General features: G+C 70.7%; 52 protein-coding genes (2 of these 52 running past the window's edge). 29 read left to right on the top strand and 23 right to left on the bottom strand.

Features of this window, described 5'->3' with window-relative positions; all coding sequences use genetic code 11:
- Both ACO2RJ_RS10520 and hisS read left to right on the top strand, forming a co-directional pair.
- Window positions 1-94, top strand: the end of a protein-coding gene (locus ACO2RJ_RS10520; protein ID WP_423267954.1) for a TIGR03364 family FAD-dependent oxidoreductase. Its footprint begins 1,037 nt before the window's first position; 94 of the gene's 1,131 nt are visible here — the last part of the coding sequence; its start codon lies beyond the left edge, outside the window; the stop codon is at window positions 92-94.
- A gap of 113 nt (window positions 95-207) precedes the next feature.
- Entirely contained in the window at window positions 208-1,680 is a 1,473-nt protein-coding gene (gene hisS / locus ACO2RJ_RS10515; RefSeq protein WP_423267953.1) for a histidine--tRNA ligase, read from the top strand.
- Window positions 1,681-1,698: 18 nt separating this feature from the next.
- Here the strand turns inward: hisS and ACO2RJ_RS10510 are convergent, their stop codons facing one another.
- From ACO2RJ_RS10510 to ACO2RJ_RS10480, 7 genes are all read right to left on the bottom strand, one after another.
- The gene (locus ACO2RJ_RS10510; RefSeq protein WP_423267952.1) at window positions 1,699-3,057 is read right to left on the bottom strand and encodes a M16 family metallopeptidase; all 1,359 of its coding nucleotides are present in this window, start codon (window positions 3,055-3,057) and stop codon (window positions 1,699-1,701) included.
- A 50-nt stretch (window positions 3,058-3,107) separates the two neighbouring features.
- A complete protein-coding gene (locus tag ACO2RJ_RS10505; protein ID WP_423267951.1) occupies window positions 3,108-4,472 on the bottom strand; it encodes a M16 family metallopeptidase in 1,365 nt (454 codons plus the stop codon).
- A 172-nt stretch (window positions 4,473-4,644) separates the two neighbouring features.
- Window positions 4,645-5,271 carry a hypothetical protein gene (locus ACO2RJ_RS10500; RefSeq protein WP_423267950.1) on the bottom strand — a complete coding sequence of 209 codons (627 nt, stop codon included), beginning with the start codon at window positions 5,269-5,271 and terminating at the stop codon, window positions 4,645-4,647.
- Window positions 5,272-5,313: 42 nt separating this feature from the next.
- Window positions 5,314-5,802, bottom strand: a complete 489-nt coding sequence (lspA, locus tag ACO2RJ_RS10495; RefSeq protein WP_423267949.1) for a signal peptidase II — start codon at window positions 5,800-5,802, stop codon at window positions 5,314-5,316.
- A gap of 52 nt (window positions 5,803-5,854) precedes the next feature.
- Window positions 5,855-8,890: an isoleucine--tRNA ligase gene (ileS, locus tag ACO2RJ_RS10490; RefSeq protein ID WP_423267948.1), complete on the bottom strand. Its 3,036-nt coding sequence runs from the start codon at window positions 8,888-8,890 to the stop codon at window positions 5,855-5,857.
- A 270-nt stretch (window positions 8,891-9,160) separates the two neighbouring features.
- Window positions 9,161-10,138, bottom strand: coding sequence for a bifunctional riboflavin kinase/FAD synthetase (locus tag ACO2RJ_RS10485; RefSeq protein ID WP_423267947.1), 978 nt, complete (start codon window positions 10,136-10,138; stop codon window positions 9,161-9,163).
- Between the two features lie 84 nt (window positions 10,139-10,222).
- Window positions 10,223-10,708 carry a MaoC family dehydratase gene (locus ACO2RJ_RS10480; protein ID WP_423267946.1) on the bottom strand — a complete coding sequence of 162 codons (486 nt, stop codon included), beginning with the start codon at window positions 10,706-10,708 and terminating at the stop codon, window positions 10,223-10,225.
- Between the two features lie 126 nt (window positions 10,709-10,834).
- On the opposite strand from ACO2RJ_RS10480, the gene ACO2RJ_RS10475 reads away from it, so the two are divergent.
- Complete coding sequence (locus ACO2RJ_RS10475) at window positions 10,835-11,050, top strand: DUF2093 domain-containing protein (protein ID WP_423268955.1); 216 nt, start codon at window positions 10,835-10,837, stop codon at window positions 11,048-11,050.
- A gap of 3 nt (window positions 11,051-11,053) precedes the next feature.
- Here the strand turns inward: ACO2RJ_RS10475 and ACO2RJ_RS10470 are convergent, their stop codons facing one another.
- Genes ACO2RJ_RS10470 through ACO2RJ_RS10460 form a run of 3 tightly spaced genes read right to left on the bottom strand, consistent with a single transcriptional unit; the run spans window position 11,054 to window position 13,574 of the window.
- Window positions 11,054-12,355: a 3-deoxy-D-manno-octulosonic acid transferase gene (locus tag ACO2RJ_RS10470; protein ID WP_423267945.1), complete on the bottom strand. Its 1,302-nt coding sequence runs from the start codon at window positions 12,353-12,355 to the stop codon at window positions 11,054-11,056.
- Between the two features lie 59 nt (window positions 12,356-12,414).
- Window positions 12,415-12,669, bottom strand: coding sequence for a DUF4170 domain-containing protein (locus tag ACO2RJ_RS10465; protein ID WP_423267944.1), 255 nt, complete (start codon window positions 12,667-12,669; stop codon window positions 12,415-12,417).
- Entirely contained in the window at window positions 12,666-13,574 is a 909-nt protein-coding gene (locus ACO2RJ_RS10460; RefSeq protein WP_423267943.1) for a 3'(2'),5'-bisphosphate nucleotidase CysQ, read from the bottom strand. Before ACO2RJ_RS10460 ends, ACO2RJ_RS10465 begins: the two co-directional genes overlap by 4 nt.
- Window positions 13,575-13,861: 287 nt before the next feature.
- Here ACO2RJ_RS10460 and ACO2RJ_RS10455 point away from each other — a divergent pair, with 287 nt between their 5' ends.
- Entirely contained in the window at window positions 13,862-14,446 is a 585-nt protein-coding gene (locus ACO2RJ_RS10455) for a DUF6101 family protein (protein ID WP_423267942.1), read from the top strand.
- A 32-nt stretch (window positions 14,447-14,478) separates the two neighbouring features.
- On the opposite strand, the gene ACO2RJ_RS10450 is transcribed toward ACO2RJ_RS10455, so the two are convergent.
- Window positions 14,479-14,628, bottom strand: a complete 150-nt coding sequence (locus ACO2RJ_RS10450; RefSeq protein WP_423267941.1) for a hypothetical protein — start codon at window positions 14,626-14,628, stop codon at window positions 14,479-14,481.
- A gap of 4 nt (window positions 14,629-14,632) precedes the next feature.
- The gene (gene ubiA / locus ACO2RJ_RS10445) at window positions 14,633-15,571 is read right to left on the bottom strand and encodes a 4-hydroxybenzoate octaprenyltransferase (protein ID WP_423267940.1); all 939 of its coding nucleotides are present in this window, start codon (window positions 15,569-15,571) and stop codon (window positions 14,633-14,635) included.
- A gap of 127 nt (window positions 15,572-15,698) precedes the next feature.
- Here ubiA and ACO2RJ_RS10440 point away from each other — a divergent pair, with 127 nt between their 5' ends.
- From ACO2RJ_RS10440 to ACO2RJ_RS10425, 4 genes are all read left to right on the top strand, one after another.
- A complete protein-coding gene (locus tag ACO2RJ_RS10440; RefSeq protein WP_423267939.1) occupies window positions 15,699-16,442 on the top strand; it encodes a 16S rRNA (uracil(1498)-N(3))-methyltransferase in 744 nt (247 codons plus the stop codon).
- A gap of 236 nt (window positions 16,443-16,678) precedes the next feature.
- Complete coding sequence (locus tag ACO2RJ_RS10435) at window positions 16,679-17,431, top strand: L,D-transpeptidase (protein ID WP_423267938.1); 753 nt, start codon at window positions 16,679-16,681, stop codon at window positions 17,429-17,431.
- Window positions 17,432-17,556: 125 nt separating this feature from the next.
- Window positions 17,557-18,243, top strand: a complete 687-nt coding sequence (locus ACO2RJ_RS10430; RefSeq protein WP_423267937.1) for a L,D-transpeptidase — start codon at window positions 17,557-17,559, stop codon at window positions 18,241-18,243.
- Between the two features lie 161 nt (window positions 18,244-18,404).
- Window positions 18,405-19,772, top strand: coding sequence for a glutamate--cysteine ligase (locus ACO2RJ_RS10425; protein WP_423267936.1), 1,368 nt, complete (start codon window positions 18,405-18,407; stop codon window positions 19,770-19,772).
- Window positions 19,773-19,811: 39 nt separating this feature from the next.
- On the opposite strand, the gene dmeF is transcribed toward ACO2RJ_RS10425, so the two are convergent.
- Complete coding sequence (gene dmeF, locus ACO2RJ_RS10420; protein WP_423267935.1) at window positions 19,812-20,801, bottom strand: CDF family Co(II)/Ni(II) efflux transporter DmeF; 990 nt, start codon at window positions 20,799-20,801, stop codon at window positions 19,812-19,814.
- Between the two features lie 180 nt (window positions 20,802-20,981).
- On the opposite strand from dmeF, the gene ACO2RJ_RS10415 reads away from it, so the two are divergent.
- Window positions 20,982-21,917, top strand: a complete 936-nt coding sequence (locus tag ACO2RJ_RS10415; protein WP_423267934.1) for a DMT family transporter — start codon at window positions 20,982-20,984, stop codon at window positions 21,915-21,917.
- A gap of 7 nt (window positions 21,918-21,924) precedes the next feature.
- Here the strand turns inward: ACO2RJ_RS10415 and ACO2RJ_RS10410 are convergent, their stop codons facing one another.
- The gene (locus ACO2RJ_RS10410) at window positions 21,925-22,818 is read right to left on the bottom strand and encodes a LysR substrate-binding domain-containing protein (RefSeq protein ID WP_423267933.1); all 894 of its coding nucleotides are present in this window, start codon (window positions 22,816-22,818) and stop codon (window positions 21,925-21,927) included.
- A gap of 175 nt (window positions 22,819-22,993) precedes the next feature.
- Between ACO2RJ_RS10410 and ACO2RJ_RS10405 the strand changes: the two genes are divergently transcribed.
- Window positions 22,994-23,308, top strand: coding sequence for a DUF1127 domain-containing protein (locus tag ACO2RJ_RS10405; RefSeq protein WP_423267932.1), 315 nt, complete (start codon window positions 22,994-22,996; stop codon window positions 23,306-23,308).
- On the opposite strand, the gene ACO2RJ_RS10400 is transcribed toward ACO2RJ_RS10405, so the two are convergent.
- Window positions 23,305-24,189, bottom strand: coding sequence for a DUF937 domain-containing protein (locus ACO2RJ_RS10400; protein WP_423267931.1), 885 nt, complete (start codon window positions 24,187-24,189; stop codon window positions 23,305-23,307). The two genes, ACO2RJ_RS10405 and ACO2RJ_RS10400, sit on opposite strands and share 4 nt — an antisense overlap.
- 99 nt (window positions 24,190-24,288) lie before the next feature.
- Window positions 24,289-26,133 (bottom strand): monovalent cation:proton antiporter-2 (CPA2) family protein, encoded by a 1,845-nt coding sequence (locus ACO2RJ_RS10395; protein WP_423267930.1) that lies wholly within the window; start codon window positions 26,131-26,133, stop codon window positions 24,289-24,291.
- A 225-nt stretch (window positions 26,134-26,358) separates the two neighbouring features.
- On the opposite strand from ACO2RJ_RS10395, the gene pabB reads away from it, so the two are divergent.
- From pabB to ACO2RJ_RS10380, 3 genes are read left to right on the top strand one after another with little or no spacing between them, the layout of a single operon-like run.
- Window positions 26,359-27,798 carry an aminodeoxychorismate synthase component I gene (gene pabB, locus ACO2RJ_RS10390; protein WP_423267929.1) on the top strand — a complete coding sequence of 480 codons (1,440 nt, stop codon included), beginning with the start codon at window positions 26,359-26,361 and terminating at the stop codon, window positions 27,796-27,798.
- Window positions 27,795-28,388: an anthranilate synthase component II gene (locus ACO2RJ_RS10385; RefSeq protein ID WP_423267928.1), complete on the top strand. Its 594-nt coding sequence runs from the start codon at window positions 27,795-27,797 to the stop codon at window positions 28,386-28,388. The genes pabB and ACO2RJ_RS10385 overlap by 4 nt, the downstream gene beginning before the upstream one ends.
- Window positions 28,376-29,245 carry an aminotransferase class IV gene (locus ACO2RJ_RS10380; protein ID WP_423267927.1) on the top strand — a complete coding sequence of 290 codons (870 nt, stop codon included), beginning with the start codon at window positions 28,376-28,378 and terminating at the stop codon, window positions 29,243-29,245. The genes ACO2RJ_RS10385 and ACO2RJ_RS10380 overlap by 13 nt, the downstream gene beginning before the upstream one ends.
- Window positions 29,246-29,325: 80 nt before the next feature.
- On the opposite strand, the gene ACO2RJ_RS10375 is transcribed toward ACO2RJ_RS10380, so the two are convergent.
- Window positions 29,326-29,838, bottom strand: a complete 513-nt coding sequence (locus ACO2RJ_RS10375) for an invasion associated locus B family protein (protein ID WP_423267926.1) — start codon at window positions 29,836-29,838, stop codon at window positions 29,326-29,328.
- Window positions 29,839-30,195: 357 nt separating this feature from the next.
- On the opposite strand from ACO2RJ_RS10375, the gene coxB reads away from it, so the two are divergent.
- The 12 genes from coxB (at window position 30,196) to ACO2RJ_RS10315 (ending at window position 43,235) form a co-directional block, all read left to right on the top strand.
- Window positions 30,196-31,074, top strand: a complete 879-nt coding sequence (gene coxB / locus ACO2RJ_RS10370; RefSeq protein ID WP_423267925.1) for a cytochrome c oxidase subunit II — start codon at window positions 30,196-30,198, stop codon at window positions 31,072-31,074.
- Window positions 31,075-31,115: 41 nt separating this feature from the next.
- Window positions 31,116-32,723: a cytochrome c oxidase subunit I gene (gene ctaD / locus ACO2RJ_RS10365; protein ID WP_423267924.1), complete on the top strand. Its 1,608-nt coding sequence runs from the start codon at window positions 31,116-31,118 to the stop codon at window positions 32,721-32,723.
- A gap of 128 nt (window positions 32,724-32,851) precedes the next feature.
- On the top strand, window positions 32,852-33,814 hold the full coding sequence (locus ACO2RJ_RS10360) for a heme o synthase (protein WP_423267923.1): 963 nt from the start codon (window positions 32,852-32,854) through the stop codon (window positions 33,812-33,814).
- Between the two features lie 4 nt (window positions 33,815-33,818).
- Entirely contained in the window at window positions 33,819-33,986 is a 168-nt protein-coding gene (locus ACO2RJ_RS10355) for a hypothetical protein (RefSeq protein WP_423267922.1), read from the top strand.
- 15 nt (window positions 33,987-34,001) lie between these two features.
- Window positions 34,002-34,598 carry a cytochrome c oxidase assembly protein gene (locus ACO2RJ_RS10350; protein ID WP_423267921.1) on the top strand — a complete coding sequence of 199 codons (597 nt, stop codon included), beginning with the start codon at window positions 34,002-34,004 and terminating at the stop codon, window positions 34,596-34,598.
- Window positions 34,599-34,674: 76 nt separating this feature from the next.
- Window positions 34,675-35,505, top strand: coding sequence for a cytochrome c oxidase subunit 3 (locus ACO2RJ_RS10345; protein WP_423267920.1), 831 nt, complete (start codon window positions 34,675-34,677; stop codon window positions 35,503-35,505).
- Window positions 35,506-35,584: 79 nt separating this feature from the next.
- The gene (locus ACO2RJ_RS10340; protein WP_423267919.1) at window positions 35,585-35,980 is read left to right on the top strand and encodes a DUF983 domain-containing protein; all 396 of its coding nucleotides are present in this window, start codon (window positions 35,585-35,587) and stop codon (window positions 35,978-35,980) included.
- The gene (locus ACO2RJ_RS10335; protein ID WP_423267918.1) at window positions 35,977-36,810 is read left to right on the top strand and encodes an SURF1 family protein; all 834 of its coding nucleotides are present in this window, start codon (window positions 35,977-35,979) and stop codon (window positions 36,808-36,810) included. The genes ACO2RJ_RS10340 and ACO2RJ_RS10335 overlap by 4 nt, the downstream gene beginning before the upstream one ends.
- A 127-nt stretch (window positions 36,811-36,937) precedes the next feature.
- Window positions 36,938-38,356, top strand: coding sequence for a threonine synthase (thrC, locus tag ACO2RJ_RS10330; protein ID WP_423267917.1), 1,419 nt, complete (start codon window positions 36,938-36,940; stop codon window positions 38,354-38,356).
- Window positions 38,353-39,627 (top strand): M16 family metallopeptidase, encoded by a 1,275-nt coding sequence (locus ACO2RJ_RS10325; RefSeq protein ID WP_423267916.1) that lies wholly within the window; start codon window positions 38,353-38,355, stop codon window positions 39,625-39,627. Before thrC ends, ACO2RJ_RS10325 begins: the two co-directional genes overlap by 4 nt.
- Window positions 39,628-39,643: 16 nt before the next feature.
- Window positions 39,644-40,228 (top strand): GNAT family N-acetyltransferase, encoded by a 585-nt coding sequence (locus ACO2RJ_RS10320; RefSeq protein WP_423267915.1) that lies wholly within the window; start codon window positions 39,644-39,646, stop codon window positions 40,226-40,228.
- A 91-nt stretch (window positions 40,229-40,319) separates the two neighbouring features.
- Window positions 40,320-43,235, top strand: a complete 2,916-nt coding sequence (locus ACO2RJ_RS10315; RefSeq protein WP_423267914.1) for an EAL domain-containing protein — start codon at window positions 40,320-40,322, stop codon at window positions 43,233-43,235.
- Window positions 43,236-43,450: 215 nt separating this feature from the next.
- Here the strand turns inward: ACO2RJ_RS10315 and pyk are convergent, their stop codons facing one another.
- Genes pyk through ACO2RJ_RS10300 form a run of 3 tightly spaced genes read right to left on the bottom strand, consistent with a single transcriptional unit; the run spans window position 43,451 to window position 46,782 of the window.
- Window positions 43,451-44,899: a pyruvate kinase gene (gene pyk / locus ACO2RJ_RS10310; protein ID WP_423267913.1), complete on the bottom strand. Its 1,449-nt coding sequence runs from the start codon at window positions 44,897-44,899 to the stop codon at window positions 43,451-43,453.
- Entirely contained in the window at window positions 44,896-45,429 is a 534-nt protein-coding gene (locus ACO2RJ_RS10305) for a DUF1036 domain-containing protein (protein WP_423268954.1), read from the bottom strand. Before ACO2RJ_RS10305 ends, pyk begins: the two co-directional genes overlap by 4 nt.
- 33 nt (window positions 45,430-45,462) lie before the next feature.
- Window positions 45,463-46,782, bottom strand: coding sequence for a glycerate kinase type-2 family protein (locus ACO2RJ_RS10300; RefSeq protein ID WP_423267912.1), 1,320 nt, complete (start codon window positions 46,780-46,782; stop codon window positions 45,463-45,465).
- A 224-nt stretch (window positions 46,783-47,006) separates the two neighbouring features.
- Between ACO2RJ_RS10300 and ACO2RJ_RS10295 the strand changes: the two genes are divergently transcribed.
- The 3 genes from ACO2RJ_RS10295 (at window position 47,007) to ACO2RJ_RS10285 (ending at window position 48,590) form a co-directional block, all read left to right on the top strand.
- Entirely contained in the window at window positions 47,007-47,813 is an 807-nt protein-coding gene (locus ACO2RJ_RS10295; protein ID WP_423267911.1) for an N-formylglutamate amidohydrolase, read from the top strand.
- Complete coding sequence (locus ACO2RJ_RS10290) at window positions 47,810-48,121, top strand: DUF1244 domain-containing protein (RefSeq protein ID WP_423267910.1); 312 nt, start codon at window positions 47,810-47,812, stop codon at window positions 48,119-48,121. The genes ACO2RJ_RS10295 and ACO2RJ_RS10290 overlap by 4 nt, the downstream gene beginning before the upstream one ends.
- 193 nt (window positions 48,122-48,314) lie before the next feature.
- A complete protein-coding gene (locus tag ACO2RJ_RS10285) occupies window positions 48,315-48,590 on the top strand; it encodes a DUF2312 domain-containing protein (protein WP_423267909.1) in 276 nt (91 codons plus the stop codon).
- A 143-nt stretch (window positions 48,591-48,733) separates the two neighbouring features.
- Here ACO2RJ_RS10285 and ACO2RJ_RS10280 read toward each other — a convergent pair whose 3' ends face one another.
- The 3 genes from ACO2RJ_RS10280 to ACO2RJ_RS10270 form a co-directional block, all read right to left on the bottom strand.
- Window positions 48,734-50,707: a DUF882 domain-containing protein gene (locus tag ACO2RJ_RS10280; protein ID WP_423267908.1), complete on the bottom strand. Its 1,974-nt coding sequence runs from the start codon at window positions 50,705-50,707 to the stop codon at window positions 48,734-48,736.
- A gap of 243 nt (window positions 50,708-50,950) precedes the next feature.
- The gene (locus ACO2RJ_RS10275; RefSeq protein ID WP_423267907.1) at window positions 50,951-52,888 is read right to left on the bottom strand and encodes a L,D-transpeptidase family protein; all 1,938 of its coding nucleotides are present in this window, start codon (window positions 52,886-52,888) and stop codon (window positions 50,951-50,953) included.
- A 78-nt stretch (window positions 52,889-52,966) separates the two neighbouring features.
- Window positions 52,967-54,457, bottom strand: coding sequence for a sigma-54-dependent transcriptional regulator (locus ACO2RJ_RS10270; protein WP_423267906.1), 1,491 nt, complete (start codon window positions 54,455-54,457; stop codon window positions 52,967-52,969).
- Window positions 54,458-54,635: 178 nt separating this feature from the next.
- Between ACO2RJ_RS10270 and ACO2RJ_RS10265 the strand changes: the two genes are divergently transcribed.
- Window positions 54,636-54,887, top strand: partial view of a M3 family oligoendopeptidase gene (locus ACO2RJ_RS10265; RefSeq protein ID WP_423267905.1) — the 5' portion only. Its footprint extends 1,533 nt past the window's final position; the window shows 252 of its 1,785 coding nt (coding positions 1-252); it begins with the start codon at window positions 54,636-54,638; the stop codon falls past the right edge of the window.

Genomic DNA, 54,887 nt, shown 5'->3' with positions numbered 1-54,887 from the left:
GAGGGTGGTGGTCGCCGCCTCCGCCGCCGGCGCGAGCTCAGCCTTCGCGCTCGGCGAGGAGACGATCGCCGGCCTGTTCGGCAAGGCCGGCTAGGAACCGCTCGCTCGGGCGGCGCGGCGGAGGCCCCTGCGCCTCACCTGTTTCGTCGCGAGCCAAAACGCTCTAGGAGCAGACTTCGAAATCCTGCTCCCGGAAGACCCTGACGCATGACCTCCCGCCGCGCCGACCTCACTCCCGCCCGTCTGCCCCGCGGTTTCGCCGATCGCGGCGCGGCCGAGCTCGCGCAGAGCCGCGCGATGACGGAGGCGATCCGGACGACCTACGAGCTCTGGGGGTTCGAGGCGGTCGAGACGCCGTTCTTCGAATACACCGACGCGCTCGGCAAGTTCCTGCCCGATCAGGACCGCCCCAACGCGGGCGTGTTCTCGCTGAAGGACGACGACGACCAGTGGATGTCGCTGCGTTACGACCTGACGGCCCCGCTCGCCCGCTTCGTCGCGGAGAATTTTCAGCGGCTGCCGAAGCCGTATCGCAGCTACCGGTTCGGCCCGGTGTTCCGCAACGAGAAGCCGGGCCCGGGCCGCTTCCGCCAGTTCCTGCAGTTCGACGCCGACATCGTCGGAGCGCCAAGCGTCACCGCGGACGCCGAGATGTGCATGATGATGGCGGATGCGTTGGAAGCCGTCGGCGTCAGGCGCGGCGACTATGTGATCAAGGTCAACAACCGCAAGATCCTCGACGGCGTCATGGAGGCGATCGGCCTCGGCGGCGAGGACAACGCCGGGCGGCGGCTCACCGTGCTCCGGGCGATCGACAAGCTCGACCGGCTGGGGCCGGAAGGCGTGCGCGCCCTGCTGGGAGCTGGGCGCAAGGACGACAGCGGCGACTTCACGAAGGGCGCGGGTCTCGATGAGGCGTCCGCCGGCCGCGTGCTCGACGTCCTGAAGGCGAAGGCCGACCGTAATCTTCACACCGCCCGGAAGCTGTTCGACGAGGTGTCCAACCCGATCGGACAGGAGGGCGCGCGCGAACTGTCCGCGATCGCGGCTCTGGTCGACGCGGCCGGTTACGAAGACCGCGTGGTCATCGATCCCTCCGTCGTGCGCGGCCTGGAATACTATACGGGCCCCGTCTTTGAGGCCGAACTGACCTTCACGATCGACGACGAGCAGGGGCGGCCCATCCAGTTCGGCTCGGTCGGCGGCGGCGGTCGCTATGACGGCCTGGTCGGCCGCTTCATGGCCGAAGACGTGCCGGCGACCGGCTTTTCGATCGGCGTCTCGCGCCTGCAGGCGGCGCTGCGCGCGCTGAAAGGGGAGGACGCCGCGGCGACCGGACCGGTCGTCGTTCTCGTGTTGGACCGCGAGCGGATCGCCGACTCGATGGCGCTGGCGGCGCGTCTGCGCAACGAGGGGATCGCGGCCGAGGTCTATCTCGGGGCGTCCGGCATGAAGGCGCAGATGAAATACGCCGACCGCCGGCGGGCGCCCTGCGTCGTCATCCAGGGCTCCGACGAGCGCGACAAGGGCGAAGTGACGCTCAAAGACCTGGTGGAAGGCGCCAAGGCGGCCGCCGCCATCGCCGACCGCGCGGAGTGGACGGAGAGCCGGCCCGCCCAGGTCACGGTGCCGGAAGCGCGGCTGGTCGAAGAGGTGCGCGCGATCCTCGCGCGCCACTGAGAGCGGCGGCGGTCGCCGTCAGCGCGCGTTGCTTTCCGGCGGCGTCGCCGCCGGCTCGTCGCCCGTCCCGCCCGGCGCGCGGATTCGGGCGCCTTCGAGGCCGGTGGGCTTTCCGACCGCGACGACCAGCAGGGCGCCGTCGCCGAACAGGCGCTTCGCCGCGGCCTTCACCTCCTCGATCGTCACCGCGTCGACCAGAGCGTTGCGCCGGGTGATGTAGTCGACGCCGAAATGGTCGAGCTGAAGCTGGGTCAGCTGGTTCGCGATCTTGGTCGAGGTGTCGAACCTGAGCGCATAGGAGCCGATGAGGTACTTCTTCGCGCTTGCGAGCTCCTCGGTCGTCGGACCTTGCTCGGCGATCCTGCGGATTTCCGCCTGGATCAGATCGATCGACTGCCCCGCGCGGTCGTTGCGGGTGGCGACGCCGCCATAGAGCAGCCCGGCGTGGTCGTAGGGCGCGAGGTGGCTGTAGACGGAATAGGCGAGGCCGCGCTTCTCCCGCACTTCGGTGAACAGCCGTGAGGAGAACGAGCCGCCGCCGAGGATGTGGTTCACGACATAGGCCGGGATGAAGTCGTCGTCGTTCCGAAGCGGCCCCGGCCGGCCGAAGATGATCGAGCTCTGCGGCACGTCGAGCGTCACGATCTCGGTGCGGCCGGCGCCCTGGGGCTCGACCGTCGGAACAGGCGTCATCTCCGACCGTTCCGGAAGGCCGTCGAGGAGCGACTCGACCAGCGCCGTGAGGCGGTCCGGCGTCACCGCGCCGACTGCGCCGATCACGATGGAGTCGCGCGCCACGAGCCTGCGATGCGCTTCCACGAGGTCGTCGCGGCGGACGCCCGCAAGGCTTTCGACCGTGCCGCGCGACGGCCGGCCGTAGGGGTGGCCGGGAAAGGCCTCGGCGAAGAAGGTCCGGCCCGCAAGGTCGTCCGGATCGAGCGCGGCGCGCCGGAGCTGCGCGGCGATCTGGCCCCGCATGCGCTCGACCGCGTCGTCGTCGAAGCGCGGGCGCGAGAGCGCGGCGCCGAGGAGAGAGAAGGCCTCGTCGAGATTCTCGGGCAGGGTCCGCAGGCTCGCCGTGACCGTGTCGCGGTTGGACGAGAACGAGAGCTCGATCGCCTTCTCCTCGAGCGTCTCCTGGAAGGCCTCGGCGTCCATGTCTCCGGCGCCCTCGTCGAGCAGGGCCGCCATCAGGCTGACGACGCCGCCCTTGTCCGCGGGGTCCTGCGCCGTGCCGCCCCGGAACGCGATCTCGACGGCGATCACCGGCACCGTGTTCTCCTCGACGAGCCAGGCTTTGACGCCCTGGCGGGTCGTCAGCTCCTTGATGTCGGTCGAGCGGGCGGGCGAGGCGGCGAGCGTCGTTGCGGCGATCATGATGGCGGCGAAGATCCTCATTCGGAACGGAAACAGCGGAACGGCCGGCGTCAGCGCGCCGCCGCGCCAGCGGCGCGGGGCGCAGGCGCGGCGAGAAGTTCGCCCGTGACGGACCGACGCTGGTCCAGCACGGCGCGGGCGGCGTCCCGTACGGCGTCGGCGGTCACGGCCCGGATCCGGGCCGGCCATTCCTTCACTTCCTCGACCGTGCCGCCGGTCGCGAGCGAGGCGCCGTAGATGCGGGCGAGCGTCGCCTGGCTGTCCTGCGCGTAGATGGTGTCGGCGACGAGCCGGGTCTTCGCGCGGGCGAGCTCGCCCTCGCTGGGCCCGGCTGCGGCGAAGGCCGCGACCGTCTCGTCGATCGCCTTCTCGACCTCGCGCAGCGAAACCTCGCCGCGCGGCGTGGCGTAGATCGCGAACCGGCCGTCGTCGAGCGCGTCGCCCTGGTACCAGGCGCCCGCGTTGGCGGCGACGCCCTTTTCGACCACGAGCGAACGGTAGATCCGGCTGGTCGTGCCGCCGCCGAGGATCTGCGCGAGCAGGTCGAGCGCGTAGGCTTCGCCGTTCTTCGCCGTCTCGTAAGACGGCGCGAGGTAGTTGCGGGACACGGACTGCTGCGTCACGCGCGGGTCGGCCAGCGAGACGCGGCGCGCGGCGCGCGGCTCGGGCTCCCGCGGCCGGGCGCGCGGGCCGGGATCGGCGCGGCGGGCGACCTTGCCGTAGGTCGCCTCCGCCGCCGTCCGCACCTCGTCGGCGGAGACGTCGCCCGCGACCACCAGGATGGCGTTGTTCGGGGTGTAGAACCGGTCGTAGAACGCGATCGCGTCGTGCCGGTCGAGCGCCTCGATCTCATGCTCCCAGCCGATGATCGGCGTGCCGTAGGGATGGTTCACGTAGAGCGAGGCGGAGACCGCCTCCGACAGCTGCGAGCCCGGATCGCCGTCGACGCGCGAGCGGCGCTCCTCGAGGATCACGTCGCGCTCGGGATTCACCACGTCGTCGGTGAGCTGCAGGCCGGTCATGCGGTCGGCTTCGAAGGCCATCACCGTCGGCAGGTGCTCGCGCGCCACGCGCTGGAAATAGGCGGTGTAGTCGTAGGAGGTGAAAGCGTTCTCCTGGCCGCCGAGTTCGGCGACGACGCGGGAGAATTCGCCCGCAGGATGCGCGGCGGTGCCCTTGAACATCAGGTGCTCGAGGAAGTGCGCGATCCCCGAATCCCCGGGGGCCTCGTCTGCCGAGCCCACCTTGTACCAGACCATATGCGTGACGACCGGGGCCCGGCGGTCCGGAATCACGACCACCTCCAGCCCGTTCGACAGCGCGAAGGTCGTGACGTCCGGACCGGCGCTGCGTCCGCTCTCGGCGGCGAGGGGGCTCAGTCCGGCCGTGGCGCCGACGAGGATCGATGCTGCCATCAGGATCGTAAAACCTCCAATTGCGCCGACCGGCGACCGCGTCATGCGCATCATAGGCCGCGACCCCCGCACCCGCGAAGCCGGGGCGCCTGGGACCTGACGACGAAACGACGAAAGACCCCCCGCGCCGGCGCGGGGAGCCCCAGACGTCCGTCACGCGACCCAGACGTGGTCAGCGGCCGAACATCCGACCGAAGAACCCTTTGCTTTCCGGCTGAACCTCGGCGGTCTGACCGGCCGGGCCGGTGAGGTAGCCCGGGGGCGGGTCGGACAACTTCTGGCGGCTCGCGGCCGACGGGCCGTCCGTCGGGGCGGGCATGGAGCGCTTCTGCGCGAGCTCTTCGCGCGACAGGCGCGTGACGGTGTTGTCCTGGATGGTGGCGGAGTCCGGACCGTCCGACACCGCGGCGCCGCGCACGCGGCGGGCGCCGATCTCGTCGGGATCGAGCCGCGAGCCGCGCTCGCCCATGCGGTATTCGTTCGTCTCGGTGGGGACGATGTTCGCGCGGGCCCGAATCTCCTGGCGGCGCTGCACGTCGGGATCGTTCGGCCACTGACCGTCGCCGCCGGCCGCCTTCTCCTGGGGCGGAGGAAGCTGCGCGGTCGAGCTTGGAGGCACCAGCGGCGCGCGCTCCTTGTAGTCGATGTCCGGCTTTTCCCGGGTGCCCATTCCAAGGCTGTCGAAGAATTCCGTGATCGGGTTCGAGCCCATGTCGTCGGCCGCACGGGCCGGCGCGGCCGCCATGGAGGCGGCGAGCACGATCGCCGTCGAGGCGAGGAACGCTGGGATGTGACGCATGGTCGGCAGCTCCTGACGGTCCGGCATCTCTCGCGCGCGAGCCTATTCGGCTACCCCTGGCGCGCCCTTCGGACCGAGAACCGCACCATACAGAAGCAGCGCCACGCCCGCAACGATGGCCGCGTCAGCGAGATTGAACACGTACCAGGTGACCTCGCCCCAGTGCAGCAGGGCGTAGTCGACCACCGCCCCGTACAGAATCCGGTCGAGCCCGTTGCCGACCGCGCCGCCGAGGATCAGCGCCAGCCCCCAGCAGGAGACCGCCTGCCGTTCGCGCGCTATCCAGAACGTGATGGCGATGGAGGCCGCGACATGCAGCGCGACCAGCGCCCAGCGGCCGAATTCGCTGTCCTGCTGGAGGAGGCCGTAGCTGATCCCTTGATTCCAGATCAGCACCAGGTCGAACACCGGCAGCACGGCCACGCGCCCCTTGTCGCCGAGATCGAACAGGAACAGCGCCCAGAGTTTTATGGCTTGGTCGAGCACGAACACGACCGCGGCGAGCGCGTAGGCGCGGCGCGCGAGGGTCATTTTCCCTTCCCCACTTGCGGGAGAGGGGGGCGGCGCCCTCGCGCCCCAGGCCTCACGCGGCCTTCTCCTTCGCGGCGTCCCATTCGCGGAGCGCCTGCGCGTCGCGCGGCGTCACGTCGGGATAGGCGGGGTCAGCGCCGACCTCCGGCGAGACCTTCCACGACCGCGCGCATTTCCGGCCCTCCGCCCGCGCAGGGACGACGGCGACGCCGGGGATCTCCGGCAGGCGGAACGCGTCGGCGGGCGCCTCGTCCGCGACCAGCGCGATCGCGCTGGTGATCGCGACCTCCGCGAGATCGATTCCCTCGAGCGCGGCGAACAGCTCCGGATCGGTCACGTGCACGACCGGCGCGGCCTCCAGCGACGAGCCGATGCGCTTTGCGGCCCGCTCGATCTCCAGCGCGCCGGTGACGACCCGGCGGACGCGCCGCACCTTGTCCCACTGCGCCGCGAGCGCCTCGTTCCGCCACGCCTCGTCGGCGCCGGCGAAGGCCTGGAGATGCACCGAGCCGTCCTCGGAGGGGAAGCGCGCGAGCCACGTCTCCTCCGCCGTGAAGGGCAGCAGCGGGGCGAGCCGCGTCACGATCGCCCGGAACAGCCGGTCGACCACGGCGAGGCTCGCCTGCCGCGTCTCCGAAGAGGCCGGGTCGCAATAGAGCGCGTCCTTGCGGACGTCGAAATAGAAGGCCGAGAGGTCGTTGGTCAGGAAAGTGAACAGCGCCGCGAAGCCGCGCTTGAAGTCGAAAGCGCGGTAGGCCGAGGCCACCTCGCCGTCGACCTCCGCCAGCCGGTGCAGCATGTAGCGCTCGAGCGCCGGCGCCTGGGCGAGGTCGACCGCGTCCTTCGGGTCGAAATGCGCGAGCGTGCCGAGCATCCAGCGCAGCGTGTTGCGGAGCTTGCGGTAGGCGTCGGTGGCGGTCTTCAGGATCTCCGGCCCGATCCTGAGATCGTCCTCATAGTCCGACATCGCGACCCACAGGCGCAGGATGTCGGCGCCCGACTGCTTGATCACGTCCTGCGGCGCGACGACGTTGCCGAGCGACTTCGACATCTTGCGCCCCTGCTCGTCGAGCACGAAGCCGTGCGTCAGCAGCGCGTCATAGGGCGCGCGGCCCCGCGTGCCGCAGGACTCCAGCAGCGAGGAGTGGAACCAGCCGCGGTGCTGGTCGGAGCCTTCGAGATAGAGCACCTCGTCCGCGCCGCCGTCGACGGCGCGCTTCGGGCTGAGGTCCGGCCGGCGGTCGAGCACATAGGCGTGGGTCGAGCCGGAATCGAACCAGACGTCGAGGATGTCGGCGACCTTCTCGTAATCGTCGAGCGCGTAGTCGTTGCCGAGGAAGCGCTGGCCGGGATCGGCGAACCAGGCGTCGGCGCCCTCGGCCTCGAAGGCCTCGGCGATGCGCTGGTCGACCATCTCGTCCTTGAGCAGTTCGCCCGTCAGCTTGTGCACGAACACGCAGATCGGCACGCCCCAGGCGCGCTGGCGCGACACCACCCAGTCGGGCCGCGCCTCGATCATGCCCTTGAGCCGGTTCTTGCCCTGCGGCGGATAGAACTGCGTGGCTTCGATCGCCGCCAGGGCACGCGAACGCAGCGTGTCGGCGGGTCCGGCGATGTCGTGGTCCATATGGATGAACCATTGCGGCGTGTTGCGGAAGATGACCGGCTTCTTCGACCGCCAGGAATGCGGGTACTGGTGCCGCAGCTTTCCGCGCGCCACCAGCCTGCCGGCCGCGACCAGCGCCTCGATGACGGCCGCGTTGGCGTCGCCTTTCTCGCCTGTGTCGGTGATCACCGAGCGGCCCTGAAGGCCGTGCGCGTCCTTCGTCAGCCGCCCGTCGGCGTCCACCGTGTAGGGAATTTTCGCGCTGATCCCGCGGCGCTCGAGCTCGGCGCGGGACTCCATCCAGAGCTCGAAGTCCTCGCGGCCATGGCCGGGCGCGGTGTGCACGAAGCCCGTGCCGGCGTCGTCGGTGACGTGGTCGCCGGCGAGCAGGGGGACGGCGAAGTCGAAGCCGAGATGGGCGAGGGGGTGAGCCGCCAATAGGCCCTGCAGTTTGTCCGCTGCGACGCTCTCCACCTTCCGGAAAGCCGTCACCTTGGCCGCCTTGAACACAGCCTCAGCGAGCGCGTCTGCGAGCAGGTACTTCGCGCCGACCTTCGCCCAATTCGCCTCCGGCGCCTCGGTGACCTCGTAGACGCCGTAAGCGATCTTCTTGGAATAGGCGATCGCCCGGTTGCCAGGCAGCGTCCACGGAGTCGTCGTCCAGATCACGACGGAGGCGCCATCCAGTTCCCCTCCCCCTTGAGGGGAGGGGCTAGGGGAGGGGGTGCGGGCGACGCCATCTCCATTCGACTCGCCGCCGTCACCCCTCACTCCTCCCTCTCCCGCAAGGGGAGAGGGGGAAGACAGAGGAAACGCCACGAACACCGTGTCGCTCGTGAACTCCTGATACTCGATCTCGGCTTCGGCGAGCGCGGTGCGCTCGACCACCGACCACATCACGGGCTTGGAGCCGCGGTAGAGCTGGCCGCTCTGCGCGAACTCCATGATCTCGCGGGCGATCTGCGCCTCCGCGGAGAACTTCATCGTGGTGTAGGGATCGGCCCAGTCGCCGGTCACGCCGAGACGCTGGAACTCGGCCGACTGCACGCCGATCCAGTGCGCGGCGTAGTCCCGGCACTCCTTCCGGAACTCGTTGACCGGCACGTCGTCCTTGTTGAGCCCCTTCGCGCGGTAGCTCTCCTCGACCTTCCACTCGATCGGCAGGCCGTGGCAGTCCCAGCCGGGCACGTAGTTGGAATCGAAGCCCGCCATCTGCTTCGTCCGGACCACCATGTCCTTCAGCGTCTTGTTGAGCGCGTGGCCGATGTGCAGGTGGCCGTTGGCGTAAGGCGGCCCGTCATGCAGCACGTATTTGCGGCGCCCGGCCGAGGATTCGCGAAGGCGCTGGTAGAGCCCGATCCTCGCCCAGCGTTCGAGCAGCTCCGGCTCGCGCTGCGGCAGGCCCGCGCGCATGGGGAAGTCGGTCTTCGGGAGAAAAAGCGTTTCGGAGTAGTCGCGTTGCGCGGCGGCGTCGGAGGTCATCTGTGGCTTGTCCGGTGAGGCGGCTGATCGGTCAGGCGAGGGCGGTCCCGGCCGGGCGCGAAAGCGCGCCGGCGGCGCGCCTCACGCGGCGACCGGGCCGCTAATTCGTGCCGCGAACCGCGGGCGATGGGGCATCGGAGCAAGACCGTCTGTCGTGGGCCTGACGCGAAGCGCGACCCTCCTGTAACCGAGCGCGCCTTCTATCAAGTGAATGCGGTCGGCGAAAGCGGGGGCGGCCTTCCGCTTCCTCGCAGCGGAAGGATGCCGGGCTCACGCCAGCGCGCTGGGCGCGAGCGGATCCTCGGGGAGCGCGATCGCGGCCCGCGCGTCCTCGACGTCCCGCTTCATCTGCTCGACGAGGGCGGCGACGCTCTCGAACTTCCCCTCGGGCCGGAGATAGGCGACGAGCTCGATCCTCACCGGCTTGCCGTAGAGGTCGCCGGAGAAGTCGAACAGATAGGTCTCGAACAGCGGCGCGCCGTCGTCGAATTGCGGGCGGCGTCCGTAGCTCGCGACGCCGTCGACCACGCGGCCGTCGACCAGCGCCCGCACGGCGTAGATCCCGAAGGCGAGCCGCGTCTCCGGCGCAAGCCTAAGATTGGCGGTGGGAAAGCCGAGGTCGCGGCCGCGCTTGTCGCCATGGACGATCTCGCCGTCGACGCTCCAGCGCCGGCCGAGCAGCCGGTTCGCGGCCGCCAGTTCGCCCGCCGCGAGATGGTCCCGGATCGCGCTCGACGACACCGGCGTCGCGCCGCCATAGGGCGGCACCACCTCGACGAACATGCCGTAACGCGGGCCCGCTTCGGCCAGGAAGGCGGGCGAGCCGCGCCGGCCGCGGCCGAAATGGAAGTCGAAGCCCACCACCACCGTGTGGGCCGCAAGGCGTCGCGCCAGCACGTCGGCGACGAAGTCCTCCGCCTCGATCGCGGCGAGCGCTGAGTCGAAGGTCAGCACGACCGTCGCGTCGGCGCCGGCGCGCGCGAGCTGGCGGGCCTTTTCGTCCCGTCCGGTCAGGCGAAACAGCGGCCGGTCGGGCTGAAAATGGTTGCGGGGATGCGGCTCGAAGGTCAGCGCCACCACCGGCCGCCCGGCGGCGTGCGCAGGCTCCGCGGCTTGCGCGATCACCGCGGCGTGGCCGCGATGCACCCCGTCGAAATTGCCGACGACGACATGGCCGTCGCGCAGGGCGCGCGGCAGCTCGGGCGGGTCGATCAGCGGCGGCGCGGGAGGGATGATGCGATCGGCCATCGGCGCGGGGGCGTGTGTGCGGGCGCGAGATGGCCCGCGGCCGGGCCGCCCGTCAAGGCGCAGAGTCGGGAAACACGGCCGGCGTCAGGCCAGCTCGGCCTCGATCTCGTCGCGGGTCGGCACCATGATGTGCGCCTCGCCGTCGAGCACCACCTTGTCGCCGACCGAGCAGGTGCAGAAGAAGGTCGCGCGCTGGCGGCCGGGATCGAGCGCGGTGATCTCGACCTGCGCGGTCACGGTGTCGCCGATCCGGACCGGCGCGCGAAACTTGATCGTCTGCGACAGGTAGACGGCGCCCGGACCCGGCAGCTTGGTGCCGAGCACCGCCGAGATCAGGCTCGCCGTGTAGAGCCCGTGCGCGATGCGCCCGCCGAAGCGGGTGTTCGCGGCGTAGGCCTCGGAGAGATGGATCGGGTTGGTGTCGCCGGTCAGCGCCGCGAAGTTCTTGACCGATTCCTCGCACACGACATGCTCGATCTCGGCGGTCTGGCCGACCTCGAGGTCCTCGAAGGCGATCTGCGGGCCATGGTCGTGGGAGGCCTGTTCGGAGGATGGCGCGACGGCGGTCATGGCATGCGGAACTCGACTTTTGAGCGGCCGGCACTCTGCGTCCGGCTTCGCTGCAGCGCAACGCGCCTTTTGTCGGGAGACCCGGAGCTTTATATGGTCGCCTCAGCAACGGAGAACGACGCGCCCATGAACCGTTTCGAGCGCCCGACGCCGGCCCAGGGCGAAGCCGAGGTGCGCTACCTCGACGCCGACTTCCGCGTCATCCGGCCCGGCGCCTTCGTGCGCTGCGCGGTCACCGGCGCCCGCATCCCGCTCGAGGAGCTGCGCTATTGGAGCGTCGAGCGCCAGGAGCCCTACGCCGGTCCTGAGGCGGCGCTGGCGCGCGCCCTCGGCAAGGGCTGAACCTCAGGCCCCGGCCGTTCCAAGACGCAACTGGACGAGATAGGGCTCGATCGCGGCGAGCGTGCGGTCGACCGCCCCGCCGAGAGCGGCGCAGGTCAGGCTCGCGGCGCGCGCCATCGCGGCGCGAGCGCCCGGGTCCGCGAGGAGCCGCGCCGCTTCCGCGCCGAGCGCGTCGGCGTCCCGGATCACGCCTGCTCCCTCGGCGCGGTCGAGCGCGTCGAACGCGTCCGCGAAGCCTTCGGTCAGCGGGCCATGCAGCAGCGGCGCGCCGAGCTTCGCCGCCGCGGCCGGATTCACGCAGCACTGTTTCGTGAGCGAGCCGCCGGCGAAGGCGACATGCGCCAGCCGGTAGAAGGCGCCGAGCTCGTCGGGGCCGTCGGCGATGAAGAACTCGACGTCGCGCGCCAGCGGCTGGCCCCGGTCGGCGCGCGCGGCCACGACGCCGAACAGCTCCGCCGCCTGAGCGGCGTCCGCCGCCTGGCCGTGGCGCCGCGGAGCCACGATGGTCACGAGTTCCGGGCTGTGGGAGCGCGCGATCACGTGAGCGCGGGCGAGCGCCGTCTCTTCGCCCGGCTGGAGCGCGGCCGCCAGCATCACGGGACGGCCGCGGACCGCCGCCGACAGCGCCGCCATCTGGGCGGGATCGGCCGAGGGCGGATCGCCGTCGAGCCGCAGGTCCCCGACATTGACCGAAGGCGCGGCGGCCAGCGCCTGAAGCCGCGCGGCGTCCCCGGTCGAGCGCGCGAGGCGCAGGTCGAAGCGGCCGAGCAAGGCTGCGAGCGTCCGCCGCGCGCGCCGCCAGCGCAGCACGGCGCGGTCGTCCGCGCCGCCGTCGATCAGCACCGCGGGCGCGCCGCGCGCTCGCGCCCGCGCGACCAGGTTCGGCCGCGAGGGCCCGCCGGCGATCAGCGCCAGACCTGGCCGCCAATGCGCGAGGAAGCGGTCCACGCAGGCCGGCACGTCGAGGGGAGCGAACTGGTGGATCACGCCGTCGGGCAGGCGATCGAGGGCAAGTTCGGAGCTCGGCGCGGGGCCGGTCGTGACCAGCGCCCAGAAGCCGCGGCCGGCGATCCGCTCGACGAGCGGCAGCAGGGCCTGCAGCCGCTCAGGATCGTCGACGTGCAGCCACACGAGAGGTCCGTCCGGTCGGGCGAGGGTCGCTACGCCCCGGCGTTCCGGCAGCCGCGCCGGGTCCTCGCGGCCCCGCGCTGCCCGCTGGCGCAGCGCGAGCCGGGCGAACGGTCCGAGCGCCGACAGGCTGCGCTCGTAGAACGCGAGCGCCGCTGGCGTGCGGCCGGAGGACATCGCCGGCTCCCGCTGATCCGGCCGTCGCCTATGCGCGTTGGGCCGCGGCGTGCGGCGGCTCACCGTCGCGGGCCGGACGTGGGCTCCGGATCGGGATCGAGCAGCTTGTGCAGATGCACGACGAAGTAGCGCATATGCGCGTCGTCGACGGTCGCCTGCGCCTTGGCCTTCCACGCCGCCCGCGCGCTGGCGTAGTCCGGGAAGATGCCGACGACGTCGAGCTTGTCGATGTCGCGGAACGAGACGCCCGTGACGTCCTCGAGCTCCCCGCCGAACACAAGGTGGAGAAGTTGCTTCGGGACGACGTCGGTCATTTCTGCGGCTCCAGGGCGGCTATGGCGTCGCGCTCGGCGTGAAGCGCGGCGAGAAGGGCGTCGGCGCGTCCCGGCGCGGCGGCGATCAGCGCGCCGTGCCGCGTGCTCGGGCGGTTGTAGCTCGGGACGGCGCCGTCGAGACCGGTCAGCCGGGCGCCGGCCTCCTCGAGGATCAGATGCGCGGCGGCGATGTCCCAGTCATGCGCGTTGGGGCGGGCGAGCGCGGCGTCCATATGGCCGTCGGCGACCTGCACAAGGCGGTTTGCGAGCGCATAGAGCCAGGCCGCGCGGATCACGCCGTGGGGCTTGAGGGGGTTCAGCAGCGCGGACGGCCCGCCGACGAGGAGCCCTTCGAGCGCGACGGAGTCGGTCACCGCAAGCGTCTCGCCGTTGCGCGTCGCGCCTTGGCCTTTGAGCGCGAAATGCAGGACGTCTTCGCAGGGGTTGAACACGACGCCGGCGATCGGCGCGCCGTTCTCGACCAGCGCGACCGAGACCACCCACTCCGGCTGGCCCTCGATGAAGGCGCGCGTGCCGTCGATCGGATCGACGATCCAGCACCGCCTGCGGGACATGCGCTCCGGCGTGTCCGCCGTCTCCTCCGACAGCCAGCCCGCGCCCTCGACCAGCGGGGGAAGCTCCGCGGCGAGGAAACGGTCGACGGCGATGTCGGCCTCGGTGACCGGGCTCTCGTCCGACTTCGTCCAGCGCTCCGCGCCGCGGCGGAAATAGCTCGCGCCGATGGCGCCGGCCTCGCGCACGACGGCGACGAGCGGTTGCGCAAGGCGGTCGAGATCGAGCGGCGCGTCGGTCGAGGGCACGATGTCGGGCGAGTCCGTGGCGAGGGCGGGGATGAGGGCGATCTCTCGCGCCCCCAAAGTGTCGAGATGATGACCTCGGCGCAAGCGCGGCGCGGGGTCAAAACGACGCGACGTCGCCGGCGTCGGCTTTGCGAGCGGAGGTCGGCGCGGCGCGGACCGCCTCTTCGACAGGCCCCGCTCCCTGGGCGAGTTTCGGCGACTTCTTATCCTTCGCCGCAAGGTCTTCTTTAGGATAGAGCCAGACGACGCCTTCGAAACTGCCGTCTTAAGAGAGATTCACCAGATCCGTTAAGCGGACGGCGGCTGTTCCCGAGTCATGGTCGCCTTCGTTCGAAGAGCCCGAAGCAATGGGCCTTCAGGGAGACTGGACAGTGGGACGACACATCTGGGCCGGCGCACAATTTTGCGCCGGAACGGGATCGGCCGACCGGCTCGATCCCTTCGCGCTGCCGATCCGTTTCGCGGCGCCCGACGCCGCCGCGGACGGCGGGGAACGCCGCGTGACGCTCGAAAGCGACCGCGTGGTGCTGGACAGGATGGTCCGGAGCGTCGCCATGCGCATCGCCGTGCCGCTCTCGACCTTCGCCGGCGTGGCGTTGCGCGTCGCGCCGGACGGCGAACCCGATCACGACCGGGTCGACGTGGTGCTGGCTCACCGGGATCGCGCGCTCGACGTGCCGCTGCTCAGCGGCGTCGACGACGCCGACGGGCTCGACGCCTGGCGGCAGTGGTCGCACGCGCTGCAGCTTCCGCTCCTGGTCGAGGATGCGGACGGCCGGCGCATCAAGCCGGTGGCGAGCCCCGGCTTCATCCTGCTCGGCCGGCCACGCGCGCGCCGCGGCCGCGGCTTTCTCAAAGGTCGCCGCACCCGCTTCCAGGCGAAGCGCCGCACCGGCGCGCTGACGCCCCAGACGCCCGTCCACCGCGGCGAGCGCGAGATCATCGCGCGGGACTGACGTCCGCGGCCATGTCCGTGCGCGGCCGGGCGTCAGCTCGGTCTGAACTCGATCAGAAGCATGGCGGCGAGCGCGATCACGATCGCCGCCATGATCCAGTGCCGGATTCGCACCTGTCCGAGCACGAAGCGCTTGTGCTCGGGGGTGAGCGGATCCTTCAGAGGCTTGGTCGGTTCGGCCATGGCGTCAGGCTCCGATCAGGGCGTCGGCGAGCAGGCCTGCGAAGACCAGCGCTCCCGCTTCGCGGTTCGACTTGAAGAGCTTCAGGCAGAGCGTCGGGTCGGCGATGTCGAGCCGCGCGATCTGCCAGGCGCAATGGCCCGCGAAGGCGGCGACGCCGAGATAGGACAGGGCGCCCCCGCCCGCCAGTCCGACGGCGAGCGCAAGCAGCGCCGCCGCGCCGGCGTAGAAGCCGGCGAGGATCGGCCGCGTCCGCGCGCCGAACAGCAGCGCCGTGGAGCCGACGCCGACCAGCGCGTCGTCCTCCTTGTCCTGATGGGCGTAGATCGTGTCGTAGCCGATGATCCACAGGAAGGCGGCGCCGTGGAGCGCGAGCGGCGCCCAGTCGAGCCGCTCGAAGGTCGCGGCCCAGCCCATCAACGCGCCCCAGCCGAAGCACACGCCGAGCATCGCCTGCGGCCACCAGGTCACGCGCTTCATGAAGGGGTAGAGCGCGACGGGAACGACCGACCCCAGCCCGACCAGCACAGCGAAGGGTGGCAGGGCGAGCAGCACCGCAAGCCCGACCAGGAGCAGCGCCGCAAGGAAGATGGCGGCCGCCTTCGGCGTGACCTGGCCGGACGGCAGCGGACGGGACCGCGTGCGGGCGACCTTGGCGTCGATGTCGCGGTCGACGAGGTCGTTGTAGGCGCAGCCGGCGCCCCGCATCGCGATCGAGCCCAGTGCGAACAGGGCGATGTGCCAAAGGTTCGGCAGGGTCGCGCCCGCTGCCACCGCGGCGAGCCCGGACGACCAGGCGCAGGGCCAGAACAGCAGCCATGCGCCGATCGGCCTGTCGGCGCGGGCGAGCCTCAGGAACGGCCGCCACGCGCGCGGGGCGAGTCGGTCGACCCAGTTCGAGGGCTGCGCGTCAGCGACGGCGCCGGGCGAGGGTGCGGAGGTCATGGCCAGCCGAAGCGACGCCATTCGCCCGGCCCGGTCAAGAGATTTGGGCGGGCGCGGGAGGCGCCGGCTTGCGCGGCGGGCGCCGCCGTAGCAGTCAGGGCCGCGCCCCCTCCGCCCGAGACCTGCGATGGCTTCCTACGACTTCGCCTCCACGCGCCTGTTCGTCGAATCGGATCTCGGTCCCGGCGCGGAGGTCACGCTCGACGCCGCCCAGGCGAACTACCTCCGCAACGTGCTGAGGATGGGGGAGGGCGCGGGGCTGCTGGCGTTCAACGGCCGGGACGGCGAGTGGCGGGCGCGGATCGCGGAGGCCGCCAAGAAGCGCGTCACGCTCGCGATCGAGAGCCTCGCCCGTCCGCAGCCGGCGCCCGGACGCCTGCGCTATCTGTTCGCGCCGCTGAAGCACGCGCGCCTCGACTACATGGCGCAGAAGGCCGTCGAGATGGGCGCGTCGCGGCTCAGCCCCGTCCTGACGCGCCGGACGCAGGCGGCGCGCGTCAACACCGAGCGCATGCGGGCGAACACGGTGGAGGCCGCCGAGCAATGCGGCGTGCTCGAGGTGCCGGCCGTCGACGAACCGGCGCCGCTCGGCGCGGTGCTCGCCGGCTGGCCGGCCGACGAGCCGCTGGTCTTCTGCGACGAGGACGCCGACATCGCGGATCCGATCGAGGCGCTTCGTCCCCTGAAAGGTCGCCCGCTCGCCTTGTTGATCGGTCCCGAGGGCGGGTTTGATCCGGCCGAGCGCGACGCGCTGCTGCGGCTTCGAGGGGTCGTCAGAATCTCGCTCGGGCCACGCATCCTGCGCGCCGACACGGCGGCCGTCGCCGCGCTGGCGGCGCTCCAGGCCGCCGCGGGAGACTGGGCGCCGTAAGCGCACCTTGCCCCGCGTCGCGGCGCATTGACGCCGCGTTAACCATGGACGTTCAAGCTTCGGGAGAACACGAACGGCGTCGAGGGATCGTCGGCGTTGCCGAAATAGCGCACAGGGGAGGTATCGTTTCGCCTCCCGCAAAGTTGCCATGCCGAAGCGCTGCCGAGCGGCGTATAGCCGTAGATGTCGCCGTCGACACGCGACGGAGTTCCCTGAGTAAAACGCGAACGTATCCCATGCCGACAGGTCGCTTACTCGCCGGTCATCGCGGCGCCGAGTCTCTCGCATTCCACTGGGTTCGCCTCGCGATCGTCGCGACGCTGCCGCTCCTTCTCGCCGCATGCGCCACGTCGAAGCCGCTGCCTTCGGCCTCCGCGCCGCAGGCCCAGCCGGCGGCCTTCGCCCCGGCCCCGCTGCCGGCGGTCGCGGACTTCATGCCGGATCCGTCGAACGAGGCCCGCTACGCCTCCAACGTTCCGGACGAGCCTTATCCGGTCAAGGCGGTCAACACCCAGAAGATCGACCCGCAGTTCCTGAAGCAGACGGTGCCGAACACCACCGGCGAGGCGCCCGGGACGATCGTCATCGACCCGCATGAGCGTCACCTCTACCTCGTGCAGAGCGACGGCACCGCGATCCGCTACGGCGTCGGCGTCGGCCGCGAAGGCTTCGCCTGGAACGGCGAGGCCTATATCCGCCGCAAGCTGGAATGGCCCGACTGGCATCCGCCGGCGGAAATGGTCGCCCGCGATCCCCACGCCCGGCCTTACGCCAACGGCATGCCCGGCGGCCCAGGCAACCCGCTCGGCGCGCGCTCCATGGCGCTGTGGCAGGGCGACAAGGACACGCTGTTCCGCATCCACGGCACGATCGAGCCCTACTCGATCGGCAAGGCGGTCTCCTCGGGCTGCATCCGCATGCTCAACCAGGACGTGATCGACCTCTATTCCCGCGTGCCCCTCGGCACCAAGGTCGTCGTTCGTGCGTGACCTCGCGCGCCGACCCGCCGGAATTCGGCGGGTCGGGGCGTCTTCGCTGACGGTTTCAGTCGCCGCGGCCCCGGAGCGCTCGCCTGCCCGGGCTGCGGCGTCGTCGTTTGAACGGACCCCATCGCATGGCTTCTAAGATTCTTCCGGCGCCCGGCGTCGCCGCCGGGCTGACCCGTCGCGCCTTCGTCGCAGGCCTTCCCGTCGCGCTCGCCGGCTGCGCGGGCGTTCCCGATCTCGGCGGCATGATCGGCTTCGGCGGCGGGGGCTTCAACTATTCCGAGATCTACGGCGCGAAGCCCAACGAAGAGCATCCGCTGCCGGCCCTGAACTGGCGTTCGCTCGACGAGACCGTGCTTCGGACCAAGGTCGCCGATCCGACCGGCGAGGCGCCCGGGACCATCGTGGTCGATCCCAAAGGCCGACACCTTTATTTCGTTCAGTCCGGCGGCCAGGCGGTGCGCTACGGCATCGGCGTCGGGCGCGAAGGCTTCGAGTGGAGCGGCAGGGCGACCGTCGCGCGCAAGGCGAAGTGGCCGACTTGGACGCCGACGCCCGAGATGATCCAGCGCGACCGGAAGACCAACGGCCCCTACGCCGGCGGCATGCCGGGCGGTCTCGACAACCCGCTCGGGGCCCGCGCGCTCTACCTCTATCAAGGCGGACGGGACTCCTCCTACCGCATCCACGGCACCAACTCGCCGCGCTCGATCGGCAAGGCGATGTCGTCGGGCTGCATCCGCATGTTCAACCACGACGTCATCGACCTCTACGAGCGCGCGGGCGTGGGAACCAAGGTCCTGATCAAGGGCTGAGCCGCGGCTCAGCCGTCCCGGAAGGGGCGGCCCGCCTGCGAGCCGACGCCGCGTCCCGAACCCGCCCGCCGCCGGCAGGACCGGGACGCCGCTCCGCCGCCCACTGGACGGCCGGGCGGCGACCGCCTAACTGACGGCGGCCCAACCCTCCGGGAATGCCAATGGCGCGCGACCAGTCGGACACCACGGCCCTCACCACGAGGGACCAGCTCGTCGCGTGGATCGCGGAGGGCTGCAAGCCCGAATCCGACTTCCGCATCGGCACCGAGCACGAGAAGTTTCCGTTCCGCAAAGCCGACCTGTCGCCCGTCGCCTATGACGGGCCGGCCGGCATCCGCGCGCTGCTCGAGGGCATGCAGGGGCTGCTCGGCTGGGAGCCGATCGGCGACGGCGGTCGCATCATCGGCCTCTACGACGTCACCGGCGGCGGCGCGATCAGCCTGGAGCCGGGCGGCCAGTTCGAGCTGTCGGGCGCGCCGGTCGAGACGCTGCACCAGACCTGTTCGGAGCTCTACGCCCATCTCGCGCAGGTGCGCGAGGTCGCCGAGCCGCTCGGCATCGGCTTCCTCGGTCTCGGCGCGAGCCCGAAATGGACGCTCGCCGAAACCCCGGTGATGCCGAAGCAGCGCTACGCCATCATGTCGCGCTATCTGCCGACGACCGGCAAATACGGCCTCGACATGATGTACCGGACCGCGACGGTGCAGGTGAATCTCGACTTCTCGACCGAAGCCGACATGGTCAAGAAGCTGCGCGTCAGCCTCGCGCTGCAGCCGATCGCGACCGCCCTGTTCGCCAACTCGCCCTTCACCGAGGGCAAGCCCAACGGTTATCTCACGATCCGTTCGGAATACTGGACCGACGTCGACAATTCGCGCGCCGGCATGCTGCCCTGGGCGTTCGAGGACGGCATGGGATTCGAGCGCTATGTGGACTTCGCGCTCGACGCGCCGATGTATTTCGTCAAGCGCGACGAGCGCTATCACGACGTCGCCGGCGCCTCGTTCCGCGATCTGATGAAGGGCGAGCTGCCGCAGCTCCCGGGCGTGCTTCCCACCGTTTCGGACTGGGCGAACCATTTGACGACGATCTTCCCCGAGGTGCGGCTCAAGCGCTTTCTCGAGATGCGCGGCGCCGACTCCGGACCGAGCGACCGGATCTGCGCGCTGTCGGCCTATTGGGTCGGCCTGCTCTACCACCAGCCGAGCCTCGACGCGGCCTGGGACCTCGTGAAGGGCTGGACCGCCGACCAGCGCCAGCAGCTGCGCGACGACGTCCCCCGCCAGGGGCTGGCCGCGACCATCGCCGGGCGGACGGCGCACGACCTTGCGCGCGAGTCGCTCGCGCTGGCGGAAGCCGGGCTCGCGGCCCGCGGCAGGCTGAACTGGCTGGGCGAGGATGAACGCCTGCATCTCGCGCCGCTGAAGCGGGTTCTGGAGCAGGGCACGCTCGCCGAGATCATGTTGAAGAAGTTCGAAGGCGAGTGGGGCGGCAGCGTCGACCCCGCCTTCAAGGACATGGCCTACTGACGGCTTCGCCGCAGCTCCGGCCGACCGGCGCTCGTCGCGCTACGTCGCGGCGCAGTTCGCCCCCGGGCAGCGATTGACCTCGATGGTCACATGGCTGAGCGCGTCGAGGCCGTTGAGCCGGCGCTTGTAGGTCTCGGGCTCAGCCGGCTCGTGGGTGACGAGCGAGACGATCGCCCCGAGATGGCCCGGCCCCAGCCGCCACAGATGCAGGTCGCAGACGCGGACGTCGCCGGTCTCGAGCCGCTCGCGGATGGACGTTTCGAGAGCCGCGTCCGGCGGCGCGTCGATCAGCGTGCGGGCGGTGTCCCGTGCGAGCGTGACGGCCCACGAGGCGATCATGACCGCGCCGAGCACGCCCACGGCGGGATCGATCCAGCTCCAGCCCAGCGTCCAGCCCGCCACGAGCGCCGCGATCGCGAGAACCGAGGTCAGCGCGTCGGCGATGACGTGGAGATAGGCGCCGCGGAGGTTGTGGTCGTGGCTGTCGGCGGCGCGGTCATGGTCGTGGCCATGATCATGACCGTGACCATGGGGGCTGTGGCCCCCGCTGTGGCCATGACCATGCCCGCCGAGCAGCAGGGCGCAGACCACGTTCACGACCAGGCCGAGCACGGCGACGACGGACGCCTCGGCGTAGGCGACCGGCTGCGGCGCATAGAGACGCGACACCGATTCCCACGCGATCAGAAGCGCGATCACGCCGAGCACGATGGCGTTGGCGAAGCCCGCGAGGTCGCCGATCTTGCCGGCCCCCATGGCGAGGCGCGGGTCGCGGGACCGGGTGGACGCGATCCTGTAAGCCGCCGCGGCGACGCCGATCGCGCCGGCGTGCGTCGCCATGTGAAAGCCGTCGGCGAGCAGCGCCATCGAGCCGAAGGCCCAGCCCGCCGCGACCTCGACGACCATGGCGAGCGCGGTGATGACCATCACCAGCATGGTGCGGCGCGCGTTGCGGGCGTGATCCTCGCCCAGAAAGCTGTGGTCGTGCTCGAAGCGGGCGCGATGCCCGGTTGAGGCGGCGAGGTGCATGGGGCGTCTCCGTCTGGGTTCGGAGATCGTCTTGACGTCCTTCGGCGTCAAGACGCCGCGCAAGCTTCCCCGGCCGACCGTCATCACCGGCGGCGATGGCTGACATCACCGATCGTCGCTTCACGCGGCGCGCCGGCCGCGCGATAAGCGCGCTCGATCCCTCGAACCGCCGCCGATCCCGTGCTCCAGCCCCCAGCGATCAAGCCGCGCGTCCGCCCGGCGCCGGATTTCGGCCGCGCCGACGCCGCGCTCTACGCCACGCTTGTGCTCGTCTGGGGGACGAGCTGGATCGCGATCCATTTCCAGCTCGGCGTCGTGGCGCCCGTAGTGTCGCTGCTCTGGCGCTTCCTGCTCGCGGCGGCGATCTGCGCCGGACTTGCGGTTCTGCGCGGGGACCGCATGGCGTATGGCCGGCGCCAGCATGTCCGGTTCGCCGCCGCCGGCGTCCTGATGTTCTCGACCAACTTCCTGCTGTTCTATTTCGCCGGCGCGCATGTCACGACCGGACTGCTCGCCGTCGTGTTCGCGCTCGCCTCGCCGATCAATCTGGGCCTCGCGGCGCTGTTCTTCGGCCGCCCGATCGAGCTGCGCGTGCTCGCCGGCGCGGCGATCGGCATTCTCGGCGTGGCCCTGCTCTACGGTCCCGAGATCGCGGGCGCGGGGTTCGACCACGCGGCGCTCGGCGGGCTGGCGCTCGCGGTCGGCGGCACGCTCTGCTTCTGCCTCGGCAACATGGTCTCGAGCGCGACCCAACGCGACGGCGTCCCGGACGTCCCGGCCGCCGCCTGGGCCATGGTCTACGGCGCCGCCTGGCTCGGGCTGCTCACGCTCGCGACCGGCGCGCCGCTCGCCTTCGACCCTCGTGCCGGCTACGTCCTCTCGCTGCTGTGGCTCGCCGGGGCGTCCTCGGTCGTCGCGTTCATCGCCTATCTCGCCTTGATCAAGCGTGTCGGGCCGGCGCGGGCGGGCTTCGCCACCGTGCTGTTTCCGGTCGTCGCCCTCGCGATCTCGAGCGTCGTCGAGGACTATCATTGGGGCCTGCTCGGCCTGATCGGCGTCGCCCTGGTCGCAGCCGGCAACGTCGTGGTGCTGGGCCCCGCGCGACGGCGGGCGTGAGCGCCCGCTACTCCGCGGCCTCCGCGGCGTTCTCGAAGCCGACCGACATGTTGTCGAGGCTCGCCACGATGTGGTCGGCGAGCGCCTGCACCGTCTCGTTGAGCGATCCGGCGTTGCGCACCAGCGCGATCTTGCAGTTCGGCAGCGGCGGGTAGCCTTCGGCCTGGCCCAGAACCCGCATGCCGGTCCTGAGCGCCGATTCCGGCACGACCGACACCGCGAGCCCCGCCAGCACCGCGGCGCCGACGGCGGCGAAGCTCCGGCTCGAATAGAGGATGCGGTGAGGGCGGCCGATCTCCTCGAGCTTCGCCACCGCGCTTTCGCGCCAGACGCAGGTCGGGTGGCTGAGCGCGAGCGGCACCACCGGCTCCTCATGCACCACCGAACGCTGCGAGACGACCCACAGCAGCGGCTCCTGCCGGATGACCTCGCCCAGCGGCTTGCGGGTCGCGTGCGTGATGATCGCGAGGTCGATCTCGTCGCGGGCGACGAGATCGATCAGCTGGCTCGTCGGCTCGCAGACCACGGTGGTCTCGACCCGCGGGTTCGAGCGCGAGAAACGGGCGAGAATCTCGGGGAGGTAGCGTTCCGCGTAGTCGTCCGGAAGGCCCAGCCGGACCCGCCCGGTCAGCGCGTCCTCGGCGAAGGCCGAGACGGCTTCCCGAGAGATGTGGACGATGCGGCGGGCGTAGTCGAGCAGCCGCTCGCCGTCCTCAGACAGCCTGACGCCGCGGCCGTCGCGGGCGAAGACCGGCCGCCCCACGCGCTCCTCGAGCCGCTTCATCTGCATCGAGACCGCCGACTGGGTCTTGTGCACGACGTCGGCCGCTCGGGTGAACGATCCGGTGTCGACGATCGCAAGGAAGGTCTTGAGCTGATCGACGTCGAGCAGGGCTGGCATCGCGGGCCTCGGCTTCATCATCACGACAAATGATGAGGTACATTAAAAACATTCGCTTCACTGATCAATGCCGCGCGCGCATATCGGGGCCCGAAGCCGGCGACCTTTCCTCGCCGGCGCGAAAGGCCCGCCGCGCGAGGAGGCGCAGGGGGCTTCAGCCCATCAGGAGGGCGCCATGTCGATCGCCGAGACCCACGCAGCTGTTCCCCACGCCCATGTCAGCCCCTGGCGCGCCGCCATGGCGGGCTTCGCCAAGCGCGTGAAAGCCGTGGGCGTGTCGCTGTCGCGCCGCAAGGCGATCCGGAGCCTCGGCGAGCTCGACGACCGCATGCTCGCCGACATGGGGCTCACGCGCAGCGATCTGCGCGTCGCCGCGCAATGGTCGCTCTGGGCCGACCCGACCGACCGGCTGGCCGAACTCGCCGAGGAGCGGCGCGACGCGCGTCGGGAGACCTTGCGCGACCGCGCCGGCCGCGGCCTGGAAGTCTAGGCCTTCTTCTCGCCGGAGAAGAAGGCGTCGAAGATCCGCTCCATCGCCTTGGCGTTCTGAGCGGACAGCTCGCGGCCCGTCTCGATCATGTCGTCGAACGGCGTCGCCGCGGGCTCCTCCGGCCGGGGCGCGTCCCCCGGCCCGGCCGGAGGCTTTTCGGTCGAAGCCGACGGCCGTGGCGCGGGGTCTTCGGCGGGCGCGGCCGACGGCGTCCCTCCGAACATCGACTTCAGGATGTCGCCCATCACGTCGCCCATCGGGTTTCCGGCGGGCCCCGCCGCGCTGTCGGCCGGCGCGCCGGCGCGCGAGAAGGCGTCCATCCAGTCCTGAAACGGGTTCTGCGGTCCGGCCTCGGGGCGCGGCGCGTCGGGCTGCGCGCGGCCGCCGCTGAACGCCTGGCCGAAGACGTCCCCGAACGGCCCGGGAAAGGGCGCCCCTTGCCCTTGCTGCGGCGCGCCGGCGCCCTGCGCGGCCTTCATGAAGCCTCCGACCAGGATGCTGGCGAGCGTGGGGAGCACCTTGCGAATGATCTCGGCCTGCACCCCCGAGGCGGCCGCAGCCTGCGCGGCGACGGCCCTCGACACCTCCTTGGAGCCGAACAACGCGCCGAGGGCGTCCTCGCCTGCTCCGCGGGTCGCCGGATCGAGCGCGGCGGCCTGCGCCTCGAAGGCGCGGGCGTAGGTCTCGGTCTGGAACAGGTCCATGACGCGCTGGGCGGCCTGATCGCTCTGGGACTGCCGCATGAAGCCTTGCGCGAATGCGGGCGTGAGCGCGGCCGTCATCGCGCGCATCTGGTCCGGCGACATGCCGTAGGCGCGGGCGAGGTTGTCGAACGCCGCGCCGCCCTGGGCCTGCCGGATGAGGTCGAACATGTTGAACATGGGGGCCCGCCCGCTCTCCCGGCGTCGAACGCGCCGGCTCCCCCGGAGCTTATGGCGAAGCCGCGCGCACGGCAAAGGTGCGCGCTTCGAGCTGCTCCGCTAGCTCGCGGACTCGGCGGCGGCCGGCCCGAGATTGGGCTCTCCGTCGAGCATGCGGCCCTTGCGGCGCGGCTCCGACAGCGGCTCCGGCGTGGGGGCGGGCGCCGGCCGGTTGGTGTAGGTCAGGTCGCGGCCGGCATAGATGCCTTCGACCTTCTGGATCTCGAGCTTCTGCGCGTCGCGCCGGCGGACGTCCTGCTCGATCTCGGCCGCCCGTTCCGGGTCGACGCCGACCGCCTCGAGCGCCAGCCGCCCGACGAGGAGCGCGCTCTCGAAGGTCTCGCGCACGATCTGCTCGACCCCCTCGCTCATCAATTCCAAAGCATGGCCGCGGTCATAGGCCTTCACGACGAGCTTGGTCAGGGGAAAGCTCTTTTGCGCGATGTCGACGATCCGCTTCGTCACGGCGCGGTTGTCGACGCAGATCACGATCGCCCGCGCCTCCGCGGCGCCCGCGGCCCGAAGCACGTCCAGCCGGCCGCCGTCGCCGTAATAGACCTTGAAGCCGAACCGGGACGCCTGCTCGACGCGGTCGGGGTTGGCGTCGATCAAGGTCGTCTCCACGCCCTCCGCGAGCAGCAATTGGGCGGCGATCTGGCCCACCCGCCCGAAGCCGATCACCAGCACCTGCCCTTTGGCGTCGGTGAAATCCTCTTTTGGGCCGTCGACGACCGGTTCGGCGCGCTCGATCAGGCGGTCCGCGACGGCGATCAGCGCCGGCGCGACCATCAGACTGAGCGCCGCCAGCGCCGACAGCAGGTTGGCGAGCTCGCCCGAGATCAGCCCTTGCGTCTGCGACAGCGGGATCAGCACGAAGGAGAACTCGCTGGCGCCCGCGAGCAGCGCGCCGACGCGGATCGCATTGGCGAGCGGCGCGCCGAGCAACCGCGCGATCGCCGCCACCGCCCCGAGCTTGAGCGCGAGGTAGAACAGGACGCCGGCCGCGAGCAGCCCGGCGTTTGACAGGACCACCCCGACGTCGAGCGTCATGCCGATGCTCATGAAGAACAGCGCGATCAGCAGGCCGCGGAACGGCTCCACGTCGGCCTCGAGTTCGTGGCGATAGGACGAGCCGGCGAGGAGGACGCCGGCGAGGAACGCGCCGAGCGCCATCGACACGCCGGCGAGCGCGGCGACCTGGGCCGCGCCGAGCACGACCAGGAGGGCGGCCGCCGTCATCACCTCACGGGCGCCGACGCCCGCAAGCAGACGAAACATGGGGTTCAGCAGGAAACGTCCGACCAGAACGATTCCAGCAAGGGCCGCGGCGGCGATCCCGACCGCCAGAACCGCGCCCCCCCAGCTCTGGGCGTGGTCGCCGCCTCCGGCGCCGACAAGCGGAATGATCGCCAGGGCCGGGACGGTCATGATGTCCTGGGCGAGCAGGACGGCGAAGGTCTTCTCGCCATAAGGCCGGTTCAGGTGGCCCCGGTCCTCCAAGATCTGCAGCGCCAGCGCGGTGGAGGAGGTGGACAGCGCGAAGCCGATCGCCACGGCGCCCATCGGGGACAATCCGAGCAGCGATCCGATCAGCGCGATCACCGCGGCGGTCACCAGGATCTGGGCCGCCCCGAGGCCGACCACATAGCGCCGGAGAGCGACGAGACGCTCGAAACGGAGCTCGAGCCCGATCACGAACAGCAGCATCACGACGCCGATTTCGGCGACGCCGAGGATCGCGCCCGGCTCCTTGATCAGCCCGAGGAGGCCCGGGCCGATCGCGACGCCGGCGATCAGGTAGCCGACGGCGACGCCCACTCCGAGACGGCGCGCGAGAGGCGCCGCGACGACCGCCGCGACGAGAAAGACGAGCGCGCCGACCAACAGTCCTGACCCGTGCTCCATTCCGCCCTTCCTTTCGCGTCGTCGCATGTGGCCCGAGGCGGCGCTGACGGGCAAGGGTCCGGCGCGCAAGGGGCATGCGACGCCGGCGCAGCGCTCCGCCGGCGGTCCGTCGTTTCCGGAGCGCGGCGCAGCGGCGCATGAACCTTGGCGGCGGAATGCTTATGTTGCATGGGGAAGCGCGGCGGCCGACGGGGCCGCGCGGCGTCTTCCGGTGATGCGCAGCCGATGCAGGTCCACGAACTCCCCCACGCCGACATGGAAGCGCACGCCGAGCGCCTCGCGGGAGCGCGCTATCTCGCCTTCCTCGACAGCGCGATGCCGCATGCCGCCCTCGGCCGCTTCTCCTATCTCGCCGCCGATCCCTACGCCGTGCTGGAGGCGGACGGCGTAGGGGGCGCGACCTTCGACGGCCGACCCGTGGAGGGCGACCCGCTCGCCGCGCTGACGCGCGCGCTGGAGATGTCGCGGGCGCCGGCGCGTCCGGAGCTACCTCCGTTCCAGGGCGGCGCGGCGGGCTTCATGTCTTACGACTACGGCCGGCGGCTCGAACGCTTGCCGGCCGTCGAGATCGACGATCTTGAGGTCCCCGACGCCGTGCTTCCGCTCTACGACTGGGTGGTCGCCTGCGATCATGCGCGCGGCAAGGCCTGGCTGATCTCGACGGGAGCGCCGGAACCCGAGGGCGCCGCCCGCGACGCGCGGGCGAAGGCGCGGGCGGAGGGCGTTCTGGCCCTGCTGTCCCGCCCCGCGCCGCCGCGGGCGGCGGGCGGCGCGCGGCCGCCGCTGGTCTTCTCGTCGAACTTCACGCGAGACGCCTATGTCGAGGCGATCGCGAAGACCGTCGACTACGTGTTGGCCGGCGACATTTTCCAGACCAACGTCGCGCAGCGCTTCATCGCCGACCTGCCCGCCGATTTCGACGCATGGGCGTTCTATCGGCGCCTGCGGGCGCGCAATGCGGCGCCCTTCGCCGCCTATCTCGCGTTCGGCGACGTGACCGTGTGCTCGTCCTCGCCGGAGCGTTTCCTCAGCGTCGAAGGCGACCGGGTGGAGGCGCGGCCGATCAAGGGCACGGCGAAACGCTGGGCCGACCCGCACGCCGACGGCTCCGCTTCGCGCGCGCTGCTCGATTCGGAGAAGGATCGCGCGGAGAACGTCATGATCGTCGATCTCCTGCGCAACGACCTGTCGCGCGTGTGTCGGCCGGGCACGGTGGAGGTTCCGAAGCTCTGCGGGCTCGAGACCTACGCCTCGGTCCATCACCTCGTCTCGGTCGTGACCGGCCGCCTGAAGGCGGGCCTCGGCGTCGTCGACCTGCTGCGGGCGAGCTTCCCGGGCGGCTCGATCACCGGCGCGCCGAAGCTCCGCGCGATGGAGATCATCGCCGAGCTCGAGCGCCACGCCCGCGGGGTCTATTGCGGCTCGATCGGCTGGATCGGCTTTTCCGGCGACGCCGACTTCAACATCGCGATCCGCACGGCGACGATCGCGAAGGGAAAGGCGCTGTTTCAGGCGGGCGGCGGCATCACCGCGCTGTCCGACCCGGCCGCCGAATATGACGAGACGCTGACCAAGGCGCGCGCGGTGTTCGACGCGTTCGGCGGCGTGCTGGCGCAGGACGGGGAGGGCGGTCTGCCCCGCGCCGTGGCGGGAGGGCTGCGATGATCCTCGTCCTCGACAATTACGACAGCTTCGTCTTCAACGTCGCCCGCTATTTCGAGGAGATCGGACGGCCGACCGAGGTCGTGCGCAACGACGCCGTCACGGTCGAGGACGTCGAGCGCGCGGCGCCGGAGGCGATCGTGATCTCGCCCGGGCCCTGCACGCCGAACGAGGCCGGCATCTCGCTCGACCTGATCGCGCGGCTCTCGGGGCGCGTGCCGATCCTCGGCGTCTGCCTCGGCCATCAGGCGATCGGCCAGGCCTTCGGCGGCCGCGTCGTCAGGGCCCGCCGCCCGCTGCACGGCCGCGCGTCGCGCGTCGAGCATGACGACACCGGCCTGTTCGAAGGCCTGCCGAACCCGGTCTCGGTCGGCCGCTATCACTCGCTGATCGTCGAACTCGACGGGACCTACGACGGACCGCTGGCCGTCACCGGCCGGTCCGAGGAGGGCGAGATCATGGCGCTCGCGCATCGCGACCACCCGACCTTCGGCGTCCAGTTCCACCCGGAATCGATCCTCACCGAGGGCGGCCACCGGCTGCTGCAGAATTTCCTCGCCGAAGCCGGGGCGCGAAGCGCATGCACCGCCTGAATGGCGTTCTCCTGGACGGCGCGACGGGCCCGTTCGATCTCGGGGACCGCGGCCTGACGCTGGGCGACGGCCTGTTCGAGACGATCGCGGTCTTCGGCGGGCGGCCGGCGATGCTCGGGGCGCATCTCGACCGATTGTGCGCGGCGGCGGCGGAGATCCGTCTCGCCGTGGACCGCGCCTTCTGCGAGGCGGAGGTTCTCGCGCTCGCAGATGCCGCAGGGGAGGGCGACCATGTCATCCGCCTGACGGCGACCCGCGGCGCCGGGGCGCGCGGCCTGGCGATTCCCGAGGGCGCGACGCCGACGATCGTGGCGTCCTCGTCGCCCTTTCCGAAGGAGGCGCTCAACGCGCCGATCCGGCTCGCGACGGTCTCGGTCCGCCGCAACCCGACATCGTTGGCCTCGCGCGCCAAGACTCTGAGCTATCTCGACGGCGTGCTCGCCTTCGACGAGGCGAAGCGCGCGGGCGCCGACGACGCGCTGATGCTCAACACGCACGGCAAGGTGGGCTCGACCGCGATGGCCAATCTGTTCGCCGTGTTCGGGTCCGAGGTCGCGACGCCGCCGGTGTCGGAGGGCGTCTTGCCCGGAATCGTCCGCCGCCTGGCGCTCGAGACCGCGTCCCGTCTGGGATTCCGGGCGGTCGAGCGGCCGCTAATGCCCGAAGAGCTCGAGGTCGCCGACGCCGTGTTCGCGACCAACAGCGTGCGGCTCGTGATGCCGGTGACGGCGATCGACGGCCGGCCGACGGGGACGAGCGATACGCCGTGGCGGGTTGCGGAGGGGGTCGCGCGGGCCTGCGGCGCGCCCCTGGCCCCGACGGCGTTTCTACGCTCGTCGGACGATGGTTCGTCCTGACCGAAGCGTCTCCATCGGACTTTCGACCAGCCGGAGCATGACGACGGTTCAGGAGCGATCCTGCCGCGAGCGCGCCGACCTCAGGGCAGGGCGTCGAAGCCCGGGCCGAAGCCGTTCAGCGACACCGGCACGCCGATGCCCTCTTCGGGCGTCTGGAAGATGATGAAGGTCGCCTGCTTGCCGGTCTTGAACTGGTTGATCAGCTGGTCCTCGAGCACGACCTCGGCGACGCAACCGTTCGGCAGGCAGCGCACGAAGCCGGCGCGGCCGACCTCGGCCTGATCGATTCGCAGGCCGAGCCCCGACGGCAGCAGAACGCCGAGCGGCGCGAGCACGCGCAGCAGCCGGCTCTTCTTATCGGCGGTCTTCAGCACGATGACGGTGAGGCCGACATTCGGGCGGTCGTCTGCGGTGACGCTCTGGACGAGGGCGCACTGCTCGCTTTGGGCGCCCGGGGGCGTGTCGCACCGCATCTGCCAGTCGCCGTGAGTGGCCTTCACGGCGCCTTGCGCCGACGCCGCTTGGGGCGCGAGGCCGACAGCCGCGGCGCCGGCGACGGCCAGGACGGCGGAGACGATTCGTGTGAAACGCACGGGCGGGGCCTTCAAGGTCCGATCGAAGGCCTCGGGCGTAACAGAGAGCGACGTGGTGTCAAGCTTGGGCGGCCCGGCTTCATTTCGGCCATCATCTCGGAACCGTTCGCCTTTTTCGCGCCCAAATGCCGCACGGAGCCCTCCGAAGGGTCACATTGAGCTTTTCTAACCAGTGTGGTTTCAAGTCCCGGTCGACAGTTAGGCTTGGCGGTCATCCGCAAGCGGGGTGGCCGGGCCGACGCCGCCGTCATAAAGAGAGAACGCTGCGCCGGGCGCCGTCCGAGCGCGCGCAGGACGTGGATTAGGGTTCGGGTTCTCCCTCGAGAGCCCCGGGAAGCGACGAGAGGCTGGCGAAGCATGTTCCCAACCGGACGCAGGACGATTCTGGCGGCCGCAGCGCTTGCGGCGTCGTTCGTGGGCGCGGCGCCCGCCGTCGCGGGCCAGGGCCAGCCGTCCCCGTGGCAGATCGGCCTTCAGGACGCGGTGACGCCGGTGTTCCGCCAGGCGCACGACTTCCACAATTTCGTTCTGATCATCATCACCGTCATCACCCTGTTCGTGCTGGCGCTGCTCGTCATCTGCGTGGTCCGCTTCAACGAGAAGGCGAACCCGGTTCCGTCCAAGACGACCCATCACACTTTGCTCGAGGTCGCCTGGACGATCATCCCGGTGCTGATCCTGGTGGTGATCGCGATCCCCTCGTTCCGCCTGCTTTACGCTCAGTACTCGCCGCCGCCGGCCGATCTCACGATCAAGGTCGTCGGCCGCCAGTGGAACTGGGACGTCATCTACCCCGACGCCAACGCGCTGACGCTGACGCAGCTGATGCTGACCGACGACGAGCTTCAGGAGGCGAACTCCAAGGAGCCGCGCCGCCTCGCCGTCGACAACGTCGCGGTGGTGCCGATCAACAAGGTGGTGCGCGTCGAGGTGACCGCCGAAGACGTCATCCACGCCTTCACGGTTCCCTCCTTCGGCGTGAAGGTCGACGCCATTCCGGGGCGCCTGAACGAGACGTGGTTCAAGGCGGAGAAGGAAGGCGTCTATTACGGCCAGTGTTCGGAGCTCTGCGGGCAGGCGCACGCCTACATGCCGATCGCGATCCAGGTCGTGAGCGACGAGCTCTACGCCAAGTGGCTCGAAGCCGCGAAGGGCGACATCGAAAACGCCAAGAAGGTGCTCCAGCAGGCGGCGGCGGACTCCGCCGCCGGCGCGACCACGGTCGCGGCCCGCTGATCCGCCCGCCGAGCGACAAGAAGGCTTAGGAGACGACCCTCATGGCCACTTCAACGGCTCACGGGATGACCCCCGCCCATCACGACCACCCGACCGGGTGGCGGCGCTACGCCTATTCGACGAACCACAAGGACATCGGCACGATGTACCTCGTGTTCGCGATCGTCGCCGGCATCATCGGCGGCGCGCTGTCGGTCGGCATGCGCATGGAGCTGCAGGCCCCGGGCATGCAGATCTTCGGCAATGAGAACCTGTTCAACGCCTTCGTGACCGCGCACGGCCTCATCATGATCTTCTTCATGGTGATGCCCGCGATGATCGGCGGCTTCGGCAACTGGTTCGTGCCGCTGATGATCGGCGCGCCGGACATGGCGTTCCCGCGCATGAACAACATCTCGTTCTGGCTGCTGCCGCCGGCGCTCGGGCTGTTGATCATCTCGATGTTCGTGCCCGGCGCGCCCGGGTCTCACGGCGTCACGGGCGGCTGGACGATCTATCCGCCATACTCGACCAAGGGGCAGCCCGGCCCGGCGATGGATTACGCGATCCTCGCGCTCCATCTCGCCGGCGCCTCGTCGATCCTCGGCGCGATCAACTTCATCACCACGATCTTCAACATGCGCGCCCCGGGCATGACGCTGCACAAGATGCCGCTGTTCGCCTGGTCGGTGCTGGTCACCGCGTTCCTGCTGCTGCTGTCGCTGCCGGTCCTCGCCGGCGCGATCACGATGCTGCTGACGGACCGCAACTTCGGCACCACCTTCTTCAACCCGGACGGCGGCGGCGACCCGATCCTGTTCCAGCACCTGTTCTGGTTCTTCGGCCACCCGGAAGTGTACATCCTGATCCTGCCGGGCTTCGGCATGATCAGCCACGTGATCTCGACCTTCTCGAAGAAGCCGATCTTCGGCTATCTCGGCATGGCCTACGCGATGGTCGCGATCGGCGTCGTCGGCTTCGTGGTGTGGGCCCACCACATGTACACGACCGGCATCTCGGTGAACACGCAGGCCTATTTCGTGTTCGCGACCATGGTCATCGCGGTGCCGACCGGCGTGAAGATCTTCTCCTGGATCGCGACGATGTGGGGCGGCTCGATCTCGCTCCGCACTCCGATGATCTGGGCGATCGGCTTCATCTTCCTGTTCACGCTCGGCGGCGTCACCGGCGTCGTGCTGTCGAACGCCGGCATCGACCGCTCGCTGCAGGACACCTACTACGTCGTCGCGCACTTCCATTACGTGCTGTCGCTCGGCGCGGTGTTCGCGATCTTCGCGGGCTGGTACTACTGGTTCCCGAAGATGTTCGGCTACATGTACAACGAGACGATCGGCAAGGCGCATTTCTGGTGCACCTTCATCGGCGTGAACCTCGTGTTCTTCCCGCAGCACTTCCTCGGTCTCGCCGGCATGCCGCGCCGCTACGCGGACTATCCGGACGCGTTCGCCGGCTGGAACTTCGTCTCGTCGGTCGGCTCCTACATCTCGGCCTTCGCGGTCCTGATCTTCCTCTACGGCGTCTTCGAGGCCTTCTCGAAGAAGCGCGTCGCGGGCGACAACCCGTGGGGCGAGGGCGCGACGACGCTCGAGTGGACGCTGTCGTCGCCGCCGCCGTTCCACCAGTTCGAGACCCTGCCGCGCGTCAAGTGACGCGTGCGGAGGGCGGAGCTCCCGGCCCCGCTCTCCGGTTCACGCCGCGCGCCGCGCGAAGGCGCGTTCAGGAGCGCCGCCTGCGGGCGGCCTCCTTCCGCAATTGAAGCCAAGGCGTATCTGTCGCGATGTCATTGATCCACGACGACCGCATCGACGCCGTCGCCGCACTTCCGGGGCCGAGTCTCGCCGGCGTCGAGGACTATCTCGCGTTGCTCAAGCCGCGGGTGATGTCGCTCGTCGTCGTCACGGCGCTCACCGGCATGGTGGCCGCGCCCGGCGATCTGCATCCCGTGCTGATGGCGATCTCTCTGCTGTGCATCGCGGTCGGCGCGGGCGCTTCCGGGGCGCTCAACATGTGGTGGGACGCCGACATCGACGCGATCATGACGCGCACCGCGACCCGGCCCGTGCCGGCCGGTCGGGTGACGCCGGGCGAAGCGCTCGCCTTCGGCATGACGCTGTCGGTGGGCTCGGTGCTGATGCTCGGCCTGACCGCGAACTGGCTCGCCGCCGGCCTGCTCGCCTTCACGATCTTCTTCTACGTCGTGATCTACACGATGTGGCTGAAGCGTTCGACGCCGCAGAACATCGTAATCGGAGGCCTCGCCGGCGCCATGCCGCCGATGGTCGCCTGGGCCGCGGCGACCGGCTCGGTCGGCCTCGAGAGCGCCGTGCTTGTGGCGCTGATCTTCATGTGGACGCCGCCGCACTTCTGGGCGCTCGCGCTGATCAAATGCGACGACTACGAGCGCGCCGGCGTGCCGATGCTGCCCGTCGTCGCCGGTCCCGACGAGACCCGCCGCCAGATCCTGCTCTATGCGCTCGCCCTCGGCCCGCTCGGCGTCGCGCCGGCCTTCATCGGGCTTGGCGGATGGCTCTATCTCGCCGTCTCGATCGTCGTCGGCGTCGAGTTCGTCCGCCGCGCGATCGTGGTCCACCGCGTCCGCGAAGGCGAGGCGGCGCGGAAGGCCGCCGGCAAGCTGTTCGGCTTCTCGCTGGTCCATCTGTTCGCGCTGTTCGCCACTCTGCTGATCGAGAAGGCCGTCGGCCTCGCGCCGCTCACGGCGCCGCTCGACGGCTGGATGTGACGGCATGGAGCCCGGAGACCGTGACACGGGCGTGGTCCTCACCGAGGAGCAGAAGCGCAGGCGGCGCGGCCGCAGCATCGCGATCGCGGTCGCTCTCGCAGTGCTGGTCGTCCTGTTCTACCTCGTCACCGTCTTCAAGATGGGCGGCGACGTCGCCAACCGGCAGCTGTGACGGAGCGGGCGGGCGATGACGGACGCTGAGCGCTCCCCCGCCGATCTCGGCCGCCGGCACAGGCGGGTCGCGATCGGCTGCGCCGCGCTCGTCGCGTCGATGATCGGCGCGGCCTACGCCGCGGTGCCGCTCTACGACCTGTTCTGCCGCGCCACCGGCTACGCCGGCACCACGCAAGTGGCGAGCGCCGCGCCGGCCGGCGCGATCGATCGCGAGATCACGGTGCGCTTCGACGGCAATGTCGCGCCTGGCCTGAAGTGGCGCTTCGCGCCGGAGGCGAACGAGATGACGGTGAAGGTCGGGGAGACCCGGCTCGCGCTGTTCAAGGCGAAGAACGTCTCGGACGAATCGCTCACCGGCACGGCGAGCTACAACGTGACGCCGAACCAGACCGGCGCGTATTTCTCGAAACTGCAGTGCTTCTGCTTCACCGAGCAGACGCTGAAGCCTGGCGAGGAGATCGACATGCCCGTCGCCTTCTTCGTCGATCCGTCGATCGCGGAGAACCGCGACCTTGACGACATCAGGCAGATCACCTTGTCCTACACGTTCTTTCCGGTGAAGCAGCCGAAGTCGGCCGCGCTCGCCGTGTCGGAGCGGCCGAAGAGCTGAGATAAAGCGCGCGGGCTCGGGCCGAGGATCGCGCGAACGGGACCGTCGGGTCCGGAAGAAACGGAAGGGGAGCCTGATGGCCGACGCTCACGCCAAGAAACACGACTACCATCTCGTGGATCCAAGCCCCTGGCCGATCCTCGGCTCGATCGCGGCCTTCGTGCTCGCCGTGGGCGCGGTGCACTACATGAAGGGCGGCGCGCCCTGGGCCGCGCTCGTCGGCCTCGCCGGCGTGCTCTACGTCATGATCGCCTGGTGGCGCGACGTCATCAACGAGGCGCATCGCGGCGACCACACCCGCGTGGTGGCCATCCACCTGCGCTACGGCATGATCCTGTTCATCGCCTCGGAGGTGATGTTCTTCGTCGCGTGGTTCTGGGCCTATTTCGACGTCGCGCTGTTCCCGAACGAGATCCACCAGTTCCAGCGCACCGAGTTCACCGGCGGCGTCTGGCCGCCGAAGTCGATCGAGACCTTCGATCCCTGGCATCTGCCGCTGCTCAACACGCTGATCCTGCTGACCTCGGGCACCACGGTGACTTGGGCGCATCACGCGCTGCTTCACAACGACCGGAAGGGCCTCAAGCAGGCCCTGTGGCTCACTGTGATCCTCGGCGTGCTGTTCTCGCTCTGCCAGGCCTATGAATACGGCCACGCCGCCTTCGCCTATTCCGGCAACATCTACGGCGCGACCTTCTTCATGGCGACCGGCTTCCACGGCTTCCACGTGATCGTCGGGACCATCTTCCTCGCGGTGTGCCTCGCCCGGGTCTACAAGGGCCACTTCACGCCGAAGCAGCATTTCGGCTTCGAGGCGGCGGCCTGGTACTGGCACTTCGTCGACGTGGTCTGGCTGTTCCTGTTCGCCGCGATCTACGTCTGGGGCGCCGGGAGCGCCGCGCACTGACCGCGGCGCAAGCGGCGTCGCAGATCTCAGGGGGCCGCCGGCGACCGCCGGCGGCCTCCGCCATTTGAGGGGGGACCCGATGGACCGTCCTGACCCGACATCGCCTTCGGCGCCGTCCGCCGCGCTCGCCGGCCTCGCGGGGCGCTGCCCGGCCTGCGGTCGGGGGCGACTGTTCGACGGCTACCTCGCTTTGAAGCCGGCCTGCGAGAATTGCGGCCTCGACTTCGGCTTCGCCGATTCCGGCGACGGGCCCGCCGTGTTCGTGATGCTGATCGCGGGCTTCCTCGCGCTCGGCTTCGTGCTCTGGTTCGAGTTCACCTACGAGCCGCCCTTCTGGCTTCACCTCGTCGTGTCGCTGCCGGTGGTCGTGCTCGTCTGCCTCGTGCTGCTGCGGCTGCTGAAAGGGCTGCTGATCGCGCTTCAGCACCGGAACGACGCCGCCGAGGCCAGGCTCGATCGCAACGACGGCCGATGAGCTCTGCCCGGTCCCGCATCCTGCGCGCCGGCGCAGCCGCCGCGATTGGCGTCGCGATCCTCATCGGACTCGGGACCTGGCAGCTCGAACGCCTGTCCTGGAAGGAGACGCTGGTCGCCCGCGTCGCGCAGCGCATGGCCGCCGATCCCGCCCCGGTCCCGCCGAGAGCGGAGTGGAGCGCGCTCGACCTCGACGCCTGGACCTACAGGCGGGTGCGGGCCCAAGGCGCGTTCGACCATGCCCGCGAGGCGCGGGTCTACGTCAATCTGTCGGACCCGCACGGGCCGTTTCGCGGACCCGGCTATTTCGTGCTGACGCCGCTCGCCCTGAGCGGCGGCGGGACGGTCCTCGTCAACCGCGGCTTCGTGCCGGAGGGACTGTCCGATCCCGCGCGGCGCCCGGACGGCCAGCCCAAGGGCGAGGTCGAGATCGTCGGCCTGCTGCGCGAGCCCGAAGGCCGCAACCTCTTCACGCCCGCGGACGACCCGGCGAAGCGGCTGTTCTTCGCCCGCGACCCGTCGTCGATCGCAGCCGCTCTTGGCCTCGCGGACGCCGCCCCCTTCACGATCGACGCCGACGCCACCCCCAATCCGGGCGGGCTGCCGCAGGGCGGCGAGACGCGGATCGCCTTTCCCAACCGTCACCTCGAATATGCGCTGACCTGGTACGGCCTCGCCGGCGCGCTCGTCGCCGTCTTTCTGGCCTTCGCGTGGCGCGCGCTGAAGGACGGCCGGCCCGGGACGGGAGAGGAGGGACGCGGCGGGCCGAGGCTCTCGCCGCATCCCCCGGGGAGGCCTCGCGCGCAGCCGCCCTCGCCGGATGAGGCTTGACGGCTCCGCCACGAATGGCCCAGACGAAAGCGCGCGCGCAGGGTCGCGAACACGCGGCCTCGCTTGCGGGCGCACGGCGGCGCGCCTAGTTTCACCTCGACTCGACTGGAAGGATCCGCGCCGCTCCATGGGCGTCTCTTACGTCTCCACCCGCGGCGAAGCGCCGACGCTCGGCTTCGCGGACGCGATGCTCGCGGGGCTCGCGCGCGACGGCGGGCTCTATGTGCCCGACCATTGGCCGACGCTCTCCGCCGACGCCATCGCGAATCTCTCGGGCGCGCCCTATGAGGCCGTCGCGGAAGCCGTGATCGCTCCCTTCGTGGGCGACGCGATCGCGCGTTCCGATCTCCGCGCCATGATCGACGAGGCCTACGCCGCCTTCCGCCATCCGGCGGTGACGCCGCTCGTCCAGACCGGCCGCAACCGCTTCGTGCTGGAGCTGTTTCACGGGCCGACGCTCGCCTTCAAGGACGTGGCGATGCAGCTGCTCGCGCGTCTCATGGATCATGTGCTCGCCGAGCGGGGCCTCAGGACCACCATCGTCGGGGCGACGTCGGGCGACACCGGCGGCGCGGCGATCGAGGCGTTCCGCGGTCGCGACCGCGCGGACGTCTTCATCCTGATGCCGCACGGCAAGGTCAGCGAGGTCCAGCGCCGGCAGATGACGACGGCGCCGGACGACAACGTCCACGCGATCGCGATCGACGGCTCGTTCGACGACGCGCAGGCGCTGGTCAAGGCGATGTTCAACCACCACGCCTTCCGCGACCGGCTCTCGCTCGGCGGGGTGAACTCGATCAACTGGGCGCGGGTGCTGGCGCAGGCGGTGTACTACTTCGTCGCCGCGATCGCGCTCGGCGCGCCCCGCCGCACGGTCGACTTCGTGGTGCCGACCGGCAATTTCGGCGACGTCTTCGCAGGCTATGTCGCCAAGCGCATGGGGCTGTCGATCGGCCGGCTCGTGGTCGCGACCAATGTGAACGACATCCTCGCCCGGACGCTCGAGACCGGGCGCTATGAGGTGCGCGGCGTCCAGCCGACCACCTCGCCGTCGATGGACATCCAGGTCTCCTCCAATTTCGAGCGGCTGCTGTTCGACGCAGGAGGGCGCGATCCCGCAGCCGTGCGGCGCGCCATGTCGTCGCTCGGCCAGTCCGGCGCCTTCGCCATCGACGCGGCGACGCTCGCGGCGATCCGCATGGATTTCGACGCCGGCCGAGCCGACGAGGCGCAGGTCGCCGAAACCATCGGCCGCATCCACCGCGAGACGGGCTACCTGCTCGACCCGCACACAGCGGTCGCCTATGCGGTCGCCGAGCGGGCGGAGCTCGATCCGGCGACGCCGACCGTGGTGCTCTCCACCGCGCATCCGGCGAAGTTTCCGGACGCGGTCGAGGCTGCGTCCGGGATCCGGCCCGAGCTGCCGGCGCATCTGTCCGAGCTGATGACGGCCCCGGAGCGTCTGTCGCGGCTGCCCGCCGAACTCGACGCCGTGGAGCGCTTCGTCGCCGAGCGCGCCCGCGTCGTGCGGAACGCCGCGGCATGAGCGCCCGTCTCACGGTGCTCCCGTCCGGCCTCGCCGTCGTCACCGACCATATGCCGGAACTCGGCACCGCGGCCGTCGGCGTCGCCTTCGGCGCCGGCGCGCGTTCGGAGGGCGAGAACGAGCACGGCCTCGCCCATCTTCTGGAGCACATGGCCTTCAAGGGCACCGCCCGCCGCTCCGCGCGGGCGATCGCCGAGGAGATCGAGCAGGTCGGCGGCGACCTCAACGCCGCGACCGGCGTCGAGCAGACCAGCTATTCCGCCCGGGTGATGGAGGCGGACACGCCGCTCGCGCTCGACATCCTCGCCGACATCGTCGTCGAACCGGCCTTCGATCCGGAGGAGCTGAAGCGCGAGCAGAACGTCATCGTCCAGGAGATCGGCGCGGTCGACGACACGCCGGACGACCTGGTGTTCGACTGGCTGCAGGAGGCGGCCTATCCCGGCCAGGCCCTCGGACGCTCGATCCTCGGCACCGCCGAGACCGTCGGCGCGCTCGGGCCCCACGCCCTGCGCAGCTTCCGCGACCGCGGCTACCGCACGCGCGCCGGGGTCGTCGTGGCGGTCGGCGCCGTCGAGCACGACCGGGTCGTCGAGGAGGCGGCGCGCCGCTTCGCGGCCCTCGCCGACGGCGACGGCCCGACGCCCGAGCGGGCGGCCTATGTCGGCGGGGACCGGCGGGAAAAGCGCGACCATGAGCAGATCCACGTCGCGCTCGCCTTCGAAGGCCGCCCGTTCGACGCGCCGGACGCCTATGCGGCGCAGGTCTTCGCAAACCTTGTCGGCGGCGGCATGTCCTCGCGGCTGTTCCAGGAGGTGCGCGAGGAGCGCGGCCTGGCCTATTCCGTTCACGCCTTCCACTGGGGCTACGTCGACACCGGCCTCTTCGGCGCCTATGCCGGCACCAGCCCGGAGGACGCCGCCGACATCCTCCCCGTCATGATCGACGTCCTGCTGGAGGCCGCCGAGGACGCCGACGGGCGCGAGGTCGAGCGCGCCAAGGCGCAGATGAAGGCCGGCCTGCTGATGTCGCTCGAGCAGCCCTCGTCGCGCGCCGACCATCACGCCCGCCACCAGCTCGCCTTCGGCCGTCCGCTCGACGTCGGGGAGATCGTGGCGAAGATCGACGCCGTCACCGTGGAAAGCGCGCGCGCGGCCGGCCGGGCCATGCTGGCCTCGGCGCCGACGCTCGCCGCGATCGGTCCGATCCGCAAGCTGACGTCGCCCGAGCGGCTCGCCGACCGCCTCGGCGCGCGCGCCTCCGCCGCCTGAGCGCGGGATCCCGGCGATGGCGTTCTTCCGCACGCTGACCGCCGCGGAGACGGCGCCGACGCTGGTCGGCGACGGCGTCACCCTCCGGGTGCCGCAGATGGCCGACTTTCCCGCCTGGAGCGCGCTGCGCGAGCAGAGCCGGGAGTTCCTGCAGCCGTGGGAGCCGACCTGGCCGCAGGACGACGTGTCGCGGCTCGCCTATCGGCGGCGGATCAAGCGCTACGTGCGGGAGCTGGAGCTCGACCAGGCCTATCCGTTCTTCGTGTTCCGCAAGGACGGGCAGCTCGTCGGCGGCGTCACCATCAGCCAGGTCCGCCGGGGGGTCTCGCAGACCTGCTCGATCGGCTACTGGATGGGCGAGCGCTTCGCGGGCAAAGGCCATATGAGCGCGGCCGTCCGCGCGCTCGCCCCTTTCGCCTTCGAGACGCTGAAGCTGCGACGCGTCGAGGCCGCCTGCCTGCCGCGCAACCTCGCGTCCATCCGCCTGCTGGAGAAGGCCGGCTTCGTGCGGGAGGGCTACGCCCGCGAATATCTGTGCATCGACGGGCGCTGGCAGGATCACCTGCTCTACGCGCTTCTGCGCAGCGACGCCGTGGGCTAAGTTGGCGCCGCCGCGTGGTTCGCGGCGTCGCATATGAGGGCGTCGCCCGGACGCCGTCCGGCTCCCGCCGGCATCATGGAGAGCTGAGGCGTTGCGTTGTCTTCGCGCCCTGTGTCGGGCGCTGCTCCCCGCCGTGCTGGCCTTGTGGTGCTGCACGCCTGCGACGGCGGCTCAGCCCTTGTCGGTGCGCCCGGCCGACCAGGCCATCGACCTCATGCCCGCCATCGAGCGGCCGGAGGGGCAGGCGGACCGGATCCAAGTTCCGACGACGCCCGGCGCGGACGGCATCATCCGCCGCATCGAGGTGCGCGCGCAAAGACCGGGCGACGGTCGGCAGTGGATCGTGTTCACGCTCAAGAACGAAGGCGACGAGCAGATCGACAGGCTGCTCGTTTCGCCGCAGTTCCGCTTCGTCGGATCGGGGGCGGTGTGGCCGGACCTGGGCGAGCCGCGCATCCGCAACGTCACCGCGAGCCAGGGCATCCGGCCCGAACGCCAGCGCGCCGACGACGCCGACGTCTTCAGCCTGACGCTCGACCCGGGCGCCACCGTCACCTACGTCGTCGAACTGTCCGCGCCCCGTCTGCTCCAGCTCACGCTGTGGCAGCCCGACGCCTACAAGGACAAGGTCAACTCCTTCACGCTCTACCGCGGCATCATGCTCGGCATCGCGGGCCTGCTCGCGCTGATCCTCACGATCCTGTTCGTGGTGAAGGGCAGCGTGATGTTTCCGGCCGCCGCGGCCCTGGCCTGGGCCGTGCTGTTCTATCTCGGCGTCGACTTCGAGTTCTGGCGGCGCGTCCTCGACCTCCCGCCGGACGCGCAGCGGATGTTGCGGGCCGGTAGCGAGGCGTCCTTCGCGGCGACCCTGCTCGTCTTCCTGTTCGCCTATCTCAACCTCAACCGCTGGCATGTGCGCTACGCCCACGTCATGGGCGCGTGGCTCGTCTTCCTGCTCGCGCTGGTGTGGCTTGCGGCCTATGACGCGCCGGTCGCCGCGGGCATCGCGCGCCTGTCGCTGGTCGGCGTCGCGGTGATTGGCCTGGGCATCGTGCTATGGCTCGCGGCCAAGGGCTACGACCGCGCCGTCATGCTGGCGCCGACCTGGCTGCTGCTGGTCGCATGGGTCGCGGCGGCGGGCGCCGCCGTGAGCGGCGCGCTTGCGAACGAGCTCGCGGCGCCGGCGCTCGTCGGCGGCCTCGTGCTGATCGTCCTGCTGATCGGCTTCACGGTGATGCAGCACGCCTTCTCGGGCGGCGCCGTGGCGCAGGGGCTGGGCTCCGACATCGAGCGGCGCGCGCTTGCGGTGACGGGCGCCGGCGACTTCGTCTGGGACTGGGACGTCGACGGCGACCGCGTGCATGCGAGCCACGAGCTCGAACAGGGCCTCGGCCTCAGGCGCGGCGCGCTGGAAGGCCCCGCCGCCGCCTGGCTCGAAGTGGTCCATCCCAACGACCGCGACCGATTCCGCGCCGCCCTCGACACCATGCTCGACGAGCGCCGCGGGCGGCTGGTCGAAACCTTCCGCCTGCGCGGACCCGACGGCCACTACCTCTGGTTCCAGCTCAGGGCGCGCCCGGTGGTCGGCGCCGACGGTGAGGTGGTGCGCTGCGTCGGCACGCTTCTCGACGTCAACGCCGCCAAGACCACCGAAGAGCGCCTCCTTCAGAATGCGGTGCAGGACAATCTCACCGGGCTGCCCAACCGGGAGCTGTTCATCGATCGCCTCGACGCGGCCCTGGTCTTCGCCCAGGGCGAGACGGGCCTGAGGCCGACGGTGATGGTGCTCGACATCGATCGCTACAAGAAGCTCCACGACGCGGTCGGCGTCACCACCGGCGACACGATCCTCATCACCGTGGTGCGGCGGCTGTCGCGGCTGCTGAAGCCGCAGGACACGCTGGCGCGCATCGGCGGAGACCAGTTCGGCGTGCTGCTGGTGTCGGAGCGCGAAAGTGACGCGATCATCGAATTCGCCGACGCGCTGAAGCGCACGCTGCGCGCGCCGATCGTGTTCGGCTCAAAGGAGATCTTCGTCACCGCCTCGATCGGGCTCGCTTTGTCCGACGGCGGCGGCGCGTCGGCGGAGGACATGACGCGCAACGCCGAGGTCGCGATGTATCACGCCAAGCGCTTCGGCGGCGACCACATCGAGGTGTTCAAGCCGACGATGCGGGCGGCGACCACCGATCGGCTGCTGGTCGCGGGCGAGCTCAACCGCGCGCTCGAGAAGAACGAGATCAGGGTCCACTACCAGCCGATCGTGCGCCTCGACGACCGCTCGATCGCGGGGTTCGAGGCGCTGCTGCGCTGGGAGCATCCGCGCTACGGCCGCCGGCCGCCGGCCGAGTTCCTCGCGATCGCCGAGGAAAGCGGCCTGATCGTCGACCTCGGCATGTTCGCGCTCGACGAGGGCGCGCGCCAGCTCGCGCAATGGCAGGCGCGGGTGCCGGGCGAGCCGCCGTTGTTCCTGTCGGTCAACGTCTCGAGCAAGCAGTTCCTGCGGCAGGATCTGGTCCAGGACGTCAAGAACGTCCTCGCGCGCGCCCATCTGCCCGCGGGCACGCTCAAGATCGAGCTGACCGAAAGCCTCGTCATGGACAATCCCGAGCACGCCGCGCAGATGCTGACGCGGCTCCGGGAGCTCGGCGTCGGCCTGTCGCTCGACGGCTTCGGCACCGGCCATTCAAGTCTCGCTTATCTCCAGCGCTTCCCGTTCGACCTGCTGAAGGTCGACCGCACCTTCGTCCGGCCGCGGGGAGGCGGGGAGCGGCCGGCGATCCTGAAGTCGATCGTCAGGCTCGCCCACGACCTCGGCATGGAGCTGGTCGCGGAAGGGGTGGAAGCGGATTCCGACGCCGTCGCCCTCTACCATCTCGGCTGCGCCTACGCGCAGGGCTACGCCTTCGGCGAGGCGATGTCGGCCGAGGACTGCGATCGCCTGCTCGGCCTCGCGCCGCAGAGCGTCGCCCGTCGCGTCATGCAGGGCGCGCTGCGGCGAGGCTGACGGCGGGCGGCGACGCGGCGGCCCGCGGCGAGGCACGGCGCGTCAAGCCGGCCGCTACGGTCCGACGTTCGGAGAGTGGGTCGTCGCGCGCAGACAGGAGAGGGCGGCTTTCGCCCTGGGGTCACGAGCCCCAGGGGCGAGCGGTCGTCGCGACAGGGCGCGGCCGTCGCCGTCCCGCCGCGGCGTGCGGCGAGGAGGGGTCGGAACCGGGGGGCTTACCGCCGGGCGATGTCGGCGCCCTTGCCTTCGGTCTTGATGAAGGCGATGCGCAGCATGTTGGTCGCGCCCGGGGTGCGCAGCGGCACGCCGGCCGAGACGATCACGCGGTCGCCGCCCATCGCGTAGCCGGACTCCTTGGCGAAGTCGCAGGCGCGGTCGACCATGTCGTCGAGGTCGTAGGCGTCGGTCGTCAGGATCGAGTGCACGCCCCAGGTCAGCGTCAGCCGCCGGCTGGTGTCGAGATTGGGCGTCAGCGCGATGATCGGCGTCTTCGAGCGCTCGCGCGCGGCGCGGCGTCCGGTCGTGCCGCCGAACGTCCAGCAGATGATGGCGGAGAGGTCGAGCGTCTCGGCGATCTGGCGCGCGGCGGCCGAGATCGCGTCGGCGCCGGTCGCCTCCGGCTCGGCGCGCTGGGCGTCGATGATGCTGCGGTAATAGGGGTCGCTTTCGACGCTGCGGGCGATCGAATCCATCATCGCGACCGCCTCGGTCGGATAGGAGCCGGCGGCCGACTCCGCCGACAGCATGATGGCGTCGGCGCCCTCGAACACCGCGGTCGCGACGTCGGAGGTCTCGGCGCGGGTCGGCATCGGCTGGGTGATCATCGATTCCAGCATCTGGGTCGCGACGATGACCGGTTTGCCGGCGCGGCGGCAGGCGCGGGTCATCTGCTTCTGGAGGCCCGGCACCTTTTCGAGCGGCATCTCGACCCCGAGGTCGCCGCGCGCCACCATGACCGCGTCGCTGAGCGCGATGATCTCGCTCAGCCGGTTCATCGCCTGCGGCTTCTCGATCTTGGTCATGATGTGAGCGCGGCCGTCGATGATGTCGCGCGCCTCGATGATGTCCTCCGGCCGCTGCACGAAGCTGAGCGCGATCCACTCGCACCCGACGTCGAGGGCGGCGTCGAGGTCGGCGTGGTCCTTCTCCGTCATCGCGGAGGTCTTGATCAGCGTGTCCGGCAGGCTGACGCCCTTGCGGTCGGACATGCGGCCGCCGACGAGCACCTCGGTGACGGTTTCGGTCGGCGTCGAGCTCTTGGCGACCAGGCGGACCTTGCCGTCGTCCAGCAGCAAATGGTGGCCGGGCTCCAGCGCCTCCAGGATTTCCGGATGCGGCAGGTGCACGCGCATCTTGTCGCCGGGCGTCGGATCCGCGTCGAGCGTGAACTCCTGCCCCTTCTCCAGCATGACCGCGCCTTCGGCGAACCGGCCGAGCCTGAGCTTCGGCCCCTGCAGGTCGACGAGAATGCCGATCGGCCGGCCGACGCGCTTCTCGATCCAGCGGATCGTGCCCACGAGCTCGCGCAGCCGCTCATGGCTGGTGTGGCTCATATTGATGCGGAAGACGTCGGCGCCGGCGTGAAACAGCTTGGCGACCATCTCGGGCGTCGAAGACGAAGGACCGAGCGTGGCGACGATCTTGACCTTGCGGAGACGCCTCATCGGACCGCCGCGGACGGCTGGGCCGGGACCGGCCGAGGAGCGGGGACCGAAGACGCGCCCGTGGGCGACGCATCCGGCGCGCCGGCCGGCCGCGCCCCTGGCTCCGTCAGCTGCACGGTCCAGCTGCGCTGCTCGCCCGTGTCGATTTCGAAGAAGCCCGAGCGGTCGTAGCCGCGCGCCAGGCAGTCTTCGATGCCTCTGATCGTGAACTCTTTCTCACGCGTGCACATATAGGCCTTGCCGTTCCATTCTCCGCCGCGGTCGTAGTCGATCGCGTAGACATAATAAAATCGCGCCGACAGCGGTCCGCGGAGCAGGGTCTCGCACGAATTGGCGGAGACGTTCCACCATCCTTCCGTCGACCATGCTTCGCGCTCCTTGTAGCCGACGGAGACGCCGACGCGGCTGCCGGTCTTGTTGCAGAGCCGGAAGTCGGCGAACGCCGGCGCCGTCAGCCCGGCGAACGCGGCGAGCGCGACGCAGGCGCCGAGCCGTAAGCGGACGCGACGGTCGGGGGAGCTTCGAATCATCATGCGACGCGGGACGGAGCGCACAGGATCTCGTCAGGCGGACTTGTGCGTGGCGTCGTCTGATATGTCAACGAGCACGATCCTGAGATCGTTGACGTTGGTGCAGGTCGGTCCGGTCATGAGTCCGTCGCCAGTCGCTTCGAAGAATCCCGTGCTGTCGTTGTTCTGAAGAAACGTGGCGGGGTCGAGGCCTTTGGCGCGCGCCCGCGCCAGCGTGCCGGGATCGACCATGGCGCCGGCGGGATCGTCCGGCGAGCCGCCGCCGCCGTCCGCGCCGTCGGTGTCGCCGGCGAGCGCCGCCCAGCCCCCGAGGTCTGCGAGGTCGCGCGCGAGCGCCAGCGCGTATTCCTGGTTCGGACCGCCGCGGCCGCCTTCGCCGGTGATCGTGACGGTGAGTTCGCCGCCCGAGATCAGCGCGACCGGCCGGGTCAGCCCGGTCAGCCCGCGGGCGATCGCCGCGTGATCCGCCGCGACCTCGCGCGCCTCGCCTTCGAGATCGGCGCCGACGATCCGCACCTCGACGCCCGCCGCCTCCAGCACGGCGATCGCGGCCGCAAGCGCGTCGGCGGGTCGGGACACGACCGCGAAGATCGCGCCGTCGAAGGCTGCGTCGCCGGGCTTCGGGCTTTCATTGGCGGGATCGGCGAGCGCCTTCGCCACGTCGGGGTGAGGCGTGACCTTGTAGCGCGCGAGCGCCGCCACCGCGTCCTCGAGCGTCGAGGGGTCCGGCACGGTCGGGCCGGAGGCGATCACGGAGGGGTCGTCGCGCGGCACGTCGGAGATCGCGAGCGTGACGAGCTTCGCCGGATGCGCCGCGCGGGCGAGCCGGCCGCCCTTGATCTTGGACAGGTGCTTGCGGACCGTGTTGATCGCGTCGATCGGCGCGCCCGAGCGCAGCAGCGCCTTGGTCGTCGCCTGCTTGACGGCGAGGTCGAGCCCGTCGGCCGGCGACACCCAGTTCGCCGAGCCGCCGCCGGTGATCAGCGCCACCACGAGGTCGTCCGGTCCGGCCTCCTCGGCGAGCCGGATCGTGTCGGCGGCGCCCTGCAGGCCAGCGGCGTCCGGCACGGGGTGGCCGGCCTCGACGACCTTGACGTAGTCGGTCGGCCGCGCATGCCCGTGGCGGGTGACGGCGAGGCCGGTCAGGCGGTCCGGCCCGAGACCATGGGTCTCGCGGTAGAACCTCTCCGCGACCTCGGCGCACGCGCCGCCGCCTTTGCCCGCGGCGAGCACGATCACCCGGCCCTTCGGCGGCGCCGGCAGATGCGGCGGAATGCAGATCGCGGGATGGGCTGCGGCGACGCCGGCGTCGAAGGCGCGGCGCAGCAGCGTACGGCGCTCGTCGGGGGTCATGATCGTGGCTCCGGAACAGCGGCGCGCCGCCGCGATTGAGATGCCGAGAAGCGTGACGGGCGGTCGGCGGGCGCGGATCGCCCTCAGGGCGTCGCCGACCAGGAACGGATCCGCAGGGCCGTCCGGGCCGCGCCGCCCTTCCTATGGCATCGTCGCCATGGCGTCACTATTGTGCCGCGGTCGATCAGATGCGACCCATTCCCGCCGCGACGAAAGGCTGATCCTTGGCCGACATTCCGCCGTTCGAGACCGTCGAAGGCGCGCCCGGCTCGCGTCTTGTCCTGCTGTGCGACCATGCCTCGAACCGCGTGCCGGCGGAGCTCGGCGATCTCGGGCTGCCGCCGTCGGAGTTCGAACGCCACATCGCCTATGACATCGGGATGCGCGGCGTGACGCTTCGGGCGGCGAGGGCGCTGGGCGCCCACGCGCTGCTCTCCACCGTGTCCCGCCTCGTCGTCGACCCGAATCGGGGGGAGGACGACCCCACGCTCGTCATGCGCCTGTCGGACGGCGCCGTGGTGCCGGGCAACGCGCGGGTCGACGCCGACGAGGTGCAGCGCCGGGTGCGCCTCTACCACCGGCCGTATCACGACGCGATCTCGGCGCGGCTCGACGCCATCGTCGACGCCGGCGACACGCCCGTGATCGTCTCGATGCACAGCTTCACGGCGTTCTGGAAGACCATCGCGCGGCCCTGGCATGTCGGCCTGCTCTGGGACCTCGACGGCCGGCTCGCCATCCCGCTGCTCGAGGCGCTCCGCGCTGAAGGCGACATCTCGGTCGGCGACAACGAGCCCTATGACGGCGCGCTGATCGGCGACACCTTGAACCGCCACGCCACCGGCCGCGGATTCCCGCACGTGCTGGTCGAGATCCGGCAGGACCTGATCGCGGACGAGGCCGGCCAGGCCGAGTGGGCCGAGCGCTTCGTCCGCCTGATCCCGCCATTGCTGGAGCGCCCGGACACCGCCCACATCACCCATTTCGGCACGCGCGCCGGCGTGCGTTTCGCAGCGAGGACCAGCTCATGACCACTCTGCCCGGCATCGACGAGGCCGCCACCGTCGAACTCGAGGCGGCGGCCTTCCGCCGACTCGTCCAGCACCTCCGGGACCGCCCCGACGTGCAGAACATCGACCTCATGAATCTCGCGAACTTCTGCCGCAACTGCCTGTCCAACTGGCTGAAGGACGCGGCCGACGCCCGCGGCCTCGCCCTCACCAAAGAGCAGGCGCGCGAGGCGGTCTACGGCATGCCCTATGAGGAGTGGAAGGCGCGCCATCAGAGCGAGGCGACGCCCGACCAGCAGGCGGCGTTCGCGGCCCGCCGGCCGCACTGAGGCGAGGCGCCCGCTCGCGCGCTTGACGGACTCGACGGCTTCTGCGAACCGGACGCTCCGGGCGCCGGGCCGCCGCGCCCAGTCTTAAGCTGAGCCCTCGACGGGTCGTCACGTCCCCATCCCACTCGACCGCCGGCGCGCCGACCGCGCCTGCGGATCTGATCCATTTCGAACGAACGTCACGGGAGACACTATGAGCGCCTATCAGCCGAACCCGAGCGCGGACATCGCCTCCTCGGGCGTCGCCGCCGAGGAGCTGAAGCAGTTCGTCGAGCGGATCGAGCGCCTGGAGGAGGAGAAGGCCGGCCTGATGGGCGACATCAAGGAGGTCATGGCCGAGCTCAAGGGCCGCGGCTTCGACACCAAGGCCGTGCGCACGATCATCCGCCTGCGCAAGAAGGACAAGAACGAGCGCCAGGAGGAGGAGGCGATCCTCGAGCTCTACATGCAGGCGCTCGGCATGAGCTGACGCTCCGGAGCGATCACGAGCTCAGGGCCGCACCAGCGAACGCGGCCGTGAGCAGGACGGAATCAGCGCTGCAAACAAAAAGCCCCGGACCTGAGGTCCGGGGCTTTTGCGTTTCGGTTTTCGCCGGGTGAGACGACGTGCGGTCAGCCGTGCTTGCGGCCGGTCGCACTCGCGAAGGAGGAGCCGCCCGGCAGGAAAGAGCGGGTCTGCAGCAGCATCACGGCGCGGCCCGCGAAGCGATCGCTGCGGGCGCCCAGCGTGGGATCGGAGCCGAAGCCGCCGACCAGAGCGGCCGTAGGCGCGGTCAGAAGGCTCGCGAGCTGGATCTGATCCGGATGGATCATCTCGCCCTCGCGCTCCGCGCGAATGGCGCGGATCGCGAGATCGTAGCCCGCCTCGTCAAGCGGCTGCGTGACGAGCGGACCGGCGGCGAGCGTCGCGCGGCGGCGCTGGGGCGCGGTCGCGGCGGCATAGACGGCGGCGGGGGTCGAATAGGGCGAGAGCACCCGGAGGTTCGGGTCGACCGGGGCGGTCGCGGTCACGCGGGTCTGCGGCGCGATCGCGGCGCGCGGCGTGGCGGCGGTGGACCCGCGCGGCAGATCGACCGCCTCCGGCGCGTAGGCGAGCGCCATCTCGGCGGATTCGGCGGCGGCGCCCCTCTTCTGCAGGAAGGCGTCGGGCAGGCGCGGGAAGGTCGCGGCTTCGGCCTGATAGGCGCTCGCGACCTGAGGATCGATCTCGCGGGGCTTGGCGCTCGCGGCGGGGCCGGGCGTCGGCAGCGCGGCGAGAACGGCGACCGCGCTCTCGGAGGTCGGCCGCGGACGCGGCGTCGGGATCGACGACGCCAGCGCCAGAGCCGGCTCGGCCGAACCGACCGTCTCGCCCTGCCGATGCGGCTGGGCGCCGGCGCGCCACACCAGGTCGGGGCCGGCCTTGGTTTCGGCGACGGCGACGTCGGTCTCGGCCGAGGCGAGCTGGATCGGCGCCGCCGGCGGGAGCGGGACGGGCTTGGCCGCCACCACGGCCGGCGCGACCGGGGGAAGCGGGATCGAGGCGGTGCGGATCTCGGCCTCGGCCGAGGTCTTCGCCTGCGCCATCGCGGGGGCGATCGGCGGCATCGGGACGGCGGCCGAGGCCACGACCGTCTCGACGGGCGCCTGACGGACCATGTCGGCGGGCCGCGGCGCCGGCACCGGCACGCGAAGGGTCGCGACGCGGGTCGGGGCGGCCGGGGACGCGCCTTCGCCGTCACCCGACGAGGAGGACGCCGCGCCGCGCGCCGGCGCGGCGGAGGCGACCGCGGTGGCTTCGGACGCGTTGTCCTCGCCCTCGTCGCCGCCGCCGAACAGGCGGGCGAAGAAGCCCTTGCCGCTGCTGGAGCCGCCGGCCGAGGAATAGGCCGAGTCGATGGAGACTTCGCCGCGCGACTTCAGCTCGGCCATCGCGAGCTGGTAGCCCGGCATCTGGCCGCCTTCGGCGGGCTGATGGACGGTCTTGCCGTCGGGGAACAGGCGCGCGAGCTGCGAGCGGCTCATGCGCGGCCAGGCGCGGATCGAGCCGGCGTCGAGATGCACGAAGGGCCGGCCCGAGGTCGGATAGAAGCCGACGCCGCCGCGCTGCAGCCGCATGCCGGCCTCGCGCACCGCGGAGACGGGAACGCCGGTGATGTAGAAGTCCATCGCCCGGCCGAGCATGTGCTGGCTGAACTTGGCGACGCCGTGGGAACGGGCGCGCAGCATCGCGTTGGTTTCGGGGCTGCGGTAGGCGGAGACGATGTTGATCATCTGCCCGCGGCCGACGGCGCGGTGCGCCTCCCACACGATGTCGAACAGCCGCGGCTCCATCCGCGTCTGCTTGTTGTTGCGCCAGTCCCGGAGGAAGTAGCTGAGCTGCCTCAGCCCATCCGAGTCATAGCGCCCGTTCCGCTTGAAGGTGACCGTGATCTGGTCGCCTCGATGCGTGTGGTACAGGGTCAGGCTGCGCGTGTCGCCGTTTGCCTGCGCGTTCTGGGTGGCCTCGGAGCCTGCGATCAACGCAAGGGCGCCAAGGAGCACGGCGCTGACGCTGCGCTTAAACTGAGGCGCGGCGAAGCGACGAGACGAGCGGGAATCGAGCAATGATCCGTCCTGACCCTATGAGACCGGAGGAGAGGCCTCGCGGCTGATGCCGCGGTGCAACGCCTGATCAACAAAGTTTCAGCGGGAGTGGTTAATACGCGGTGACTTAATCCGCGAAGACGCTCCAAATCCCCCGTCACTGTGTCGTGTTAGACGCAGAATGGGGCAAAAGCTAGCCCCGTTTGTCCCCCACGAGTCGAAATTAAGACTTGCTGACTTGCGGTTTTCGCGCTGAGCGGATTGTCAGCGCGAATCACCGAACAGCCGAGAAAGCCAAGAGGACTGCTGGACGGGGGCAGGGACCGCGGCGGGCGCGACCGAGGCCTGCGCCGTCGGGGCGGGCTTCTTCGGCTTGGCCTTGGCGACCTTGGGCGCCGGCTCGACGGGGAGCGGCGGCAGCGGCTCGCCCCGCAGCGCGGCATGCAGCCGCGCGTCCAGGGAATAGAGATCCTTGCGCGTCCGAAGCTCGCCGTTCTCGTCCACCCACGCGGTAAAGTAGGTCAGGTGAACCGGGATCGAGGTCGTCAGACCGAGGCTGCGCTCCTTGCCGCCGATCATGCCTTTCAGCCGCGCTCCGCCCAGCCCCTGATCGCCCGCGAGCGCGTCGGCGAATTCGAGCGGCTTGTCGACGCGGACGCAGCCGTGGCTGAGCGCGCGCGCGTCGCGCTGAAACAGCGTCCGGGTCGGCGTGTCGTGCAGATAGACCGAGTGGCTGTTCGGAAACATGAACTTGATGTGGCCGAGCGCGTTGCGCTCGCCCGGCGGCTGGCGGATGCGCAGCTTCTGCGCCGCGACCAGCGACCAGTCGACGTTCTCGACCTTGCGCCCGCGGCTGTCGACCACCTCGAAGCCGCGCAGCGATCCGTTGCGCATCTCCTTCATCGCGATCGACACCGGCACGTTCCAGTACGGGTTGACCACGATGTGGTCGATTGCGTTCGAAAACACGGGAGTCTGGTTGGTCGCCTTTCCCACGATCACGCGCGTCTCGTAGATCGACTGCCCGTCCTGCATGATGTGCAGCTGGAACGCCGGGATGTCGACGAACACGTGTCGGGCGCCGAGGTCGCGCGGCATCCAGCGCCAGCGCTCCATGTTCATTTCGATGAGGTCGGTGTCGCGGCGGGGCCGGGCGCCGGCGTCGAGCGCGCGGACGGTCTGCCGGTTGATCAGGCCGGACGCGCCGATCTTGTTGCTCTTCTGGAAGGCGATCACGGCGTCGGCGAGCACGTCGTCGTAAAAGGTGTCGTTCGCCGGCCCGTCGAGGCCGAGCCGGGTCCGCAGCAGCGGCACGCGCGGATCCTCCTCGCCGGGCTTCAGCAGCTTGCCAAAGCCGATCTTCGGACGTTCGGGCTGATCCGTCTCGTCCGCGCGGGCGGAAGCGAGCAGTTTGCGCAGCGCCTGGAACTGCGGATGTTGCGGGTTGAAGCCGTCGAGCGCGGCGACGATGTCGGGAGCGTTCTCGAACGTGGCGAGCGCCGCGGCGGCGTCGAACGGATCGGGCTTTGCGGTGATGGAGGGGCTGACGACCGACGGCCGGATCCGGCCGCTCCACGCCGTGCGGGCGTAAGCGAGCGCCGCCGTCGTCAACTGAGCCTCGGCGCGGGCGATCTCGGCCGCCTCGCCGCTCGAAGGCGTCGCCGGCAGCTTGAAGTCGCGCGGATTGAGCGCGTCGCCGTCCGCCGCGGCGATGCGCGCCATCGCGGCTTCGGCCTTCGAAGAAAAGCGCCCGTTCTCGATCCAGATCGGCTCGCCGTCGCGCGCCGCGTAGAATTCGATGAGCGCGCCGCGGTCGGCGGAGGAGAGCCGCAGGTCGGAGCCAGGGCCCGTCTGCGCCAGCAGCGCGGTGAGCGCGGCCGGAACCGGCGCGAGCGCCGTCACGGTCGGGGCCGGCGCGGGAGGCACGGCCTCGCCCGTCGCGGCCGGCGACGGGACGGCGCCGGTGGCTTCGGGCGTCGTCGCCGTCGTGCGCGGCGCGAAATCGGAATCGTCGACCTCGGGCGGAGCCGCGCTCGGCGCCGGGATCGCGATCGGCGTCGGATCGGGCGAGGCGACGGCCGCGCCCTGGGCGCGCGCGCCGGTCGCGAGCAGCGCCGCGACTGCGGCCCCCGTGAACAGAACCCGGCCGGGGCCTCCGAAGCGGGAACGCCTATGCGGGATCGCGACCGGGACCGTTGACATAGGCGTACCTCTCAGTGACGGGCGGACGATGAATCCGGCCAGCGTTCAATTCAACTGCATGACGGCGCACAATCGCGTTCACGCGACGGCTTGGCCGTCCTCCGTGTCGCGACCGCCACATTCCTCGTCGAGCCCGAGGTCCTTCAGCCGCCGGTAGAGCGTGGAGCGGCCGATCCCGAGCCGCCGGGCGACTTCGGTCATCTGCCCGTCATGGTGACGGATCGCGTAGCGGATCGCGTCGGCCTCGAGCGCCTCGAGCGGCCTGAGCTGGCCGTCCGGCGCGAACAGCGCCAGCGCCGGCGCTTCCGGGCGGCGCTCCAGTTCAGGCTCCGCGAGGTCGCGCGCGAGAGAGGGCAGGGGCTCGTCGTCGAGCGCGTCCGCCGTCTCGCCGATCAGCCCGGCGATCTCGGGAAAGTCCGTCGGCCGCAGCTCCGATCCTTCCGCCAGCACCACCGCGCGGAAGACGGCGTTCTCCAACTGGCGGACATTGCCCGGCCAGTCGAACCGTTCGAGCAGACTGAGGGCGGCCGGCGCGAGGTCGACGATCGGTCGGCTCTCTTCCGCCGCGAAGCGGGCGAGGAAGCGGCGGGCGAGGTCCCGGACGTCGGCGAGCCGCGCCCGCAGCGGCGGCACGCGGATCGGAAACACGCTGAGTCGGTAATAGAGATCCTCCCGGAACGCGCCCTGGCGCACCCGCGAGAACAGATCGCGGTTGGTCGCCGAGACGATGCGAATGTCGACCTTGACCGGACGTTTGGCGCCGACCGGGTCGACCTCGCCCTCCTGCAGCGCGCGTAGCAGCTTGACCTGCGCCTCCGCCGGCAGTTCGCCGATCTCGTCCAGGAACAGGGTGCCGCCGTCGGCCTCGACGAACTTGCCGACGTGCCGGTCGGTCGCGCCGGTGAAGGCGCCCCTCTCATGGCCGAACAGGATCGATTCCACGAGGTTCTGCGGGATCGCCCCGCAATTGACGGTGACGAACGGCTTTCCCCGGCGCTCGCCGGTGCCGGCGATCGCGCGCGCGAGCAGCTCCTTGCCGACGCCGGATTCGCCTTCGATCAGGACCGGGATCGTCGAGGCCGCGGCGCGCTCGCCGAGCCGGATCGCCTCGGCCATCGCCGGCGCGCGGGTCGGCAGATCCTTGAAGGACAGCGTGCCGGCGGCGCGGCGGCCGATCCGGCGGATCTCGCCCTGCAGGGCGTCCGTCCTCAGCGCGTTGCGGATCGAGACCTGAAGCCGTTCGGGGCCGACCGGCTTCACCACGAAATCGGCGGCGCCGGCCCGCATCGCGGTCACGACGGCGTCGATCGAGCCGTTCGCGGTCTGGACGATCACGGGGGTGACGATCCCGTGCTCGCGCATGCGGGCGAGCACGCCGAGACCGTCGATCTCCGGCATGACGAGGTCGAGAAAGACGAGGTCGTAGGCGGCGGCGGGGTCGGTCAGCGCCTCGATCGCGCCCGCGCCGTCCTCCGCGGTGCGCGCCTGATAGCCGAAGCGGCGGACCTGCGCCTCCAGCAGGCGGCGCTGGACCGGATCGTCGTCGACGATGAGGATCACGGCGCTCATACGGGTCTTTCGGTCAGCGCGATCGGGCGTCCGGCGCGAGCATCCTCGCCCAGGGTAAATGTCGCCTTAAGTCGCGCGCCTGAGCGCCGCCGCGTCGTGCGCCATTGATCGGGGAAGGGCGCCTTGCGATATCTGCGGGCGACCCACCTGTCCCGATCCCAGCGAAACGAGCGCCGCCTTGACCACCGCCCCCGCCCTCGGGACCCTTCCCGAATGGAACCTCGCCGACCTCTATTCCGGGATCGACGCTCCCGAATTCGCGGCCGACCTTGCGCGCGCCGACGCCGACGCGCGGGCCTTCGAGACGGCGTGGAAAGGCGGGCTCGCCGTCGCCGCCGGCGAGAACCGCCTGGTCGAGGCCGTCCGGGGGTATGAAGCGCTCGACGATCTGACGGGACGCATCGCCTCCTACGCCAGCCTCGTCTACGCC

Origin of the sequence: Hansschlegelia sp. KR7-227 (assembly GCF_049446035.1) — a bacterium.
Classification (GTDB): Bacteria; Pseudomonadota; Alphaproteobacteria; order Rhizobiales; family Methylopilaceae; genus Methylopila.
The sequence above is the reverse complement of the archived record's forward strand: the minus strand, read 5'-3'. Positions and strand labels throughout refer to the sequence as shown.

Excerpts from the sequence above, each read along its gene's own strand:
- ACO2RJ_RS10500 (WP_423267950.1), bottom strand. The coding sequence starts at position 5,271 with ATGCGTCACATCCCAGCGTTCCTCGCCTCGACGGCGATCGTGCTCGCC.
- ACO2RJ_RS10355 (WP_423267922.1), top strand. The coding sequence starts at position 33,819 with ATGGAGCCCGGAGACCGTGACACGGGCGTGGTCCTCACCGAGGAGCAG.
- ACO2RJ_RS10480 (WP_423267946.1), bottom strand. The coding sequence starts at position 10,708 with ATGACCGCCGTCGCGCCATCCTCCGAACAGGCCTCCCACGACCATGGC.
- ACO2RJ_RS10425 (WP_423267936.1), top strand. The coding sequence starts at position 18,405 with ATGGCGCGCGACCAGTCGGACACCACGGCCCTCACCACGAGGGACCAG.
- ACO2RJ_RS10470 (WP_423267945.1), bottom strand. The coding sequence starts at position 12,355 with ATGTCCTCCGGCCGCACGCCAGCGGCGCTCGCGTTCTACGAGCGCAGC.
- ACO2RJ_RS10290 (WP_423267910.1), top strand. The coding sequence starts at position 47,810 with ATGACCACTCTGCCCGGCATCGACGAGGCCGCCACCGTCGAACTCGAG.
- ACO2RJ_RS10465 (WP_423267944.1), bottom strand. The coding sequence starts at position 12,669 with ATGACCGACGTCGTCCCGAAGCAACTTCTCCACCTTGTGTTCGGCGGG.
- ACO2RJ_RS10320 (WP_423267915.1), top strand. The coding sequence starts at position 39,644 with ATGGCGTTCTTCCGCACGCTGACCGCCGCGGAGACGGCGCCGACGCTG.
- ACO2RJ_RS10305 (WP_423268954.1), bottom strand. The coding sequence starts at position 45,429 with ATGATTCGAAGCTCCCCCGACCGTCGCGTCCGCTTACGGCTCGGCGCC.
- ACO2RJ_RS10275 (WP_423267907.1), bottom strand. The coding sequence starts at position 52,888 with ATGTCAACGGTCCCGGTCGCGATCCCGCATAGGCGTTCCCGCTTCGGA.
- ACO2RJ_RS10270 (WP_423267906.1), bottom strand. The coding sequence starts at position 54,457 with ATGAGCGCCGTGATCCTCATCGTCGACGACGATCCGGTCCAGCGCCGC.
- ACO2RJ_RS10395 (WP_423267930.1), bottom strand. The coding sequence starts at position 26,133 with ATGGAGCACGGGTCAGGACTGTTGGTCGGCGCGCTCGTCTTTCTCGTC.
- coxB (WP_423267925.1), top strand. The coding sequence starts at position 30,196 with ATGTTCCCAACCGGACGCAGGACGATTCTGGCGGCCGCAGCGCTTGCG.
- ACO2RJ_RS10435 (WP_423267938.1), top strand. The coding sequence starts at position 16,679 with ATGCCGACAGGTCGCTTACTCGCCGGTCATCGCGGCGCCGAGTCTCTC.
- pyk (WP_423267913.1), bottom strand. The coding sequence starts at position 44,899 with ATGAGGCGTCTCCGCAAGGTCAAGATCGTCGCCACGCTCGGTCCTTCG.
- ACO2RJ_RS10485 (WP_423267947.1), bottom strand. The coding sequence starts at position 10,138 with ATGGCCGATCGCATCATCCCTCCCGCGCCGCCGCTGATCGACCCGCCC.
- pabB (WP_423267929.1), top strand. The coding sequence starts at position 26,359 with ATGCAGGTCCACGAACTCCCCCACGCCGACATGGAAGCGCACGCCGAG.
- ubiA (WP_423267940.1), bottom strand. The coding sequence starts at position 15,571 with ATGACCTCCGCACCCTCGCCCGGCGCCGTCGCTGACGCGCAGCCCTCG.
- ACO2RJ_RS10380 (WP_423267927.1), top strand. The coding sequence starts at position 28,376 with ATGCACCGCCTGAATGGCGTTCTCCTGGACGGCGCGACGGGCCCGTTC.
- ACO2RJ_RS10350 (WP_423267921.1), top strand. The coding sequence starts at position 34,002 with ATGACGGACGCTGAGCGCTCCCCCGCCGATCTCGGCCGCCGGCACAGG.
- ACO2RJ_RS10410 (WP_423267933.1), bottom strand. The coding sequence starts at position 22,818 with ATGCCAGCCCTGCTCGACGTCGATCAGCTCAAGACCTTCCTTGCGATC.
- ACO2RJ_RS10285 (WP_423267909.1), top strand. The coding sequence starts at position 48,315 with ATGAGCGCCTATCAGCCGAACCCGAGCGCGGACATCGCCTCCTCGGGC.
- ileS (WP_423267948.1), bottom strand. The coding sequence starts at position 8,890 with ATGACCTCCGACGCCGCCGCGCAACGCGACTACTCCGAAACGCTTTTT.
- dmeF (WP_423267935.1), bottom strand. The coding sequence starts at position 20,801 with ATGCACCTCGCCGCCTCAACCGGGCATCGCGCCCGCTTCGAGCACGAC.
- ACO2RJ_RS10440 (WP_423267939.1), top strand. The coding sequence starts at position 15,699 with ATGGCTTCCTACGACTTCGCCTCCACGCGCCTGTTCGTCGAATCGGAT.
- ctaD (WP_423267924.1), top strand. The coding sequence starts at position 31,116 with ATGGCCACTTCAACGGCTCACGGGATGACCCCCGCCCATCACGACCAC.
- ACO2RJ_RS10360 (WP_423267923.1), top strand. The coding sequence starts at position 32,852 with ATGTCATTGATCCACGACGACCGCATCGACGCCGTCGCCGCACTTCCG.
- thrC (WP_423267917.1), top strand. The coding sequence starts at position 36,938 with ATGGGCGTCTCTTACGTCTCCACCCGCGGCGAAGCGCCGACGCTCGGC.
- ACO2RJ_RS10385 (WP_423267928.1), top strand. The coding sequence starts at position 27,795 with ATGATCCTCGTCCTCGACAATTACGACAGCTTCGTCTTCAACGTCGCC.
- ACO2RJ_RS10475 (WP_423268955.1), top strand. The coding sequence starts at position 10,835 with ATGAACCGTTTCGAGCGCCCGACGCCGGCCCAGGGCGAAGCCGAGGTG.
- ACO2RJ_RS10400 (WP_423267931.1), bottom strand. The coding sequence starts at position 24,189 with ATGTTCAACATGTTCGACCTCATCCGGCAGGCCCAGGGCGGCGCGGCG.
- ACO2RJ_RS10450 (WP_423267941.1), bottom strand. The coding sequence starts at position 14,628 with ATGGCCGAACCGACCAAGCCTCTGAAGGATCCGCTCACCCCCGAGCAC.
- ACO2RJ_RS10345 (WP_423267920.1), top strand. The coding sequence starts at position 34,675 with ATGGCCGACGCTCACGCCAAGAAACACGACTACCATCTCGTGGATCCA.
- ACO2RJ_RS10300 (WP_423267912.1), bottom strand. The coding sequence starts at position 46,782 with ATGACCCCCGACGAGCGCCGTACGCTGCTGCGCCGCGCCTTCGACGCC.
- ACO2RJ_RS10505 (WP_423267951.1), bottom strand. The coding sequence starts at position 4,472 with ATGGCAGCATCGATCCTCGTCGGCGCCACGGCCGGACTGAGCCCCCTC.
- ACO2RJ_RS10430 (WP_423267937.1), top strand. The coding sequence starts at position 17,557 with ATGGCTTCTAAGATTCTTCCGGCGCCCGGCGTCGCCGCCGGGCTGACC.
- ACO2RJ_RS10340 (WP_423267919.1), top strand. The coding sequence starts at position 35,585 with ATGGACCGTCCTGACCCGACATCGCCTTCGGCGCCGTCCGCCGCGCTC.
- hisS (WP_423267953.1), top strand. The coding sequence starts at position 208 with ATGACCTCCCGCCGCGCCGACCTCACTCCCGCCCGTCTGCCCCGCGGT.
- lspA (WP_423267949.1), bottom strand. The coding sequence starts at position 5,802 with ATGACCCTCGCGCGCCGCGCCTACGCGCTCGCCGCGGTCGTGTTCGTG.
- ACO2RJ_RS10510 (WP_423267952.1), bottom strand. The coding sequence starts at position 3,057 with ATGATCGCCGCAACGACGCTCGCCGCCTCGCCCGCCCGCTCGACCGAC.
- ACO2RJ_RS10335 (WP_423267918.1), top strand. The coding sequence starts at position 35,977 with ATGAGCTCTGCCCGGTCCCGCATCCTGCGCGCCGGCGCAGCCGCCGCG.
- ACO2RJ_RS10325 (WP_423267916.1), top strand. The coding sequence starts at position 38,353 with ATGAGCGCCCGTCTCACGGTGCTCCCGTCCGGCCTCGCCGTCGTCACC.
- ACO2RJ_RS10405 (WP_423267932.1), top strand. The coding sequence starts at position 22,994 with ATGTCGATCGCCGAGACCCACGCAGCTGTTCCCCACGCCCATGTCAGC.